The organism is Clostridium algidicarnis, assembly GCF_000703125.1.
GTDB classification, from domain to species: Bacteria; Bacillota; Clostridia; order Clostridiales; family Clostridiaceae; genus Clostridium_L; species Clostridium_L algidicarnis.
In genome coordinates this window covers 1,146,929-1,204,599 of sequence record NZ_JNLN01000001.1, presented here as the reverse complement: position 1 = coordinate 1,204,599, position 57,671 = coordinate 1,146,929, and the positions used below count along the sequence as shown (strand labels likewise).

Genomic DNA, 57,671 nt, shown 5'->3' with positions numbered 1-57,671 from the left:
AGCAATGCCACTGGCGTGACAACTGGTACACCAGAGGTCAGTCCATCCCGGTCCTCTCGTACTAGGGACAGCTCCTCTCAAATTTCCTACGCCCGCGACGGATAGGGACCGAACTGTCTCACGACGTTCTGAACCCAGCTCGCGTGCCGCTTTAATGGGCGAACAGCCCAACCCTTGGGACCTACTTCAGCCCCAGGATGCGACGAGCCGACATCGAGGTGCCAAACCTCCCCGTCGATGTGGACTCTTGGGGGAGATCAGCCTGTTATCCCCGAGGTAGCTTTTATCCGTTGAGCGATGGCCCTCCCACGAGGTACCACCGGATCACTAAGTCCGACTTTCGTCCCTGCTCCACTTGTAGGTGTCGCAGTCAGGCTCCCTTCTGCCTTTGCACTCTTCGAACGATTTCCGACCGTTCTGAGGGAACCTTTGAGCGCCTCCGTTACTTTTTAGGAGGCGACCGCCCCAGTCAAACTGCCCACCTAACAATGTCCGGCACCCAGTTTCATGGGTATCCGTTAGAACCTCAGTACTGTCAGGGTGGTATCCCAAGGATGACTCCACTGAAGCTGACGCCCCAGTTTCTCAGTCTCCCACCTATCCTGTACAGACAATACCGAAATTCAATGCTAAGCTACAGTAAAGCTCTACGGGGTCTTTCCGTCCAATCGCGGGTAGCCAGCATCTTCACTGGCACTACAATTTCGCCGGATTTGCAGTTGAGACAGTGCCCAAGTCATTACGCCATTCGTGCGGGTCAGAACTTACCTGACAAGGAATTTCGCTACCTTAGGACCGTTATAGTTACGGCCGCCGTTTACTGGGGCTTAAGTTCATGCCTTCGCTTGCGCTAAGCATTCCCCTTAACCTTCCAGCACCGGGCAGGCGTCAGCCCCTATACTTCAGCTTTCGCTTTAGCAGAGACCTGTGTTTTTGCTAAACAGTTGCTTGGGCCTATTCTCTGCGGCCTACTTGCGTAGGCACCCCTTCTCCCGAAGTTACGGGGTCAATTTGCCGAGTTCCTTAACTGCAATTCTTCCGATGGTCTTAGGATTCTCTCCTCATCTACCTGTGTCGGTTTGCGGTACGGGCACTATTTTGCTCCCTAGAGGCTTTTCTTGGCAGCGTGGAATCAGATACTTCGGTCAAAATGACCTTCCCCATCACACCTCAGAATTGTCTGAACGGATTTTCCTATCCAGACTCCCTAAGTGCTTAGACTAGCATCCAATAGCTAGCACATCTTATCCTCCTGCGTCACCCCATTGGTAATAACGCTACATAGTGGTATCGGAATATCAACCGATTGTCCATCGCCTACGCCTTTCGGCCTCGGCTTAGGTCCCGACTAACCCTGGGCGGACGAACCTTCCCCAGGAAACCTTAGATTTTCGACCACTAGGATTCTCACCTAGTTCTCGCTACTTATGCCAACATTCTCACTCCTGTACCGTCCACCGCTCCTTTCGGTACGACTTCAGCCAGTACAGGACGCTCCTCTACCGCGTACATAAATGTACACCCATAGCTTCGGTGATAGATTTTAGCCCCGAACATCTTCGGCGCGGGATCTCTCGACTAGTGAGCTATTACGCACTCTTTTAATGAGTGGCTGCTTCTAAGCCAACATCCTAGTTGTCTTTGAAATCCCACATCCTTTTCCACTTAATCTATACTTTGGGACCTTAGCTGATGGTCTGGGCTGTTTCCCTTTTGACTACGGGCCTTATCACTCGCAGTCTGACTGCCGGACTAATAGTATGTGGCATTCGGAGTTTGATAGAGTTTGGTAACCTATACGGCCCCTAGCCCATTCAGTGCTCTACCTCCACTACTCATATCCGACGCTAGCCCTAAAGCTATTTCGAGGAGAACCAGCTATCTCCGGGTTCGATTGGAATTTCTCCGCTATCCACAGCTCATCCCATGGTTTTTCAACACCAATTTGGTTCGGTCCTCCACAGAATTTTACTTCTGCTTCAACCTGGCCATGGATAGGTCACCCGGTTTCGGGTCTACGACATGCAACTATTTGCCCTATTAAGACTCGGTTTCCCTTCGGCTCCGTACCTTAAGTACTTAACCTCGCTACATATCGTAACTCGTTGGCTCGTTCTACAAAAAGCACGTCATCACACACATAAGGTGCTTTGACCGGTTGTAGGCACACGGTTTCAGGTTCTATTTCACTCCCCTTCCGGGGTTCTTTTCACCTTTCCCTCACGGTACTTCTTCACTATCGGTCATCAAGTAGTATTTAGCCTTGGGAGGTGGTCCTCCCTGCTTCCCACAAGGTTTCACGTGTCTCGTGGTACTCTGGATCAGATCTTAGGCCTTCTTCTTTCGTCTACGTGGCTATTACACGCTGTGGCTCAACTTTCCAGTTGTATTCGACTAAAATACCGCCATATTAATGATCTGTCCACAACCCCAGAAATAAATTTCTGGTTTGGGCTCTTTCCCTTTCGCTCGCCGCTACTTAGGAAATCGAATTTTCTTTCTCTTCCTCCAGGTACTTAGATGTTTCAGTTCCCTGGGTGTACCCTTATATACCTATTTATTCAGTATACAATACATGGGGTTTACCCATGTGAGTTTCCTCATTCGGAAATCTTCGGTTCACAGCCTATTTGCGGCTACCCGAAGCTTATCGCAGCTTATCGCGTCCTTCGTCGGCTCTTGATGCCAAGGCATTCGCCATGTGCCCTTTGTAGCTTGACCTTCGTTCGTTATAACCTTCGTACTACTTCGTCAACTTCGCCGGTGCGGTGCTCATTTACAGTAAGTAAATTCCGCTCCTCCCGTCTTGTTTCCTCGTATTACTCGGTTCTAACTTCACTCAGAGAGTTTTTAAAAGTTTAATCATATTAAAATACAATTAAAGCTTAGTAAATAATCAATGAGTTATCATTTCAATCTTACAAAAGATTTTTCTTTTTAAAGTTTTACTTTGCTTTTAAACCATATGCAGTTTTCAAAGAACAAAAGCGGACATCCAAAATCTACGATTTTGAGATGGTCGGCTATTTTTCATGAAAGATACTTGATCTTTCAAAATTGAACAGAAAGATAAATTCCAGCTAGTACTAAGAGTTATAGACAAGCTATAATCTTAATACAGTTCTCCATAGAAAGGAGGTGATCCAGCCGCAGGTTCTCCTACGGCTACCTTGTTACGACTTCACCCCAATCGCTGACCCTACCTTCGGCCGCTGCCTCGCTTACGCGTTAGCGCACGGACTTCGGGTATTGCCAACTCTCATGGTGTGACGGGCGGTGTGTACAAGGCCCGGGAACGTATTCACCGCGACATTCTGATTCGCGATTACTAGCAACTCCGGCTTCATGTAGGCGAGTTTCAGCCTACAATCCGAACTGGGACGAGTTTTTTGAGTTTTGCTCCACCTCACGATATTGCATCTCGTTGTACTCGCCATTGTAGCACGTGTGTAGCCCTAGACATAAGGGGCATGATGATTTGACGTCATCCCCACCTTCCTCCTGGTTAACCCAGGCAGTCTCGCTAGAGTGCTCAACTAAATGGTAGCAACTAACAATAAGGGTTGCGCTCGTTGCGGGACTTAACCCAACATCTCACGACACGAGCTGACGACAACCATGCACCACCTGTCTTCCTGCCCCGAAGGGCTTCCCTAATTACAGGTAATTCAGGAGATGTCAAGTCTAGGTAAGGTTCTTCGCGTTGCTTCGAATTAAACCACATGCTCCGCTGCTTGTGCGGGCCCCCGTCAATTCCTTTGAGTTTTAATCTTGCGATCGTACTCCCCAGGCGGGATACTTAGTGTGTTAACGACGGCACGGAGGATTGGTATCCCCCACACCTAGTATCCATCGTTTACGGCGTGGACTACCAGGGTATCTAATCCTGTTTGCTCCCCACGCTTTCGAGCCTCAGCGTCAGTTATGGTCCAGAAAGTCGCCTTCGCCACTGGTGTTCTTCCTAATCTCTACGCATTTCACCGCTACACTAGGAATTCCACTTTCCTCTCCCACACTCTAGATACCCAGTTTGGAATGCAGCACCCGGGTTGAGCCCGGGTATTTCACATCCCACTTAAGTATCCGCCTACGCTCCCTTTACGCCCAGTAAATCCGGACAACGCTTGCCACCTACGTATTACCGCGGCTGCTGGCACGTAGTTAGCCGTGGCTTCCTCCTCGGGTACCGTCATTATCGTCCCCGAAGACAGAGCTTTACGACCCGAAGGCCTTCATCACTCACGCGGCGTTGCTGCATCAGGCTTTCGCCCATTGTGCAATATTCCCCACTGCTGCCTCCCGTAGGAGTCTGGGCCGTGTCTCAGTCCCAATGTGGCCGATCACCCTCTCAGGTCGGCTACGCATCGTGGCCTTGGTGAGCCGTTACCTCACCAACTAGCTAATGCGCCGCGGGTCCATCTCATAGCGGATTACTCCTTTAATAACTTTATCATGCGATAATGCTATGTTATGGGGTATTAATCTTCCTTTCGGAAGGCTATCCCCCTCTATGAGGCAGGTTACCCACGTGTTACTCACCCGTCCGCCGCTAAGTTATCCCCGAAGGAATAACTTCGCTCGACTTGCATGTGTTAAGCACGCCGCCAGCGTTCGTCCTGAGCCAGGATCAAACTCTCAATTTAAAAGTATACTCCAAATCTTCGATTTGGCGTAGACTTTTACTCCTCAGCTTTGCTGAGTGAGTTTCCATTTTCAGAATATCTGAATCTGAATTCTCTAAGTAAGTTTAATCTACTCAATTACATAATTCAAAAGAATTGCTGGTCTTTATATATCTTTTCTGTTCAATTTTCAAAGATCAATGTGCTTCTTTACCGAAGCAACTATATTAGTATATCATTTGTTTTCTAAGTTGTCAACAAGTTTTTTTAGAATCTTTAATGTTCTTATACTATGTAGTCAACTTTTGGTGAATCTTGTGCAGCTCTCTCGAGTGCTTACTTATAATAACATGATATTATAAGTAAGCAATACTCATTATGTCTGATTTGCAGTGATTATACTGTTATATCGCAAACTTACTATTATTTTGACCTTATTCCTTAGAATGATACACTAGGTGAGGTTTTCTTATAGTTTTACTATCCAATCAAGTGAGTCTTGTCCTGTCTTCGTTTACAATGCTAATTGAAGTAATAATTCAAATTTATCAGATTTAAATTAGGTAGCTAAAATAAATACTATATTACATGACTTTCATTAATATTAAAAATACATTTTATTAAGAAAAGGATTTAAAAAAATAAGAAAGCCTACATATAATTATGTAAAATATTTGTATAGTTATATCACTATGTTATATAATTGGATAGATACATAATAGTAATATATTATGTATCGGAGATTATTTATATAATAGGAGGGAAAGATTTTATGTCAGGAAATGATATCTCTGGATTAATAGTAACGGCTGTAATTGATTTAATTTTTATTGTTATTGGGATTTTATTATTATGTGGTAAAGGTTCTTTCCTTATTGCAGGATATAACACTATGTCAAAAGAGGAAAAAGAGGAATATAATTCAGTTGAATTATCAAAATTTATGGGTAAAATAGTTATTTTAATAGCATTTATTATACCTTGTTTTGCCTTGGGTGGAATTTATAAAATTTTATGGTTGCCAGTTGTAGGATCAATAGCAATTATTAGTCTTTCTATTTTCGCAGTTGTATACACAAATACAAAAAATCGGTTTAAGAAATAAATCAATTTTATAAAAGATAGGAAAGAAAGGTAATGGGAGAAAGAAAGCAAAGAGAAAAATGATATGAAAAGATTAGAGCTTTGAAAATCCATATCGTTTCTATGAAAATATAGAAGTGTTAAATTACGATATTGAATTTGACTATGTTGAATATTCACTCAATGTAGCCCTAATAAGTAAAGTGAGTTAATTCGGAAGATATGATAATACCTTAACCCCCTTTAGGTTCTATATATCCCAAAATCGGATAATATATAATTAAACACATCTTCAATCAGTTTTGTATTAACAATTAATTTAGTCTCTATATCTGATGATTGATGTTTAAGTAGTTCAACTGATGTAAGCTGATTTGTTTGATAAGATACTCCAGCCGGTGTAATACCTAAAACTTCTGCAATCTTTTTATTTGAATTTACACCAGAATGAATTAATGTAAGTATTTTAAACCTACTAGGGTCGGCTAAAGATTTCATTACTTGTTGTCTTCTTTCATTATTAAATAAGTCATTTATATTTTTATGTTTAAAATACTCAGGAAGATAAATTCCTGTAGCAAGAATTCTTTTGTTTCCAAATACCTCTGATATAAATAGATGTGCATTCATGTAAATAACATAATGCTCTGTATCCTCGAAATCTATAGAATCAATAAGCTTTGAAGAAACATATTCATCAAGCATATCACGATAAAACCTTTTAGGTTGCTCCTTTATCATTTTAATTATGGATTGCATTTTATCTTTACTTCTTTCTATAAGAACATCTTCATACCTATTAAAAATCGGATATAACTTTTCAAGTAGTTTTCTTATATCTATAAGTGTTTTACTTGTAGATTGAATCATACTTAATAAGTTCCATTTACCTCTAGAATCAGTATTTACACTCTCCACAATACTATAATCATCCTGGTTGTTATAATCATTAAATCCTATATTAAAGTTACTAAAAACAAGCTTTTTAAATTCATATTTTGTAATGGACTCTAATTCTTTAAAATAATCATATATGTTGTTAATCTGTTTTTTATCGTCCAAGTAAAAATATAAATTTAGAAACAGATTGTACTCAGGGCTAATATACTTATCAATTTCGGATTTGTATAATTTAATTTCATTTAGGTAAGAATTAACTGTATTAATATAATAAGTATCAGTTATTCTATAGGCTAATGAATTAGTATCCTCTATCTCATCCATTTCTAAATTAAAAGATTTTAGAAAATCTAATGCCTTTGCCTTTTCTATATCACATATCATTGCTTAATACCTCCTAAATCCTATATAATCTCTACGACTCCATCTAGTCGCTCTTTTATTTCCTCACTTAAATGATGTGAAATCATTATAACCATTGAATCCATGTCTAAAATAAAGTTTTCAATGAAACTAGTAGTTACCTTATCAAGATTTGCTGTTGCTTCATCCATAATTATTACATTCTTTTTTCTAGCTATAGCCCTAGCTAAAGCAATCCGTTGTTTTTGACCACCAGAAAGGTTTTTCCCATTCTCAGTAATTATATAATTCAAATCTAAACTTTCAAGCTTAACTGCTTTCATAATCTCCAATACTTCCCCATCACTTAAAGACAAATTCATTTGTATATTATATTTAATGGTATCATTAAATAAATAGGTATTTTGATTTACATAGGCAATATCATAGAACAAAATGAGATTCTTCTCTTTTACCTTACCATTAATCATTATATCACCATGGTAATCATTAATTTCTCCTATTATTGCCTTTAACAAACTTGATTTGCCGCACCCGCTTTCTCCAAAAATAGCATACTTCTTACCATTTTCAAAATATATATTTTGATTAATTCTAACCATTTTCCCATCAAAATTAAAACAAATATCTTTTGACTGGATCTCACTTACTTCAATTATATCCTCATTATCTTTTTCAATTGAATCTTTATTGTAAGCATTATTTGACATAAATATAGGTATTTCATAGGTATCATTATAATTAATCAGCTCATCAATATAACCCAACTTTTTTTGATAAAGTTCCTTACCTGATTTATAAAAGGTTTTATCCGCCATGAACTCCATTACAGAATCACCAAATCTCGGCAATAATCCTAGCACTGCAAGATAACTACCAAAACTCACTTTACCTTCAATTACAAAAAAAGATAATATTGCTAAAGCTGATATTGTTGTTAATGAGTTTACAAGCGTTAAAACTCCACTCATTAGACCTGCAAAGCTTTTCACTTTTACTACACAGCTTGCATATTTATGGCTTGCATCTCTTGATTTCTTTAAAAATACCGAGAAAGCCGTATTTTCAAGAAATGTATTAAATCCCTGCATTAATTCTCTTGTTTTATTCAAATATCTTTCTCTTTCTTGTTGCACTTTAATTATATAGCTTGATAAAGTGGATTGAAATAACATTGGTACAAAAGTCATAACTATTAATGATATTAAGGCAATGATAACCATCGAATAATGAATTTTGAACAATGCAATTACAATAAAAACTGCCATTGTTCCTTTAGAAATTAACGAAATATACTTGTCAAAAACCAATTCTAAAACTTTTGGTACATCATTTACGTAAAGCGATGCGTGTTCTCCAGATTCTTTACACATAAAATTTGAATACGTTTTCTTTGAAATTGACCTATCAATCTTGCTATTTATATCCATAGTCAAATAGTAATTAGCAACATACTTACAACGCTGATCCAAATACAGTAAGAATGCATTGGCGATATAAACACCTAGAATGATCAAAATATTTCTAATCAAAGCGTCCTTTGAATCAACTACTAAAAGAGACAATACATAGGAAGCTAATACCTGTGACATTGAATACATAATTGTGATAATAATAGAAAGCTTTACTGAATTAAACTTTAATAATTTCATAAGACTCCTCCGCCCTCGTTAAGTCATCACTTAATCTTATTCACTTAATATTTAATATATCGCTTATTATATCTTTTGTCAATGATCCCCAGCCTTATATTTTAACAAATCACACATGGTACTACCATTCACCATCAATAAGATATCTGTTATCTTTTTCTGGTCAATAGTAGTCATATATATAAATACAAAAAACATTATTAAAAAGATAAATAAAGTAAATTTAAACCAAATAAAAGCACACTTATAAATAAGTGTGCTTTTGGTGGCTTACCGGGGAATCGAACCCCGGACACCATGATTAAAAGTCATGTGCTCTACCAACTGAGCTAGTAAACCTTGTTTTCACCCGGCGACGACTTACTCTCCCACAAGGCCTCCCTTGTAGTACCATCAGCGCTTTAGTGCTTAACCATCCTGTTCGGAATGGGAAGGGGTGTTACCACTAAGCCATAATCACCGGATCTTTGAAAGATTTTGTTCTTTCAAAACTGCATATGGTTTAAAATAATTTGGTCAAGCCCTCGACCTATTAGTATCAGTCAGCTTAATACATTACTGCACTTACACCTCTGACCTATCAACCTCGTGTTCTTCAAGGGGTCTTACTAGCTTACGCTATGGGAAATCTAATCTTGAGGTGGGCTTCACGCTTAGATGCTTTCAGCGTTTATCCCGTCCCGACATAGCTACCCAGCAATGCCACTGGCGTGACAACTGGTACACCAGAGGTCAGTCCATCCCGGTCCTCTCGTACTAGGGACAGCTCCTCTCAAATTTCCTACGCCCGCGACGGATAGGGACCGAACTGTCTCACGACGTTCTGAACCCAGCTCGCGTGCCGCTTTAATGGGCGAACAGCCCAACCCTTGGGACCTACTTCAGCCCCAGGATGCGACGAGCCGACATCGAGGTGCCAAACCTCCCCGTCGATGTGGACTCTTGGGGGAGATCAGCCTGTTATCCCCGAGGTAGCTTTTATCCGTTGAGCGATGGCCCTCCCACGAGGTACCACCGGATCACTAAGTCCGACTTTCGTCCCTGCTCCACTTGTAGGTGTCGCAGTCAGGCTCCCTTCTGCCTTTGCACTCTTCGAACGATTTCCGACCGTTCTGAGGGAACCTTTGAGCGCCTCCGTTACTTTTTAGGAGGCGACCGCCCCAGTCAAACTGCCCACCTAACAATGTCCGGCACCCAGTTTCATGGGTATCCGTTAGAACCTCAGTACTGTCAGGGTGGTATCCCAAGGATGACTCCACTGAAGCTGACGCCCCAGTTTCTCAGTCTCCCACCTATCCTGTACAGACAATACCGAAATTCAATGCTAAGCTACAGTAAAGCTCTACGGGGTCTTTCCGTCCAATCGCGGGTAGCCAGCATCTTCACTGGCACTACAATTTCGCCGGATTTGCAGTTGAGACAGTGCCCAAGTCATTACGCCATTCGTGCGGGTCAGAACTTACCTGACAAGGAATTTCGCTACCTTAGGACCGTTATAGTTACGGCCGCCGTTTACTGGGGCTTAAGTTCATGCCTTCGCTTGCGCTAAGCATTCCCCTTAACCTTCCAGCACCGGGCAGGCGTCAGCCCCTATACTTCAGCTTTCGCTTTAGCAGAGACCTGTGTTTTTGCTAAACAGTTGCTTGGGCCTATTCTCTGCGGCCTACTTGCGTAGGCACCCCTTCTCCCGAAGTTACGGGGTCAATTTGCCGAGTTCCTTAACTGCAATTCTTCCGATGGTCTTAGGATTCTCTCCTCATCTACCTGTGTCGGTTTGCGGTACGGGCACTATTTTGCTCCCTAGAGGCTTTTCTTGGCAGCGTGGAATCAGATACTTCGGTCAAAATGACCTTCCCCATCACACCTCAGAATTGTCTGAACGGATTTTCCTATCCAGACTCCCTAAGTGCTTAGACTAGCATCCAATAGCTAGCACATCTTATCCTCCTGCGTCACCCCATTGGTAATAACGCTACATAGTGGTATCGGAATATCAACCGATTGTCCATCGCCTACGCCTTTCGGCCTCGGCTTAGGTCCCGACTAACCCTGGGCGGACGAACCTTCCCCAGGAAACCTTAGATTTTCGACCACTAGGATTCTCACCTAGTTCTCGCTACTTATGCCAACATTCTCACTCCTGTACCGTCCACCGCTCCTTTCGGTACGACTTCAGCCAGTACAGGACGCTCCTCTACCGCGTACATAAATGTACACCCATAGCTTCGGTGATAGATTTTAGCCCCGAACATCTTCGGCGCGGGATCTCTCGACTAGTGAGCTATTACGCACTCTTTTAATGAGTGGCTGCTTCTAAGCCAACATCCTAGTTGTCTTTGAAATCCCACATCCTTTTCCACTTAATCTATACTTTGGGACCTTAGCTGATGGTCTGGGCTGTTTCCCTTTTGACTACGGGCCTTATCACTCGCAGTCTGACTGCCGGACTAATAGTATGTGGCATTCGGAGTTTGATAGAGTTTGGTAACCTATACGGCCCCTAGCCCATTCAGTGCTCTACCTCCACTACTCATATCCGACGCTAGCCCTAAAGCTATTTCGAGGAGAACCAGCTATCTCCGGGTTCGATTGGAATTTCTCCGCTATCCACAGCTCATCCCATGGTTTTTCAACACCAATTTGGTTCGGTCCTCCACAGAATTTTACTTCTGCTTCAACCTGGCCATGGATAGGTCACCCGGTTTCGGGTCTACGACATGCAACTATTTGCCCTATTAAGACTCGGTTTCCCTTCGGCTCCGTACCTTAAGTACTTAACCTCGCTACATATCGTAACTCGTTGGCTCGTTCTACAAAAAGCACGTCATCACACACATAAGGTGCTTTGACCGGTTGTAGGCACACGGTTTCAGGTTCTATTTCACTCCCCTTCCGGGGTTCTTTTCACCTTTCCCTCACGGTACTTCTTCACTATCGGTCATCAAGTAGTATTTAGCCTTGGGAGGTGGTCCTCCCTGCTTCCCACAAGGTTTCACGTGTCTCGTGGTACTCTGGATCAGATCTTAGGCCTTCTTCTTTCGTCTACGTGGCTATTACACGCTGTGGCTCAACTTTCCAGTTGTATTCGACTAAAATACCGCCATATTAATGATCTGTCCACAACCCCAGAAATAAATTTCTGGTTTGGGCTCTTTCCCTTTCGCTCGCCGCTACTTAGGAAATCGAATTTTCTTTCTCTTCCTCCAGGTACTTAGATGTTTCAGTTCCCTGGGTGTACCCTTATATACCTATTTATTCAGTATACAATACATGGGGTTTACCCATGTGAGTTTCCTCATTCGGAAATCTTCGGTTCACAGCCTATTTGCGGCTACCCGAAGCTTATCGCAGCTTATCGCGTCCTTCGTCGGCTCTTGATGCCAAGGCATTCGCCATGTGCCCTTTGTAGCTTGACCTTCGTTCGTTATAATCGTCGCACTACTTCGTCAGCTGCCTCAGTCTGGTGCTCATTTACCATAGGTAAACTCCGCTCCTCCTTCGTTGCTTCCTCGTATTGCTAGATTCTAACTTTACTCAGAGAGTTTTTAAAAGTTTAATCATATTAAAATACAATTAAAGCTTAGTAAATAATCAATGAGTTATCATTTCAATCTTACAAAAGATTTTTCTTTTTAAAGTTTTACTTTGCTTTTAAACCATATGCAGTTTTCAAAGAACATGGCCAGACATCCAAAATCTACGATTTTGAGATGGTCGGCTACTTCTCATGTAATGAGAAGCTCATTTTCGCTTTCATCTCCGTTAGGAGATGTTTCATTAAATCTTAAACTAAGACTTAATTCATGAAAGATACTTGATCTTTCAAAATTGAACAGAAAGATAAACTCCAGCTAGTACTAAGAGTTATAGACAAGCTACAATCTTAATACAGTTCTCCATAGAAAGGAGGTGATCCAGCCGCAGGTTCTCCTACGGCTACCTTGTTACGACTTCACCCCAATCGCTGACCCTACCTTCGGCCGCTGCCTCGCTTACGCGTTAGCGCACGGACTTCGGGTATTGCCAACTCTCATGGTGTGACGGGCGGTGTGTACAAGGCCCGGGAACGTATTCACCGCGACATTCTGATTCGCGATTACTAGCAACTCCGGCTTCATGTAGGCGAGTTTCAGCCTACAATCCGAACTGGGACGAGTTTTTTGAGTTTTGCTCCACCTCACGATATTGCATCTCGTTGTACTCGCCATTGTAGCACGTGTGTAGCCCTAGACATAAGGGGCATGATGATTTGACGTCATCCCCACCTTCCTCCTGGTTAACCCAGGCAGTCTCGCTAGAGTGCTCAACTAAATGGTAGCAACTAACAATAAGGGTTGCGCTCGTTGCGGGACTTAACCCAACATCTCACGACACGAGCTGACGACAACCATGCACCACCTGTCTTCCTGCCCCGAAGGGCTTCCCTAATTACAGGTAATTCAGGAGATGTCAAGTCTAGGTAAGGTTCTTCGCGTTGCTTCGAATTAAACCACATGCTCCGCTGCTTGTGCGGGCCCCCGTCAATTCCTTTGAGTTTTAATCTTGCGATCGTACTCCCCAGGCGGGATACTTAGTGTGTTAACGACGGCACGGAGGATTGGTATCCCCCACACCTAGTATCCATCGTTTACGGCGTGGACTACCAGGGTATCTAATCCTGTTTGCTCCCCACGCTTTCGAGCCTCAGCGTCAGTTATGGTCCAGAAAGTCGCCTTCGCCACTGGTGTTCTTCCTAATCTCTACGCATTTCACCGCTACACTAGGAATTCCACTTTCCTCTCCCACACTCTAGATACCCAGTTTGGAATGCAGCACCCGGGTTGAGCCCGGGTATTTCACATCCCACTTAAGTATCCGCCTACGCTCCCTTTACGCCCAGTAAATCCGGACAACGCTTGCCACCTACGTATTACCGCGGCTGCTGGCACGTAGTTAGCCGTGGCTTCCTCCTCGGGTACCGTCATTATCGTCCCCGAAGACAGAGCTTTACGACCCGAAGGCCTTCATCACTCACGCGGCGTTGCTGCATCAGGCTTTCGCCCATTGTGCAATATTCCCCACTGCTGCCTCCCGTAGGAGTCTGGGCCGTGTCTCAGTCCCAATGTGGCCGATCACCCTCTCAGGTCGGCTACGCATCGTGGCCTTGGTGAGCCGTTACCTCACCAACTAGCTAATGCGCCGCGGGTCCATCTCATAGCGGATTACTCCTTTAATAACTTTATCATGCGATAATGCTATGTTATGGGGTATTAATCTTCCTTTCGGAAGGCTATCCCCCTCTATGAGGCAGGTTACCCACGTGTTACTCACCCGTCCGCCGCTAAGTTATCCCCGAAGGAATAACTTCGCTCGACTTGCATGTGTTAAGCACGCCGCCAGCGTTCGTCCTGAGCCAGGATCAAACTCTCAATTTAAAAGTATATCCCAAATCTAGGATTTGGTATAGACTTTTACTTCTCAGCTTTGCTGAGTGAGTTTCCATTTTCAGAATATCTGAATCTGAATTCTCTAAGTAAGTTTAATCTACTCAATTACATAATTCAAAAGAATTGCTGGTCTTTATATATCTTTTCTGTTCAATTTTCAAAGATCAATGTGCTTCTTTACCGAAGCGACTTTGTAAGTATATCATCTGTTTTCTTAGTTGTCAACAAGTTTTTTCATTCTTGTTTTGAACTTTTGAAACTTTATTCCTTGCAGTAAGTGTTTATTTTTCTGTGCCGCTAAGGAACTTTTATAGAATAACATCTATGCTAACATTGTATATTTAAATATCCTCCCTTTATAAGAAATTAGAATCCATATAATCATTATACCTATCTATTTCTTTAACATTGTAGTAAGGATACACTAGGTATAGTTTCCACATTACTATTGTTACTTTATACTATTATCTCTTGTTTTTCACATAATTATACCTATTATATTGAACGCCTTTTAAGATTCAACTGCACTTAGAGCTAATTCCAAGACTATTTATTGCAAAATAAGGTGGTGTTTTAAATTAAAACACCACCTTAAAACACATTCTATTATAATTATTACTATTACTTCTACTATAATTGATATTAAATACTAAATTACAACTTTCTAATTTTCCATTACCTCAAATACTCTTTTACCTATTTGAAACATTAAGAAGGAAATAAATACATTAGTTATTATTATTCCTATATACACTGAGTAATTACCTAGATATGATAAAGTCCCTGATATTAAAATAGTTATAAGTATAGTTGGTATCAAATATATAATTAAAGAAAACAAATGTAGTACTCCCCTTAAAATATCATCTAACTTTCTAAATATAACAGTATTAAAAGCATTACCTGCATTATTCAAAAGAATAAAGCTTTCAGCAGCTATAAATCCTAATACTATCTCTAGTATAGATCCTCTTAATAAAACCGCTAATACTATATATGCTATAAACAAGTCTAAGCCTGATTTATATAAAGAAGATATCATAGCTGAAAATAACTTCTTGCTACTAGAATCCGGGATTAAATAAATATAATGATTTTCTGTCTCTTGAAGCCATTTTCCACCTAATGATGCAAAGAGTAATAATACGCCAAGTCCCCATGTATAAATTAAGATAATAGGAAGTTCACTACTCTTTTTAAAGATTAACCCTACAAAAATAGATGATGCTAATATAATTAATGATAAAATGTTAAATACGTGGAAGATACCTGTTCTTCTGTACTCCAACATATGTCTATCAAAAATAGCCAAAGAAAATTCTCTTTTAAAATTCACTTTCATCTTTTTCTTAATAAACCTATACTTTTTATTACTATTCTTTTCTCTTAAAGCTTCTTTCTGTGTAGACTTATTTCTTAAAGAAGTTGCTAATTCTAACTTTTGAGCGCCTTCTATAGCATTTTCATAAAAATAAATTTCATGATTATATATGTAGTATATAATGCCACCGCTTAATGCTAATAAAGCCACTACACTTATAAAGAAGTAAATACTTAAACCTTCAAATATAATCATAATAAATGTATCCATCCATCCTACTATAGGAATGTATCTCCAAAAGTCATTTGAAAAGTATCCAACCAAGTTATTTACTATTTGAGAAGTATCCTTTATACATATATAAATTGTTGGAATAAGTATACTTATGATAAGGGCCATAATTATCTTATTTTTATTATGATATATACCTTCATATTTAAATGATATATAAAAGAATAAAAGTCCAATTATCTTACAAACAAATATAACAAGTATATACATAAATATAAGTAACACACCCTGTGATATTGAAATTTTTGTCATCCTCACTAGGTTAGGTAATTGGTATAATAGAAAAAACACAGATAATAATGTGCTACCTGATGTTCTGATTAGCCCATATATTAATACCTTTTGAGGCTTAAAAGGGGCTGTGAATATTAAATTTACATCACTCATTGAAAAGTTTAGGCCTATCTTTTTTGAAAGCCCACTATTTATATTAACCAAAAGCGTTATTAATATAATTGAATTAACTAAAATGAATATAACGTTAGCATCCATTTCAGTACTGCTAGACCCTTTATTTCCGAAAATAATAGAAGCAATTATAAATATAATAAATACACTGTACAATATTAATGCTAATGGCTTTCGTATTGCCTTTTTTATAAAGTTCTTTATATTACATTTTATTAAATATAAAAGTGATTTCATATTATTCCCCCATTATCTCAAAGAATATTTCTTCAAGCTTTTCACCTTCTTTTAATTCACATCGGTTTTTAGAGAAGATACCTTTACCCTTTTTCATTATGAGTATTCTATCCCAAAGACCTTCCATGGAATCAAGTAAATGGGTAGAAACTAGAAGTGAAGCCCCATTATCTCTAAGTTCTTTCATTATTATTTTAACTTCTTTTATGGCCATAGGATCAAGACCTATCATAGGCTCATCAAACAATATTATCTTAGGCTTATGCAAAATAGCGCAACATATTGATACCTTTTGTTGCATTCCTTTTGAAAGTTCGCCGCCGAGCTTATCTCTTTTATCATCAAGATTAAGAAGTTTAAGAAGCTTTTCCATATACTCCTCATAATCTTTAAGTCCATAAGCTTTAGCAATATAATGTAGATGCTCCTCAATTGTTAAAAGGGGAAAGAGAGCTGGCATCTCTGGTATATATCCTAGTATAGATTTCGCTTCTACACTTTTATTATTAAATCCATCTAATAAAATTTCGCCTTCATAATTTAAAAGTGCTGCTATAGCCTTTATAGTCGTGCTTTTACCTGCTCCATTAGGGCCTACTAAAACTGCAATCTCGCCCTTATTTACCAGTAAGTCCAAGTTATCCACAGCAACTTCTTTGTGATATTTTTTAGTGAGTCCTCTTACTTCAATCAAATCATCATCCCCTAAAAATTAATATAATAAATTATATCACATTAAGACTTTAAATTTATTACATTACGGTTACACATACTTTATCGATACTTTTAATAAAGCTCTTTATTTATCTTAAAAAAGCTTATATGATCTTTCCACTGTCCATTTATATATAAGTAATCTTTATTTAATCCAATTTCCTGAAATCCTGAAGATTTAAGAACTGCTCTTGATCTATAATTATCTACTAAGGTGGAGGCTTCTATTCTATGAAGTTCCATGTCCCTAAATGCATAGTTTATTACTTTAACTACAGATTCTTTCATAAACCCTCTTCCTTCAAATTCTTTATCTATAGAGTAGCCTAAAAATGCACTTTTAAATATACCTTGAACAATGTTAGAAAGCTGTATCTTTCCTATAAAGGAACCTTCATTATAAATTCCAAGAGACAAGGATGTTCCATTTAAATATTGCTTATAGCTATCTATTAATATACCTTTTTGAACCTCTTTTGTATAAAAACTTTGATCCTTTAAATGTTCAAATCTTTGTAGATGTTCCTTGTTTCTAATGTTATAATCTAGCACATCCTTATAGTCTTCAGGTGTTAGTAATTTTAATATAACCCTTTTTCCCTTTAACATGAATATATTTTTAGATATTTGATTTATGTAACTATAAGAATTTATACCAAAGATGAATTCATCCTTAATTTTAGTGTTAGTTGTAGTTTTGTTTTGTAGTATCCCTTCTAATGTAAACCCCAGATCTACAAATGGCTTTGGATTAACATCTTCATTTATAATTATATTTAACTTATGCACATCATCCGACTTTAAAAAGAACTCTAAAATAAGCTTTAAAGATCTTAGTAATAAGGATTCCATTTCTTCTTTGTAAAAGTTTAGCCTTATAATGCATGTCTTATTTAATAAGCTTTTATCTATTATAAAAAATCTGCCTAAACTTATACCTATATTATCTTTTATAAGGTATTCTTCTTTAAAATTAACCTTTTCTATAATTACCATTTCTTTATCATTCATATTTTCAACCCCTTATCTTGTAAAACATCTTTAGTTTCTTTGTGTACTAAAACTAAAAATATGATAGATATTAATAAACTTAGTGGGATTAAATAAAAAGCTATTCTAGTTCCTAAATTATCATTGGCTATTCCAATTAATAGGTTTAACACCATGTTTATACTGGTAGCAAAGGTTATAATTACACCAGTTATATAAGAACTATTACCCTTAAAAACCTTGCTTAAAGTTCCTACTATGGTTGGGAATGCTATGGAAAGAAATAATCCTGCAATTGAAATAACCCCTACACCCTTTTCTCCAAGTAAAATACCTACTATATATATAATAAGCCCTATAATAAGGGATTTAAGAACTACATCTATATATCCAAACTTTTCTACTACAAATCCTCCAAGAAGCCTCCCCACTGTAAATACTGCAAAAAACATTGAAATATATATTGAACTTTTATTTTCGTCAAAATCAAAACTGGTTTCCATATAATTAACAAACCAATTACCTGTACCAACCTCCGCGAAAATATAAAACCCTAAAGCTAATATGTAGAATATAACCACCTTATTTGATAAAGCTTTAGTTAAAGATATGCTAGCTTCTTTTTCTTCATTATGTATATCTGGAATTTTAATAAACCGTGCAGCTATTAACATTAGTCCATATGCCATGGCTACAGCAAGGTATATACTTCTCCAGCTTACTCCTTTAAACATTAACTTTCCTGACCCCCACTGACCTAGAGATGATCCTAGTCCATAAGAAAAGTGTACTAAGTTCATTATTAACGTCTGCATTGATACAAACATTATAGGAACTATAGTATTTATAGCTATACTTGTAAGGGCTAATCCAGAATTTATTAATACCATCCCTATTATAAATACTTTGTAATCTTTACTAAAAGATAATATTACTAAAGATAATATCATAACTAAAATTCCTATATTAATTACTTTTCTTTGTCCTATCTTTTCTGAAAGTGCTCCTCCTAAATAAGTGAAGGCTATATATCCTATTGACCCCATTGTGAGCATAAAACCTATTTTAGTATCATTTACAGAAAAGTTTTCTTTAAAGCCTGGTATAAAAACCCCCCTAGTATTTTCAGACACCGCAGCTAGTATCATAATCATAAACATAAAAATTAATGCTGTTATATTATTATTTCTATTTCTTTTATCCACAAGCCCACCTCATTCATTGTATTGTCTATACAGATATAAATATATATTAAATTTTAGGTGAATTCAATTATCTAATGTTAAATTATTGTAATAAAAAAGCAATTAGTTTAAACTAACTGCTTTTTTTATATATATTATCTTACTTTGCTGCATTGGCTGCTATATGGATAGCATCCCATACTCCTGCAAAAGGTGGTGCATAACATAAATCTAACATACCAAGCTCTTTAGTTGTCATATTATTATGAATAGCTGCTGCAAATACATCTATCCTTAATGCTACTCCCTTTTCTCCTACAATTTGTACTCCTAATATTTTTTTATCCTTTTTCTCGTATACAAGCTTAATATAAAGAGGTGTAGAATCAGGATAATATCCAGGATGAGTATTTGCTTTTACAAAAACCGTTTGATAGTCATATCCATAAGATTTAGCTTCTGCTTCAGTAATACCAGTTCTAGCTACATCTATGTCTAAAATCTTAATAGCTGAACTACCTAGTGTTCCAACAAACCTTTCATGAGACCCTGTTACATTTTCACCTATTAATCTACCCATTTTATTTGCTGTGGTTGCTAATGCTATATAGACATTCTTTTCTAGCAATTTATGATATATTTCAGCGCAATCTCCTGCTGCATATATATCTCTTATATTAGTCATGCCTTCTCTATCTATAATAACAGAACCTTTTATTCCAAGGTTGATTCCAGATCCTTTAAGAAACTCAGTATTTGGAATTACACCTATAGCAATTATAACCATATCAGCATCGTAAGTACCCTTATCAGTTTTTACAGAAGATACGGATGTTTCTCCTATTAATTCCTCTACATTTTCCCCATAGTTCATTTTTACATGATTTCTCTTTAATTCCTCTTCTACCTTTTCACTTATCTCTTCGTCAAAGTTCGACAACATCCTATGATTTTTCTCTATTATCCTTACATTTTTATTTAAATAGACCATGCTTTCAGCAATTTCCATGCTTATATATCCGCCGCCTACAATTACAACATTTTTAACCTGCTCTTTATTTGCTATTTCTTTCATTTCTATAGCATCTTCAATAGTTTTTAATGTAAATACATTTTTAATATCCGCATTTTTAATTTTAGGCTTTATTGGGCTAGCTCCCGTTGCAATGAGTAACTTATCAAAGCTTTCTTCAAACTCCCTATTATTATCTAAGTCTCTTATTTTAACTACCTTTTCCATGCTATCTATACTTAAAACCTCATGCCTTAACTTAACCTTTATACCAGACTCTTGAAATTCCTCTGGGGTTCTTGCAATTAACTTTTTATAATCATCATTTAGACCTGATACAAAGTATGGCAACCCACATGCACCATAGGATACGAAATTACCCTTTTCAAAAACTACTATTTCCATATTAGGATCTACTCTTTTAGCCTTTGAAGCAGCACTCATTCCAGCAGCTACTCCTCCTATTACTACTAATTTACTCATTAGATCACCTCTTCTATTTTAATATAGTTATATATATTATACAGGTTACCCTATAACAATTCATCTTTATTACTATTAAATACTTATTATTAATAATAAATTCATATACTATTAAATGTTTCAAAAATCACCATCTATGTTGATATTTCATATATAATGTGATTATATTATTTTATAAGTTTTTTTTAGAAAGGATTACGATTATGAATAAACAAAATATAAATAAGATAAAATTATTCCTTATGGGCCTTGAAAATAGATTTTCAGAAAATAAAAGTATCTTTAAATCTCTACACATTAACTTTAAGGATGGACTTAAAGAATTTAAAGGTATAGGTACCTATGAAGAAGGTAATATAAAATATAACTTTTCAGGTAAAACACAAATATTATCAATAAGTTCTTTATTTAATGAGCTTTGTGAGGATCTTTCTAAATATGATTCAGTAACCATATCCTATATAGAAAGAGGCTCTCATATATTAATCACTGGTGACAATAAAAATGTAAAAATGACAAACAAAGAGGTAAATGAAGAAGAATCCTTAAATAATGACAATTCACAAGAAGGAAACTTAGGTCATATAAATGAAACCTCTACATTACTAAACAGAGATTACTATATAAAGGTTGGAAAAGCTGATGACCTTTTAAAAGAAATAGGAATCATGACTAAAGATGGTAAAATTAAAAATGATAAAATTAGGAAATATAATCAAATAGATCGATACGTAGAACTGCTAGAAGGAATATTAGACACCTTACCAGAAGACAATACAATAAATATTTTAGATTGTGGATGTGGTAAGTCTTATCTTACCTTTGTTTTAAACTACTACTTAACAGAGGTTAAAAAAAGAAAATGTTTCTTTATTGGACTTGACTATTCAAAAGGGGTTATTAAATCCTCAAAAGCTATGGCTGACCATCTAGGTTATAGAAATATGAAATTTATAGCATCTGATATAAAGGATTATGTACCTGACAGAAACATTAATGTAGTTATATCATTGCATGCCTGTGATACTGCTACAGATATGGCTTTAGCTTTTGGAATAAGAGTAAAATCAGATGTAATAATTGCTGTTCCTTGTTGCCATAGAGAGCTATTAAATCAGTATAGCTATGAACCCTTTAAACACATTTTAAAATATGGCCTATTAAAATCTAGAATGGCAGATGTGCTAACAGATGGCATGAGGTCCATGTTCCTTGAGGCAAAAGGCTATGATGTTTCTGTAGTAGAATATATATCACCACTAGAAACGCCTAAAAACTTAATGATAAGAGCCTTAAAGACCGGAGACGAAAGGCAAAGTATTATGGACGATTACGAAAGTCTCATGAAATCACTAGGTGCAAAGCCAGCCCTTTTTAAAATGACAAATGAATCCTGGCTTAGTGACTAAATCTTTATAAGTAAAAACACTTTACCTTTTTTTACTTATCAAGTGATTCTTAGACTCAGGTGGAGTTTGCTTATAAGGAATACATCTCTCCATCTGAGTCTTAGAAGAACTTATAAAGGGGTGTAGCAGCCGTCATCCCCCACCTTGAAGAGGATAGGGGTGTTACGGATGGTAGCCATCGGATAAAATTAACCTTGGGGGATATAATAAATGAGAAGATTTAATTTTAAAAATAGAATAATAACACTAACTATCCTAGCTGTAATATTTACATCTCTAGGATTTTATGGTGCCTATAAGCTTTGGGCAGCCCCTAAAAAGGAAACCAAGCAATGGGTAGTGCCCAATTTAAAGGACACCTCTCACAAATTTTTCACAGAGGAAGCCTTAATACAAAATATAGTACAAAAACAAGAAATGATAACCACTGAAGTAGAACTAAATCAGAAGACATCTATCGACGATAGTTGGGGAAGTGCTATCACATTCAAAAAGATTCAACACATATATTTTTATGGAAGAGGCATATTTGTAGTTAACCTTTCAAATATAACTAAAGATTCTATCTCTATAAATGGAAATAAATTAACTCTAACCGTACCTAAACCTTATATAAAGTCAATAAATATTGATGAAGAAAAAACTATATATGAGACTCCAGAAAAAGGAATATTCAGATTTGGAGAGGTAAAACTAACCCCTGAAGAATATGAAGTAATGATGACTGAAGCCAAAAATGGCATGAAAGAAAAATTATCTTCAGGAGAAATTTATGAGGATGCTGTGAAAAATTCAGAAGTATCCATATCTAAATTTGTACAATCTCTTTTTTCAGAAGATACTAAGAATAATTATATAATAAACGTAAAATTTGAAGAATAATATAGCAGCCTTTTCTAAACCAAATGGTTAGATTAGGCTGCTTTTATATTTCAAAATATTTTTGTTAATCTTAGAATAACTATTTTATCATATCTTTTATAACCTCTCCTGCTATTATCATACCTGCAACAGGTGGTACAAAAGATATACTCCCTGGGACTTGCCTTTTACCTGCCCACATCTTAGATGAATCTCTTTCAGATACAGATTCCTTTTTATCTATTATAGATTCATCCACTGCTGGCTTTAACACCTCTTCTACTGAATATACTACCTTAAGGTGCTTAACGCCCTTTCTTCTAAGTTCTTTTCTCATAACTCTACATAATGGACAAATCTTTGTATCATATATATCAGCTACCTTAAATTCTGTTGGATCTAATTTATTACCTGTACCCATAGAACTTATTAGCTTTTTATTATTATTTTCACACCAAATAGCAACTTGGATTTTAGATGTTATGCTATCTATGGCATCTATAACATAATCCACGTCTTTTGTTATTATCTTATCCATATTATTAGAATCTATATATGTTCTAAGTGCCGTAACTTCACAATCTGGATTAATTTCAAGTATTCTTTCTTTCATTACATCAACTTTAGCCCTTCCTACGGTTTTGTAAGTTGCATGTATCTGCCTATTTAAATTTGTAATGCATATAATATCATCATCTACAAGTACGAGCTTTCCGATTCCCCCTCTTACAAGAGCTTCAACAGCAAAACTTCCTACCCCTCCTATACCTAAAATCACTACCTTTTTATTTTTAATCTTGTTTAAAGATTCTTCTCCAATTAAAAGCTCTGTCCTTGACATTGAATGTTTTGCCATGTATTTATCCCCTTTAAAAATATATTAAAAGTTTAGTTAAAACCTTATTAAAATCAAAAACATCCAAGCTTTAAGTTATATTTAAAGCTTAGATACCTTTTTATTATATTATAATGAAACTAAATTTACTACAGTATATCTATCTTTAGTTCACAAATACTTAAATCTGCCTTATAATTATTATATATCAAATTTATAAATTGATGGAGGGTATAATATGACAATAGGAATAATAGCAGCAATGAGCGAAGAGCTTGAAATATTATTAAAGGATATGAACCTTGCAAGTAAGGTATGTAAGGCAAATATGGAATTTAATTATGGTACTATCTTCGGAAATAAGATTGTAGCTGTAGTATGTGGCATAGGTAAGGTAAACTCGGCAATATGTGCTCAAATATTAATTACATATTATAATGTAGATAAAATAATTAATGTTGGTATTGCAGGAGGAATTGGTGAAGACATTTATCCTGGAGATATAGTGATTGGAGAGTCCTTAGTACAACATGATGTGGATACTACAATGTTTGGAGATAGAATAGGCCAAATACCAAGACTAGATACCTTTGACTTTAAATGCGACAAAGGTTTAGTAAATTTAGCTCGTGAATCCTCAAAGGAAATAACAAATCACAAAACATTTATAGGAAGAATCGTAAGCGGAGACCAGTTTATTGCTGACACTAAAAAGATAATGTGGCTAAAAGAAGAGTTTGGGGCCCTTGCCTGCGAAATGGAAGGCGCTAGTATAGCACATGTATGCTACCTAAATTCTATTCCCTTCGTAGTAATAAGATCTATTTCAGATAATGCAAATAATGGAGCCCAGATGGATTATGAAAAGTTTAAACTTATAGCCGTAGAAAACTCTACAAATATGTTAAAACAAATAATAAAGTCTTTATAATAAAAGCTTCACATTAAACTTAAAATCTACTTTATAAAAAAACACCTTATAGATTATTTCTTTAAGGTGTTTTAACTTTTGAGGCCTTAATATGCCTGTCTATACAATGTTTATATTTGTATATACAATAGTTTCATCATGGGTTATAATTATATTATTAACAATATAATAATGAAGTTTATATGCTAATATGAAAATAAGTTAATTAAAGAAATAATATGTTTAGTTAAAAAGTGCATTGGAGGAATTATAATGATAATAGATTTAATTGAAAATGCGGAACTTTATTATGGCATAAGCCCTGAGATAAAGGAAGCTTTAAACTTTCTAAAAAAAGAAGATATAAGGAACATTCCTGTTGGTAGATATGATATATTAGAAGATAAGGTATTTGCCCTTGTCCAACAATACGAACCAAGTGATATTTCTGAATATGAATTAGAATCTCATAAAAGATACATAGACCTACAATTTATAGTAAGGGGAAAAGAATCAATAGCCTATGCAAACATAAAAGACTTACATATATCAAAAGAATATGATGAAGAGTCTGACTATCAGTTACTTAAGGGACCTTCAGACATCCTAACTGCAAAAGAAAATTCATTTTTTATATTCATGCCTGAGGATGCACATAAACCTGGAATAAGGCTTGAAGATTGTCTTAACGTTAAAAAGATTGTAGTTAAAGTGCTTATATCAAGTGATTCTTAGAATAACTTATCCAGGGGCGTAGCAGCCGTCATCCCCCACCTTGAAGAGGATAGGGGTGTTACGGACGGTGGCCATGGGATAAAAATCATTTCCTAATTTACATGATACCTATAAACATATGGCCCCTACACTTTGTATAATTAAACCTTAGAATTTAATTTACTTGGAGGTAAACTATGATTGATAAAAATTCAACTACACCAAGATATGTCCAATTAGAAGAATATATTAAAAATCAAATAAACACTAATATGTATCCACCTGGGAGCTCACTACCAACGGAAAGAGAGTTTACAGAACTTTTTGGCGTAAGCCGAATGACTGTAAGGCAAGCTATATCAAATCTTGTGAATGAAGGTATCCTTTATAAAATTAGAGGTAAGGGTGCTTTGGTTTCAAAAAAGATAATTGAGAAGGAATTTGAAATACAAGGTTTTTCTGAAGATATGATAAGTCGTGGTCTTGTACCTGGCAGTGATGTTATTGAATTTAAAAAAATTATTCCTGAAGATGACATAAGCAAAAGGCTGAAGTTAAACCAAGGAGAAGAGGTATACTTTTTAAATAGGCTAAGACTTGCAGATAATGAGCCTATGGCTATAGAATACTGCTATATTCCTGTAAAGTTTTTCCCTGGTCTTATAAAATATAATATGGTCCAATGTTCATTATACGACCTTTTGAAAAGTGAGTATAACTTACAAATAGGTTATATAAAACAAAAATTCAAAGCAATCGGAATGAATAAAAAAGAAGCCGAATTATTAACTGGGAAATCCAAAGCTTTTGGCCTTTTATCCATTAGGGTGCTTTTTGATGAAAATGATAGACCTGTTGAATGTACAAAAACCATATACCATCCAGATAGATACACTTTTAATATGACCTTATTTAATAAAAATCATAACTAATAATAAACTTCACCACTTAAATAGGTTTAAACTAACGTTAAGAGCTATCCCTCTACCATCTTTCCTTGAAGGATGGTAGAGGGATAGCTCTTTTGTTTAAAGTTCACTCATAAATTTAAAAATTGCATCATTAGTTTCTGGTAAGTTTTCATGTCCAAAGTCATTATATATTCTTAACTGCTTTTTACTAATCACATTATTGTAAATAGCAAATTGTGTAGACGGTGGGCAAATGTTATCTAATAAAGTTGCAGTAAATAATACCTCACTTTTTATAAACTTTGCTAAGTTTTTTACATCTATATACCCTAGTTTATTAAACACTTCATCTTCCTTTTTATGAAGAGGATCAAAGAATCTAAAATAGTAGTTTAATTCTTCATAAGCATCTTTTGCAAGATCCATTTGCCAAACCCTTTTATAATCGCTTAAAAAAGGATATACAGGAGCAATTTTATTTATCCTTGGCTCTAAAGCGGCGCAGGCAATAGTTAATGCTCCACCTTGAGAGTAGCCAGTTACACCTACCCTTTTGCTATCAACACCTTCCATATCCATTACAATTCTTGCAATTTGAGCGGTATCTAAAAATATATTTCTAAATAGAAGATCCTCAGGTTCCCCCTGAAGTCCTCTAATTATATGACCTCCATAAGTAGGTCCTTTAACGTTTCCTGTGTCCTCAGATAATCCACCTTGTCCTCTGCAATCCATGGCAACTACAGTGAATCCCATAGCTACATAAGGTAGTTTATCCATCCAATCTCCAGAGTCACCTCTATATCCATGGAACATAATTAATGCAGGATGTTTTTGTGATGAATTCTTTGGTTTTAAACATTTAGCATGTATACGAGCTCCTCTAACCCCAGTAAAATACATGTCAAAACAATCTGCATAGGGAGCCTTAAAATCACTTAAAATAAATTCTACCATTGGGTCTATAGAATCTAGTTCTTTTAAAGCTTCCTCCCAGTACCTATCAAAATCCTTAGGACAAGGATTGGTACCTTTATACTTATGTAATTCTTCAATGGGCATATCTAGCATTGGCATGTTCATCTCTCCCTTATGCAGAAAACTTTTCTATTGTATTCATTATCTTTTCATAAAGCTCTTTCACTTTAGGGAAATCTTCTTTATCTACAGGTTCTAAAGGAAGTCTTGTAGTTCCGATATCTATTCCCCTTAATTTAACTATTTCTTTTGCGACTCCATAAAGTGATGGGAATGAAAGTAAGTCACCAATTATATCATTTATAGCAAATTGAACTTCTTGAGCCTTTTCTATATTACCTTTTGAAAAATACTCTTCAGCCTTTAAAAATAATTCTGGCATTACTCCATAGGTTCCGCCTATTCCAGAGTCAGCTCCCATTATCCTTCCTGATATATATTGTTCATCAGGTCCATTAAATACTAATAAATCTTTACCACCAATTGCTTTAAACTTTTGTATGTCATAAGTACTCATGCTACTGTTTTTTATACCTACTACATTAGGATAAGATAACATCCTTTTTAATAAATTAATTGAAAGATCATAGCCTGTAGTTTGTGGTATGTTGTATATAATAAATGGAAGATCTGCACTATCCATTATACTCTTCCAATGAAGTTCTATACTTCTTTCAGGTACTTTATAATATACATTAGGAACTGCTGAAAGTGCATAAGCACCAACCTTCTTCGCATGTTTTGAAAGCTCAATACTATCTCTAGTTGCTGCTGCCCCTACGTGAACTATAATCTTTAATTCAGATCCTACCTCAGCCATTACAGCCTCTAGCATTTTTTTCCTTTCCTCTACTGTAAGAAGGAATCCTTCTCCTGAGCTTCCCCCTACATAAAGTCCCTTAACGCCCTTATTTGCGTAAAATCTAGCTAGCTTTTTGGTAGCCTCTTCACTGATATTATTATCATTATCAAAGCATGCATAAAATGCAACAAATATTCCCTTTAAGTCTTCTTTATTAAAATTCATAACTTTTACATCCCTTTCTTATTGTATCTGTATAATTTATATTTCTATATATAATTTAAAATAATTTAGTAGTACCTTAAAATGTAAACTTTTAGCTATACTAACCTTTTATAGCTCCCATTGTTATACCTTGTGTAAAGTATTTTTGGAAACAAATAAATATAATTATCATTGGTAATGAAGCTAAAGCAGCACCTGCCATAATAACTCCATAATTTGTTGTGAACTCTTGTTGAAGTAGTGCTACTCCAAGTGGTAATGTCATCATTTTAGAACTTCTAATTATTATAAGTTGCATAAAATAATCATTCCAAGAACTTATAAATGTAAATATTGCAAGAGCACCTACTCCTGGCTTAACAAGCGGAAGGACTATCTTAAAGAAGATTCCAAATTCAGAACAACCATCGATTTTGGCTGCTTCAATTAATTCTCCTGGAACCCCCTGGGAAAATTGTTTCATAAGAAATACTCCAAATGGCCAACCTGCCGCAGGAAGTACAAGCGCTTTGTATGTATTTATCCAATTTAACTTAGATAGTATTGTAAATAGTGGTATCATAACTACTTGTTTAGGTAAAGCCATTGCAACAATTAATGACCAGAATATTATATTCCTACCTGGAAATCTCTTTTTAGCAAGTGCATATCCTGACATAGTTGCAGTTAAACATACTACTACCATAGTACAAAATGCTATAAAAAAGCTATTAAATGTCCATCTTAAAAGTGGAGATTTTGAAAGAGATTTAAAGTTTTCTAAAGTAGGGTTTTTTGGTATCCACTGTGGGGGTATTTGAATTGTTACATTTTGAGGCTTAAAAGCACCAGTTACAATCCAATAAAATGGAAATATAAAAATTATAGCTAATATAATAATTAGTACAATGAAAACTATATTGCGTGTAGATAACTTCTTTCTTTTATTCATAAAAATTCCACCTCACTATATTAATAATAGTATTAAAAATGTATATACCTATTTAATAATCAACTTCTTCTCCAAAGAACTTAAACTGCACAACTGATATAATCATTATTATAATAGCAAGAATAACTCCCATAGCTGATGCTAAACCATACTTATTAAGAGTAAATGCTCTTTCATAAACCATATACATTATAGTTGATGTAGAATAAGCTGGTCCTCCTGAGGTTAAAAGCTGAATTATTGAAAAACACTGGAAGGAATTTATTGTTGTAATTATTACAATATATAATGTAGTTGGCATTAACAATGGCCAAGTTACCTTTCTAAATATCTCAAAAGGTGTAGCTCCATCCACTTCAGCTGCTTCTAGGTAAGAGGTTGGGACATTTCCAAGGGCAGCAACATATAAAATTATTGGCTGACCTACAGATAAGGTTACTAAAACTATTATTATACAAATTAATGCATGCTTTGGATCACCTAGCCATCCCTTTGGCTCAACTCCAATTTTTGAAATTAAATAATTTAATATACCATAACTTGGGTGGAATATCCATCCCCAAACTACTGTTATACTTACAACTGAAGCTACAGTTGGAAGATAAAACACACCTCTAAAAAAAGATCTAATTTTAGGTGACTTTTTATATATAACCACAGATACAAATAATGATAAAAGCATTACAAGAGGTACATTTGCCAAAACTATAAGTAGCGTATTTCCTAAAGATTTTAAAAATATCTTATCATGTACTAAACTTTTATAGTTTTCAAGGCCTATAAACTTAAAATTCCTAAGAGAGTAATCAAAAAAGCTTATGTAAACACCCTTAATCATTGGATATACAACAAAGGTTATAAAAAAAACTAACATAGGTAGAAGAAAAAGATAGGCATATCCCCATTCTTTTAAGTTCTTTTTACTTATTTTTTTCTTATCTTTTATATTAACCTTGGTATGATTTACATTACCCATGTAAACACCTCCACTAAAATTATTAATAGCTAAAAGTCTTTAAGTTAAATCTTATGTAAAGTTTGATTAATCTAAAATCAAACTAGATTTCATATTCATATCTTATTAAAATAGTATGAAGCGGTCTTACCCACCCCATACTACTTGGGACTATTTTTTTGTTAAAGTAGCATTTGAATCTTTAACAAATTGATCTAAAGCTTCTTGTGGTTCACTTTTTTCAATTAATACCTCTTGAAGAGTTGGGAACCAAAACGTTCTCATTTCAGAGAAACCTGGTACTGCATTGTAATAAGTTCCTAAATATTTAATCATGCCTTCACAATATACTGATTCTGGATCCTTGTATAATCCAGTTACTGATGATTTAACTGAAAATCCTCCAGTGGATACTAAATTTTCTTTAAATGTAGCTTCGTCATTAGCTATAAAGTCTACAAGCTTTTTAGCCGCTTCTATCTTATCTGGATCTTTATTATCAAAAATCCCTATTCCTCCAACGAAAGCTTCAAGAAAAGGTTTTTGTTCAATACTTGGTGTTGGATATGGAACAAATACTTCTTCAAAAGGCTCAGTTTTCTTTGCTTCACTTGTTTTCTTTAATACTGGTGAATATAGAATTGATACTGCTATCTTTTGTTGTAAAAACATATCAATCATATCATTAGATGTAAGAGCTTCTCCACCTTTTAAAGTAAGTCCTTCTTTTGTTGAATCAACAATCCATTTAAGAGCCTTAGCTTCATTTGGATCATTCATAACGTATTCTTTTAAGTCAGGAGATATTATTTGTCCGCCACCCATATTAGCTATATATGGTCTGGTTCCTTGATCTCCAGCACTAGATTTAGCATACATAGCACTTGGAACTACTCCTGGTACCTTTTCTTTAATTGCTTTTAAAAGTGCAATATACTCATCATTTGTCCAAGTTCTATCTTCTCTGTCTAATGGAAGCATGTCCAAAAGTCCAGCTTTTTCTAACATTGTTTTGTTAAATGCCATCATATTTGGTGTAGTATTAATTGGATACATGTAGTACTTACCATCAAGCTTACATGCATCTAATATCTTTTCTGGCACATCTGATTTAAATGAATCTGTAAACATACTATCAAGTTCTGCCATTACACCATTTCTTGCATAGTCTATTATTCTTCCTGGATAGTCATAAACTAAGTCTGGAGCTGAATTAGAAGCAATTGCTGTGTTAAGCTTTTGAGGACCACTAGCAAAATCCATCATTTCTACATTAACCTTTATGTTTGGATACTTTTTATTAAAATTCTCAATTATCTTTTGTTCATACTTTCCTGGGGTATTATCTATAGGCGCATAGTTTGGATAGTTCCACCAAGTTATTTCTACAGCTTTATCTGAAGACGCCTTTCCAGCATCTCCTGTTTCACTTTTTGAGCATCCAATAAAAGCAGATGCAGTAACTGAAAGTGCTAGGATTAATGTTATTAATTTAGTTTTCTTCATTTCTAAACCCCCCTAATTTTTGTTTTATATTATTATTATTTTCTATGAAACAATATAATATCTTTTATATATGGACCTTCTTTACTGAATCTACAAACTTTTTAGTTATTAATTGTGGCCTTGTTATTGCACCTCCAACTACTACAGCCCAAGCACCAGATTCCAAACACTTTGCTGCAAGACTTGGTGTCTCAACGTTTCCTTCAGCAATTATTGGCACCTTTAAAACCTTTTTTAAGTCTTTAATTAATTCAATATCTGGCTTAAATCTATCAAGAGTGTAATCTGTATATCCGCTTAATGTAGTAGAAACTATATCAAAGCCTATATTTTCAGCTTCTATAGCTTCGTCATAAGAAGATATATCAGCCATTATCATCCCATCATATATTTTCCTTATTTCTAAGAAAAACTCTTTAAGACTTTTTCCATCTGGTCTTTCTCTTTTAGTAGCATCAACTGCAATTATCTGTGGTTTAATAGGAAGTAACTTTTTAACCTCCTCTATGGTAGGTGTAATATAAACATTACTAGAGCCATATACCCTTTTATAAATTGCTATTAACGGTAAATCAACATTTTCTTTAATGCTTGCACAATCTTCTGGAGAATTTGCTCTAATTCCTACTGCTCCGCCAATGAGTGCGGCCTTTGCCATACGTGTCATAATACTAACACTATGAAGAGGCTCATCCTCTAAAGCTTGGCAAGAGACTATAATTCCGCCCTTTATCTTATTAAGTGTTTCCATTGAACTTATCATCATTTCTACCCCCGAACACAACATTAAACTATACTGCAAACCTTTACCTTAAATCTTGCTTTATCTTTTATTACAATATTATTATATCAACTGATTGTACTCTTGTCTATATAAATGTTAATGTTGTCTAGACAATATATGAAGTTATATAGACAAGTATTGTGTTAAACTCTATTAAAATAAAAGTTATTAACAAAAAAAGCTCTTAAAGTCTCCTTTAAAAGCTTTCTATCCATTATTATTTAAAATATAATATGTGCTATTATTGATACTACTGGTAATGTAATAAGAGTTCTTTCTATAAATATTATAAATAACTCTTTAAAGTTTACAGGTATCTTTGACCCAAGTAAAAGTCCACCCACCTCTGACATATATATAAGCTGAGTTACTGATACAGTTGCAATTATAAATCTAGTCATATCACTTTGAATAGTAGCCGCTAATACTGAAGGTAAAAACATATCTGCAAATCCTACTATAAGAGTTTGAGATGCTGCTGTAGCCTCTGGTATTTGTAAGAGCTTTAAAACTGGTATAAAGGGCATACCTAACCATTGAAATATAGGAGTATACTCTGCTATTATAAGTGCAATTGTTCCAAATGCCATTACCATAGGTGTTACACCAATCCACATATCTAAAACATTTTTAGCTCCATCCACAAAAAATTTCTTTGGGCTGTTATTTTGTCCAGCTCTATCTACAGCCTTTTCTAATCCCCATTTAAATGAAGTATATCCTTTTGGTATTTCTTCACTACCATTATTATTTACCCCGCCATAATAATTATCAGATTTTCTTGATAGTGGTGGTATCCGAGGAGTTATTATAGCAGCCACTACCCCTGCAAGAGTTACTGTTAAATAAAAGGGTAGAAATAAATGTGCTAAATTAACTTGAGCTATAACAACTAAACTAAAAGTTATAGATACTGCTGAAAAGCTTGTACCTATTACAGCCGCTTCTCTTTCTGAATAGTATCCTTCTTCATATTGTTTGCTTGTAAGAAGTACTCCTATAGTTCCATCCCCAAGCCATGATGTTATACAATCTATAGCAGATCTCCCTGGTAAAGAGAAAATTGGTCTCATAACCTTAGTAAGTAAAGACCCAAAAAACTCTAGTAATCCAAAATCTAAAATAAGTGGAAGTAATAGTCCTGCAAATAAAAATACTGAAAATAAAATTGGGAGCAAACTATAAAGTAATAACCCTCCCGTATTTTCTGACCACAAAAATTCAGGTCCTATTTTAAAGTATGATGATATAACTAAAATACCACCCAATATCCTTGCTATAGTCCAGATAATATCTACATCAAAAAGACCTTTTAGATAAGTATTTTCTTTTATGCTCTTAGGTTTAAATATTTTTGTAACTAATGTGCCTATAAGACTAATAACTATTAACCCTAAAGTTATAGCCGGTAATATCTCTGATAACTTATTCATTATAACCTTAGCAAAAAAAGCTACAGGTATGGTAATTTCACCACCTAAACTTAAAGGTGTCATAAATAATATTATTCCCATTATTGAGGGTATTAAAAATTTAAAATAGCTGCTCTTGTTTGAATTTACTGGGGTTTTACTTTCCATTATCTCTCTCCTTTTATAATTTATAGTTCCATTTGATACTTTTAATTTACTAACAAATGATAATGCATAATTATAAAAAAATCAACCTATTTGTGTATAAATATTCATTACCAGTTATTATAATACCTAATAACCTTAATTTATTTTGAAATAATTCACCTTTTATAAATAATGGATTATAATTTTAAAGTTTTAAAATTATAATCCATCTTATTAAATGTTAAGTTACGTTTGATCTAATGATATTAAAACCGAATCAAACAAATTAATATTACACCTTTTATCCTGCCAGTGATTGCAATTAGAGCAGCTTTTGCTATTTTCTAATCCCATATTAGATTCTACATTACTTATTGTAGCTTCGTATCCAGGACAACAATTTGCTACATGCATCATTTGCATCATATTACCCATTAAGAGTCTCCTTTCTTCTTTAAGACTTAAGCCTCTTCAAAAGATAACCAATAAATATAATAGTAAATTTAAATCTTTAACTTGTTATCTTTTGAACTCCACAGGCTTAATTATTGTTAATCATATTTTTTATAGGATCATATAAGCCTTTAAAGCACTTACCTCTAACAAAGTTAGAACAATTATCGCAGCTAGGAGAAAGGTGTCCTCCCATGCTCATAAGAGATAATCCATATGTTGGTTCATAACCAGGGCAATTTTCACCGATAACACTTTTAAGTTCATCTTTTCTCATAAAAACACCTCTATAAAAGTAATGTGAATATTTCTATCTTACCCATATTAAAAGTTTATATGTATATAGAAAACATCTATTTAATGCTAACCAAAAATAGCTCCTTGTAGTTAAATAGATTTAGATCATGTATTATTCTTAACTATAAATATAAATATGAATATAAAAATAGAGGAAATAAATATGTCTTAGACATGCTTATTTCCTCTGAACACTTTAATGCATTTATTTAAAGGTTTTTATCTTTCATTTAATAACTTGTCCTTTGAATTAATCTTCCATTAAAATCATGGTACCATTAAATAATTAAATAATTAAATATGAAACATGGCTATATTTTTTTATTTTTATCATCTTTGAATACAAATAATTCTAGAACATGATTTATTAAAATTAAGATAATATATATATACTCTTATATTATGATAGGTATTTCAAATGGTTCTTATTATATAACTAATTATATATTTGTCTTGTAAAGGCCTTTTCAAAGTTTATTTTGAATATATCAAAGTTTCATTTTGAGTTTCTTTGTCAACTAAATATATTTGCATATTATTTATATCAACATCTTCAGGATTATATAATAAATTTCCAGCATAGAATTGAACATATTTCGAATCCCTATTATAATCATAATCTTCTAGTTCGCCTAGTTCTTTAGGTGGAAAAGCTATTAAAGCTTTAAGTTCGTATGCATTAATATAGTTTCCTGATATTAGCTTTAAATTATATTTTTCTCTAATATCATAGGTATCTGAATTTTTTGTATCCTCAATATAAAAATCAATTAAAGAACCAAATTCAAAGTTTCCTAAACTTTCAATTGTAAAATCCAAACCATCCAATGAAATCTTTTTATGGATATATTCATATCCATTCGTACTTTTATTTAACGGACTTGATAATTTAAACTTTATATCTCCAGTTAATAAATATTCTATTTTTATTTGATCACTTTTTTCCTTCCTTCCTGCAATAATATATTTTTGAACAACTTCTAATTTATCATTAGCTATTTTTTTTGATGATATTTCTTGCGGGCCAAAACTTAATTCAACAACATTATCATTTTGAGTTGCTGCTGATAGGAAGACATTTCCGTCCTCTATATTTGAACCATCCTTTGTTGTTATATAATATTTTGTTAGCAAATAATTCCCGAAATATTTAGTATACTCTATATCAATTATATAATTACCCACTTCCTTCGTTAACGGAAAGTTTGAGGGCTCAGCTTCAGAAACTTTTGTACATCCTAAAAAAAAGGTAGTTATTATTACACTTAATAATATTAGTATTATATTGTTTTTCTTTTTAAACATATTAAAATCTTCACTCCTTAAAATTAGTATTCTCCTTATTTTAACATTAACTTTACATAAAGGAAATGAGTAGATGTCTCCTTATTTCTAATACTAAAAAAAGAGACTATCTTAAAATAAAGTTTTCAGATAATCTTTTGAAAGTGTTATATATTAAAAACGCTGTCTTCGTGTTATTTAACAACAATCATTTATAAAATGTTTACGTTGTGGTAATATATGTTTATTAAGAGTCCTTATCTTTTTCCTATGCGGCTTGATCCAAATGATTATGGAGGAGGGATTATTATTAAAAAAGTAGCTTATAGAGTTAGCATGATAATTTCATTCTGTTATGGATTTATTATACTACTTGTATTAGATATGGTTAATCGTAAAGTTAACTTCACACCAATATTTAGGTATCCTAGTAATAAATGAATGGTAAATGGATTAATTTCATTTATTATCTATACATTATTGACATTTAGTCTTTGTTTTATATCAATAATAAAGACTAAACAAGAAATTAAAAGGTTTATTGTTATTAATATAATAACAATTATCATAGGATTATTATCATTTTGGGCTATTGGAGCAATGTTTTTTATTCATACACCAAATTACGCTTAATAAATGATAATATAAGTCCATATTTTATACTAATTTCTAGTATAAATCCTAGTCTTTTATTATTTCTTAGAATGCAGATAAGAAGATGATTTTATAAATAATAGTCTCTTAAATTACTATTATTAACTTTTAAAACAACTGATGAGTTCATCATAATCACAATTCATTTCTTTTATTGTATTAAAAATGAAACCTTATATCCTCACCAAAAGAGGTGATGTTATATATTTAAAACATCATTTCATTGCTTTTTAATAATTATCTATTTATAAACAGCTTAAATTATGGTAATATATGTTTATTGAAATAAGTTAAAGGAGATGAATAACATTAATAATAAATGCTTAAAGATTCTAAAACAAATTAGTATAACTCAGTTATTAAGTATTGTTTTTGCCATTATTGGAGAAGTATATCTCCATCTATTAATAAGTTATCATTTAGTATCTGATAATATCATACTATTAAGTAGTATAGGGATTATTTTCTTAACAGTACTGTATACAAGCCTAATTTACTTCTTTTTAGAAGGCAAATGGATGAATATACCCTTAATTTTTATTCCTTATATAATATACTTCTTTATAATTTCAATTAAAAGTACTCATCTCTTTCCTATGCAAACTGATCCAGATGATTATGGAGTTGGAATACTCGGGTTATTCGTAATCTTTTGTCAATGCATGAGCGTATTAATATCAAGTATAGTTGGCACATATTTAAATAAGGAAAGATGTAATATAAAGAAGAATCCATAAACTTTATAAAAATAAATTGAAATATAATTGTTGTTTGCATAAATGCTTCTTTTCTGCATATTATTACAGAAATTAATCTAAAGAAGATGACCCCTGCTCAACACAGTAATCATCCTCTTAATTAGGTATATACCTTTTAATAATTAGAAACTAGTGTAAATCTCTATATATATTAATACCCTGCTTAATTCTTGCTTGATCTCTAGGATCATCACCCCATGATTCAATATTCACCCACTCGCTTTTAGATGTACCGGCTCGCCATTGAGCAAATCCAGCGCCTGAAAGTAGAGTTATATCTTGAAAGCCAAATACTTTTCCTACATATCCATACAGAATATTACCTGGAGCATCATTATCTATAACTTCATTTTCAAATATAAACTGATAATGACGCCATTCTGGCAAGTTTTTAAGATCAGCAGGCCCTCTATTTTTCACCAAGTTATAAAATATATATAATCTTTGTAATATATCCACGTCAGTTATCCTTGCTTTTACAAACTCTTTTTCATATAATTGCATTAAAGACTTAAGTTTATCTGTAATCTCTACAGGAGTTAGAAGATCACGTAAAGTAAAAAGTGTTTTATATCCAGCTACATCACCTTCTCCTATTATATTATATTTTAATTGAAATTGTTTTACTGAAAAGGCAGTTAAACTATCATAGTATCCAGAACATCCCCCTTCAAAAAACCCTAATTTTTGTAAATCTTCTTGTAGCTTTTTAACAGCGTCACCACTAGAACCTTCTTTTAGAACAGTAGGTCCAACTGGATTATTTGAAAGTATTCCATTTACTGCATTTATTACTTTTTGTGAGTAGCCTCCATTTATAACATCACTATGGCTATGCGTATTTCTTGGCAATTCTATTAATGCAGCATCTGCACCTATTGATTTAGCCCATGCAATTAAGAATCCTCTATCTGCTCCATATCCACTTCTTTGCTCAAATCCAAATTGATTTCTAAAGTACTGTCCTATTTCTGGATTACCTATGGCTGCTCCTTCCCATCCGTGTAAGTCTATAACAACCATTTTCCCTGAAGTTTTATTTTTAATACCTTGTATAAATTCACTTAACTTGCTAGATTCATTAACACTAAGAGGTTTATCCCCAGTCCAATATCTTGGAGTACCGTGTGAAGTAAATCCTATAGGAAAGTCTCTATTTATATCTACTCCGCCTACTATAGTACATCTGCCTGGACCATTATTAGTATATCCTTCAGCTAGTCCATCTGGATTTGCTGCTGGTATTACATATACTGACCATCCTTTTGTTCCATTACTTGCAAGTGATCTAATTAAGTCATTTCCTATATTAACTAATTCAAGTCCATCTTTAGGGAAGTTATCCTCAAATCCATGAACTTCACATACCATTACTAATGAATTGTTTCCATTTCCTATTTTATAAGCAGTAAGGTCTCTTTCTTTACCACTCTTCCCGTATGATATTGTGGATACACCTAATGTTGATGGTTTAGGTATAGTTATTTTTGTTACTGAACCCCCTTCATATTTAACATATCCTGATTTAGTATTTGGTCCTTTATCTGTGTTATAAACTACATGTGTCATTCCATTTTTCTTATATAATGGAGTTGCTGATTCATAAGGACTTAATGATCCGAGCTGTCCACCATTTTCATCATAAACTATTTCTGTGGTTGAACCGTTAGCCCATGCATTAGCATCATTATACTTAATTACAGAAAGTGTATTATTAACATATCCTTGTCTAACACCAGCTGATGTTGGATATTGAACTAATGCTAATTGTTTTGTATAACCTACATCTAATACTGTTATACTATCACCGTTGTCAACTTGCCTACCTGATACCATATTTTTGTTTTCATCTCTTAAGTATAAGAAGTCTCCTTGTAACTTAGCATTATTAGGATAGGTAAATCCTCCTGGTACTAATTCTCCTGGTTTTATTTCTCCACCTGGTGAAGTAGAACCACCACCTGTACCTTCATATTTAACATATCCTGATTTAGTATTGGATCCTTTATCTGTATTGTAAACCACGTGAGTCATACCATCTTTTTTATACAAAGGAGTAGCTTTTTCATATGGATCTAATGATCCGAGCTGTCCACCATTTTCATCATAGACTATTTCTATGGTTGAACCGTTAGCCCATGCATTAGCATTATTATACTTAATTACAGAAGGTGTATTATTAACATACCCTTGTCTAACTCCAGCTGATGTTGGATATTGAACTAATGCTAATTGCTGACTATAACCAACATCTAACACTGTTATGCTATCACCGTCGTCAACCTGCCTACCTGATACCATATTCTTGTTTGAATCTCTTAAATATAAGAAGTCTCCTTGTAACTTAGCATTATTAGGATAGGTAAATCCTCCTGGTACTATTTCACCTGGATTTACATCTGGATAATATTTCCCCATTTTTAAAACCTCCATTAATCTTTTATTTTTTAAATTAAAAATCAAGCTTGAATTTAATCTACACCTATAAAAGAGAAGGAAATCTTAAATATGTAAAGGTTAGATGAAAATATATATTAAAATACTTTTATCTTCAGATTTATAATATCAATGATAAGTCTTTTATTAAAACTAATTGAATATCTTCATATCAAATGATTCTTAGATTCAGGTAGGGTTCGCTTATGAAAAGTACTCTATCTACCTGAATCTTACAAGAACTTATCCAGACGCATAGGAGTAGTAATCAGATAAATCAAAAAGAGAGAAAAAGCAAAAGCGTTTTCTCTCTTTTTAGGTATTGCCTTTTCAAATGGATCTAGTAATCCAAGATATAAGCCATTTTCATCGTATACTATCTCCTTTGTTGATCCATTAGAGTATTCATCTTGGTAATAATATTCAATGCAATTAGTGGCATTAGTTACATAACCTCTTTTAACTCCACAAGCTGTAGGATATTGGGCTAAGACAAGTTGTTTTGCATAGCTTACATCTAAAACTGTTATATTATCTCCTATATCTACTCTTCGCCCTGGTATTATATTTCCCATGGAATCTCTTACATAGAGGAAATCTCCTATAACCTTAGCATTGTTACTATAGGAAAATCTTAATTCCTTAGATTCCTCTAAACCAAGACTTAAGTCAGGTTTTGAATCATGTTCTGAATTAGTTATTGCTTTAACTATAGCCTCTGCAATATCATTACCATTATACTTATCCATATCTTGCTTTGAATCTACAAATGAGCATTCTACTAATACACAAGGCATAGATGTATATCTTGGAACATATAAATTTGCTGTTTTTACACTTCTATTTATATAACCTAATCTAGAAATCTCTGTGCAAATGTTGGTTGCAAAGCTCCTTTCTAAATATTTATTACCACTTATATAACATTCTACACCTGTTCCACCTCCAGAATTAAAGTGTATACATAGATGAAGCTTTGAACCACTATTATTCGCTTCATTTACCCTAAATGCTAGAGATTTATTTACACTATCAAATCTTTTACCCCATGGGGTGCAATCTTTAGTTGAATATCCCCTATCTCTAAGCTTATCTTGTATTAAATTCCAAACTTCTTTAGTAAGATCATCTTCTTTTCTATATCCACTAGCCCCGGTATCTGGTGGTGAGTTATGACCTGCATCACCACTTATTAAAGTACCTCTATCTAAAAACATAAAATGGTCTCCTTTCTATTTAAATATTTTTTCTTTAATAGCTTCCACATCATTTTTAATTGTAGGTAGTAAACCTGTTAGTTCTTGGATTATAGTTTGATAATTATTTTCTCTTTTACTATTTTCTTTTAAAACATAGAATAATAAATAACAAAATAAAATAGCAAAAGCACCTTGACTAGCCACTAACTTTAATATCTGATTCTCCATAAAACCCCTCCTCCCTTAGATACATTTCTAGTAAAATTTAAGTTCAACTTATAATAAGCCTTTACATCTTAAATTCGTAAAGTGCTATAAATTACTTTTGTAAATTAAGTTATTATTTATCTACAATATTTAAACTTTTTTTAAAATATAATCTTAATTTACTTATAGCTCTATTTTTAGCTTGGTTAACTGCTTGTCTAGAAATGTTGTTAAGTATTGCTATTTCGCTGTCTTTCATCATATACATATACTTTAATATTATTACTTTTCGTTCTATTTCTGTTAGATCTTTTAATAGATCGCATATATCTAAAACGTCTTCATCATTATCAGCATATATTAAATTAATATCGGCTTCTGACTCATAACGACTTACTTTTGATAATTGCTTTGAAAGAGCTATATATCTATTTATAATAGATTTATTTATATAACTAATTATATATTTGTCTTCTGTAAAATTTCCTTTATCTATTCTAATCCTTTGTAAAACCTTAATAAGTGTAAGACTCAATTCTTGTTTTGTATCTTCATATTCAAGTAATCTTGAATATTTATTTATTAAAGGGTCAAACTTATTTAAAATAAATACTACCTCCTCCTCATTTCCATCTTTGCAGCTTTGAATTATTTCACATAAATCCCTCATACAATATTCCTCCCTAATTACCTATTTTCACTTAAACATAGATAATCTTACATATTGTAAAGGCCTCAAAATATTTTTTTGAAAATTAATGGGGATTTTGCACTTTTAATGAATTAAAATATTAATTTCTATTCTTAAAGATACTCAAAAGTACACCCATAAAAGATACAAAAAAAGAGATGTATGTTCTAAAAGTTAACTTTTAGAACATACATCTTTTTTTATTTTACATTGCAATTTTAAAATTTATTTTGAATATATCAAAGTTTCATTTTGAGTTTGATTATCAACTAAATATATCTGCATATTATTTATATCAACATCTTCAGGATTATATAATAGATTTCCAGTACAAAATACAATATGTTTTGAATCCTTATTGTAATCATAATCTTTTAATTCACTTAATTGTTTAACATCATTATTTTGGTAACCTAAGAAGGTTTTAAGGTCGTATGCATTAATATAGTTTCCTGATATTAGCTTTAAACTATATTTATCTCCAATATCATAAGTATCTGAATTCTTTGTATCCTCAACATAAAAATCAATTAAAGAACCAAATTCAAAGTTTCCTAAACTCTCAATTGTAAAATCCTGACCCATACCCCCTTTGTTAGACACGACGAACTCGTGCTATACTAAAAATGAAGGGTGGATGATTTTAGATGAATAAAAGTTATAGTGCTGAATTTAAAATGGAAGCAGTAAAGAGAGTAGAAAAAACAGGAGAACCAATGTCAAAAGTAGCTGCTGATTTAGGTGTTAAGTCTACCACAATGCAGGGATGGGTAAACAAGTATAGGAAATCTCCTAAGGCTCCATTTATAGGTAGTGGACACTTAAGCCCAGAAGATGAAAAATTTCATAAACTTGAAAAAGAAAATAGGGACCTCAAAGAGGAGAATGATATATTAAAAAAAGCGGCAGCCTACTTCGCGAGAAACCTCAAATAAAGAGATTTCTATTTATCAAGGCTAATCGCATGAACTACCATATAGCGAAGCTATGCATGGTCCTATCCGTTTCTAGGAGCAGCTACTATGCATGGGAGAAACGTCCGGAAAGTATGAGATCGAAAGCAAATAGTCTTCTATTAAAAGAAATTAGTGATATCCATGTCAAAAGCAAGAAAGTTTACGGTTCAACAAAAATTACGCGGATATTAAACGCCAAAAGCAAAACTCCTATTAATCATAAAAGAGTGGAACATATCATGAGTGAAAATGGCATAAAATCAAAGGTTTCAAAGAAATTTATAGCAACTACAAATTCTAATCATAAGCTTCCAGTTGCAGAAAATATCCTTAACCGTGACTTTTCTGTGGACAAACCTAATGAGAAAATGGTAAGTGATATCACCTATCTGTGGACAGATGAAGGATGGCTCTATATTGCTGGAATATTGGATTTATGTGGACAAAAAATTGTTGGATTGTCCATGAGTGAACGAATGACAAAGGAGTTAGTTATTAACGCGTTGAATTCAGCATATCTACGTGCTGGGAAGCCTTCAAACGTCATTTTACACTCGGATAGAGGTTCACAGTACTGTTCTTATGATTACCAAGATTTAATTAAAAAGTATGGTTTCACATGTAGCATGTCCCGAAAAGGCAACTGTTGGGATAATGCACCAATGGAATCTTTCTGGGGTAAATTAAAATGTGAATGGCTTTATGGTACCCACTTTAAAACCCGTGAAGAGGCCCGTGCAGCCGTATTTGAATATGTTGAGGTATTTTATAATCGGCAACGAATCCACGCTTCAAATGGATATGTTACACCTGAAGAATATTATAATAAAGCCAATCGAAAAGTTAACGTTGCATAAAATGAAATATTAAGTTATGCTACGAAAATAAGAGATAATACGAGTTTAGAGTGTCTATTTTATTGGGTAAGGGTCAGTGTTACTATATCTCATATGTAATGGTATATGCAATAATTAACCACTTTATTTCTTAGGGAGGATTTTGCCGGAAATATTGGCGAGACCTCTACGAAATTTTTGAATGTAAAAACTTGAAGGAATACGCATCTTTATACTAAATAATACTTTTGTAATTATAGCAAACTGTGGATAAAAGTAGTTTTAATTCAATAGGAATAGATATTCAAGTTAAAAACTTTCATGAAATACTTAAGGATAGTAGTATAAGTCAAGTAAGGTATTAAAAAGATATTCTAATAACAGCTTTTAGAAATATAATTGGAGGTTCGAAATGAAAAAACATAAACTTATATACATTCATTTATTACTAATAATAATAAGCTTTATCTTTATAAATATTACTAAAGAACCATTTCTTAGTGTGAAATATTCAATCTGTATACTTATATTAAATATGTTCACAATGCTATTATGCTTTAAAAAATTTAAAATAGATAAAATTAATTTAAATAAGTATTTTATTTTTTTATGTATATTATTTAGTGTACTTATTTTTAATATAGACTACTTTTTGACGGCTATGATGCAAACTACTCCTGACATGAGTTTAACTATGGAGATATTAATAATTATAATTAATATTCTTTTAGCACCATTTGTATTTATTATTAAAATTATCTATGTTTTAGGTTTTATAAAATATTTAGTTTTAATAATTCCTTCTTTTTTGTTAATTTTATATTTAATAAGTAAACAAATAATCAAGTAGAAAAATTCTACTTGATTATTGTGGTATTGGGCCATTACTTTTTATATAAAATCTACCCAATAAGCATCTTTACCTAACTCGGGATAATAAATTGATCCATTTTCACTATATCCTTTCTCCTTTGAGTCTTCTAAATAACTATTTATTTGTTCATTTGTTTTACCTAAAATACCATCATAAGACGTTTTATTCACGGCCGCTTTTACGCTTCCTAATTTATTTTTAAACCACTCCTTAGCAAAACTAGTACCATCTTTTTCTGTGGCTGTATTATAGGAATAAAAATGTGTAAATATATCATTATTAAATGAACTACTATTTAACTTAGATATATCATTAATTCCTAAAGTAAGAGGATCTATGGAACCCCCTAAGTAGCTTGGTCTATAACGGAATTCAACTGAGTTTATTATTCCATCTATATTTGAACCATCCTTTGTTGTTATATAATATTTTGTTAGCAAATAATTCCCGAAATATTTAGTATACTCTATATCAATTATATAATTACCCACTTCCTTCTTTAACGGAAAGTTTGAGGGCTCAGTTTCAGAAGCTTTTGTACATCCTAAAAAAAAGGTAGTTATTATTACACTTAATAATATTAGTATTATATTGTTTTTCTTTTTAAACATATTAAAATCTTCACTCCTTAAAATTAGCATTCTCCTTATTTTAACATTAACCTTACATAAAAGAAATGAGTAGATGTCTCCTTATTTCTAATACTAAAAAAGAGACTATCTTAAAATAAAGTTTTCAGATAATCTTTTAAAAGTGTTATATTAAAAATGCTGTCTTCGTGTTATTTAACAACAATCATTTATAAAATGTTTACGTTGTGGTAATATATGTTTATTAACAGTCCTTATCTTTTTCCTATGCGGCTTGATCCAAATGATTATGGAGGCGGTATTCTTTTGTTATTTGTAATCTTTTATCAATGCATAAACGTATTAATATCAAGTATAGTTGGCACATATTTAAACAAAGGTAGTTTTAACACTATCCATTACTAATAGGGGGTATTCATATGGACATAAAATATTCTTTTACAAAAAGAGAATATATAAATTCTAAAGTAGAGTATATATTTGGTTCTGAAGATTTTAAAAAACGATTTTTTGTAGGTAGATATATACTTACTATTGTAATATTCGCACCTATTACCTTCTTCTTATTAAAAAAGGGGATTGGCACCTTTCTTATGATGTACATATTAATGGTTATATTTCTGCCAATGTCAGTTAAGGTAGGTCTTCATTATCGAGTTAAAAAGGAATTAAAGCATGAAATAAATGAATTCTTATTATCTATAAATGAAAATTCTATATCAGTTACCACCAATGAATATAAGCTTAATTTATATTGGCCATTATTTAATAAGATTGTTGAATCTAAAAAATATATACATTTATATAATTCAAAGGAGAATATATCAATACCTAAAAAGATATTTAAAAACAAAAATAATAAAACCGATTTTATAAATGAACTAAATAAATATTTAGGAAAATAAAAAACAACCCAAAACCATGAAGATGTATTTCATTTCACCATTTTAAAGATATATAAATAAATTTTATTACTAATGGAGGTGTTTAAATGGAGATAAAATATTCTCTTTTAAGAGAAGAATATATAAATTCTAAGTTAGAATATATTTTAAAATCTAAAGATCTTAAAAAACGCATTTTAGTAGAAAGATATACATTTCCTATTGTAATCTTAGTACCACTTGTTTTCCTTATATTGAAGGAAGGAATCTTTACATTCCTCATATTATATATAGTGTCAACTACATCAGATATGCTATTCACCAAAAAGGCCATTTCTAATCGACTAGAATATCAATTAAATAATGAAGTAAATGAATTCTTATTATCGATAAATGAAGCTGGACTATCAATTACTTCAACTAACTATGATATGATTTTGTATTGGTCATTATTTGATAAGGTAGTTGAATCTAGTAAATATATACATCTATATAATTCAAAAGAAATTATATCAATACCTAAAATAGCCTTTGAAAATGAAGATACTAAAAATGCTTTTATAAATGAATTTAATAAGCATTTAATAAAATGAATTTAAATATTAAGACAAGTTGTAATATAAAATTGTAATTACCTTTTATTTTATATTTTAATAAGTATCTTTATGAGTTCATATACACCGTAATACCATCTATCTCCTTTTTTAATCCATTCACCAGAAGATCCTGGATTGTTCTTTAAAATATTTACTATACCATTGAATGTTTTACCTATATAGTTACCAGTAATCACATCACTATAACTATAGGTTGAAGTTGGGTACTCTATTAGTACTGCTTTAGTGTTTTTTAAAGTAGAAGCCCAACTTGAAAAGAATCCTGAACTATATCCATTATTATGTCCAAATCCAAATTGACTCCCAAAGTATCTTCCAATTTCAGCATTACCTTGAGTAAAGTTGATCCAACCATGAAAATCTAAAACTATCATTTCAGTAGAAGATGAATTTATTTTTTCTAAGTAACTTTTTATAGCTTTAGCCTCTTGAGCACCCAATGAATTTGATCCAGTGTAATTTCTAGAACTATACTGTGGCGTAAAATTATAAGGAAAACATCTATTCATATCAATTCTACTAGTTACAGCACATCTACCTGGTCCATCCTTAGTTCCTCTAACAATAACTCCATCTGGATTCATACATGGAGCAATATATACAGTCCATCCGTGAAGTCCATTATTTTGTGACTTATAATCTCCAAGTCTAGTTATTAATGAGTTTGCTATATCAACTAAAGCAAGTCCATCATTATCCCAGTTATCTTCCCAGCCGTGTAGCGCAAAACCAGCAAATAATACCTTACTACCATTTCCTATTTTATAAACATTTAATGGACGTCCCTTTCCACTAATTCCATACTCTTCTTTAATTGCTTGAGGGTGTGAAATAGGTGGAATTTTAATGTTAGAATCAGTAAATCCAGATACTCCTTCATATTTAACATATCCTTGTCTCACCCCAGCTGATGTTGGATATTGAACTAATGCTAATTGTTTTGTATAACCTACATCTAATACTGTTATTCTATTACCGTTGTCAACTTGCCTACCTGATACCATGTTTTTGTTTGCATCTCTTAAATATAAGAAGTCTCCTTGTAACTTAGCATTATTAGGATAGGTGAATCCTCCTTGTACTATTTCACCTGGATTTACATTTGGATAATATTTCCCCATTTTTAAAACCTCCATTAGTCTTTTATTAAAACTAATCGAATATCTTCATATCAAATGATTCTTAGATTCAGGTAGGGTTCGCTTATGAAAAGTACTCTATCTACCTGAATCTTACAAGAACTTATCCAGACGCATAGGAGTAGTAATCAGATAAATCAAAAAGAGAGAAAAAGCAAAAGCCTTTTCTCTCTTTTTGATTATTATCTTTACTAATGGTTATTTACACATTAAAACTTATTAAAGTTACCATTATAAATTACATAACCTGATTTTGTGTTCTTTCCTTTATTAGTATTGTATACTACATGAAGTCTTCCACCTTTTCTATATAAGGGTGTTGCCTTTTCAAATGGATCTAGTGATCCAAGATATAAGCCATTTTCATCGTATACTGTTTCTTTTGTTGATCCATTAGAGTATTCATCTTTATAATAATATTCAATGCAATTAATTGCATTAGTTACATAACCTCTTTTAACTCCTGAAGCTGTAGGATATTGGGCTAAGACAAGTTGTTTTGCATAGCTTACATCTAAAACTTTTATATTATCCCCTATATCTACTCTTCTACCTGGTATTATATTTCCTATGGAATCTCTTACATAAAGGAAGTCTCTTATAACCTTCGCATTGTTCTTGTAGGAAAAGTTTAGTTCTTTAGATTCTTCTAATTCAGGTTTTGAATTAGATTCTAAATTAGCCTCTGCATTAGTTATTGCTTTAACTATAGCCTCTACAATATCATTCCCACTATACTTGTCCATATCTTGCTTAGAATCTACAAATGAGCATTCTACTAGTACACAAGGCATAGATGTATATCTTGGAACATATAAATTTGCTGTTTTTACACCTCTATTTATATAACCTAATCTAGAAATCTCCGTACAAATGTTGGTTGCAAAGCCCCTTTCTAAATCTTTATTACCGCTTATATAACATTCTACACCTGTTCCACCTCCAGAATTAAAGTGTATACATAGATGAAGCTTTGAACCACTATTATTTGCTTCATTTACCCTAAAGGCTAAAGATTTATTTACACTATCAAATCTTTTACCCCATGGGGTGCAATCCTTAGTTAAATATCCTCTATCTCTAAGCTTATCTTGTATTAAATTCCAAACCTCTTTAGTAAGATCATCTTCTTTCCTATATCCACCACTTCCGGTATCTGGTGGTGAATTATGACCTGCATCACCACTTATTAAAGTACCTCTATCTAAAAACATAAAAAATCTCCTTCCTATTTGAATATATAATCTATTAATCCCTATTAGCTATTTTAAAAAACTATATATACTATATAATATATACATGTGCTACTAAAATTCTCTTAAAAGTTACTATAAACAATAGTAACTTATATTAATAAGGTGAGGAGGTTTCTTTTGTGAATATTTATTTAGAACTATTTTTATGTTTTGCTAAAATTGGCGCCTTTACACTAGGTGGAGGATATGCCATGGTTCCCTTAATTGAAAAAGAGGTGGTGGATAATAAGGGTTGGCTAGACAAACAAGAATTTATAGACTCTTTAGCTTTAGCTCAATCTGCCCCCGGACCTATAGCTGTAAACACTGCTGTATTTGTAGGATATAAAAGTGCAGGGTTTTTGGGAGCTATCTGTACAACTCTTGGAGCAATTTTACCCTCTTTTTTAATAATATTAATTATTGCTCTGTTTTTTAGGGATATAAAAGATAATATATATGTAGAAAAAAGCTTTAAGGCAATAAGGCCTGCAATAGTAGCTTTAATTGCTGCCCCTCTTTATAGAATGGGAAAGAATGCTGGAATAAATAAAAGAAATATAATTATACCTATTTTAGTGGCAGTTCTAATTGCATTTTTTAATATAACTCCAATACTATTCATAGTCTTAGCTGCTATAGGTGGTATAGTTTATGGAAAAGTAAAGGAGGCAAACAAATGAACTTATATCTAAAATTGTTTATCACATTTTTTAAGATAGGACTTTTTAGTTTTGGTGGCGGATATGCTATGCTTCCTTTAATAAAGCAAGAGGTTGTTATAAATAATTCATGGCTTACTTTAAGTGAATTTACAGACATAATTGCAATATCTCAGGTAACTCCTGGTCCTATTGCAATAAACAGCGCTACCTACATAGGTTATACAGCAACCAGCTCACCTTTTGGTTCCTTGCTTGCTACCTTAGGAGTTTCTCTTCCTTCATTTATAATAATGATGATAATATCTATTTTCTTTGTTAAATTTAAAAATAATAAATATGTAGATTACGCTTTCAAAGGTATAAGACCTACGGTAATTGGACTTATAGCTGCAGCTGCATTATTACTTGTAAATAAGAGCATATTTATAGATTTTAAAAGTATTATATTATTTTTAGGAGTATTTATAGCTTCCTTAAAAAAGGTGGATCCTATTTTACTAATAGCTATAGTAGCTATTATAGGAATCATTATTTATTAATATAACCTCCTTATAGTTTTATTATAAGGAGGTTATAATTATTTATAGGTCGTATATTTCAGTATACTTTTTATTTAAGTATTCTATAAAGTATTTAGCTGTAAGTTCTTCTCGTGTTACCATCTTTATAAGATCTGCAGGTTTATAAACGGCTCCATGCTTATGGATATTTTCACTTAACCATTTATGAATATCTTCAAAGTTACCTTTTTCAATTTCTTCATCCATATTTGGAATATCCTTTTTCATTTTATTTAAGAATTGAGCGCCATATATATTTCCAAGGGCATAACTTGGAAAATATCCAAAACTTCCATCAGACCAATGCATATCTTGAAGTACTCCTTCTGCATCACAGCTTGCTTCTACTCCTAAGTATTCTTTATATTTTTCATTCCAAACTCTAGGTAAATCTTCTACTTTAATCTTTCCATTTACAAGGGCCTTTTCAATTTCATATCTTATAATTACATGTAAGCTATAAGTAAGCTCATCTGCTTCTGTTCTTATAAGGGATGGTTCTACTGTATTTAAACCCTTATAAAATTCTTCAAGTGAAACTCCTTCAAATTGTGGGAATCTCTTTTTAGCTTCAGGATAAAAATACTTCCAAAAGGACTTACTTCTTCCTATAATATTTTCATAAAATCTTGATTGAGATTCATGTATACCCATAGACACCCCTGTCCCAAGACCTGTTCCGTTTAATTCATCAGGTATATCTTGCTCATAAATAGCATGTCCACCTTCATGTATTGTACTAAATAACGCACTCCTAAATTCATTTGTTAAGTATTTAGTTGTGATTCTTACATCCTTATTTCCAAAATTTATAGTAAAAGGATGTACGCTTTCATCTATTCTTCCTGCATCAAAATCATAACCTAACTTTTTTACAACAAACTTACTAAATTCTTCTTGAGACTCTTTAGAGAATTCCTTTTTAAAGAAATCATCTCTTGGTTTTACTTTGCTATTGTTTATCTTTTCTAATAGTTCAACTATACCATCTCTAAGCTCACCAAAGATATCATCTAGCTTTTCTACAGTTATACTTGGCTCATAAAAGTCTAATAAAGTGTCATATTTATTCTTATCATATCCCCAATAATTTATAAATTCATCTTTAAAATCTACTACCTTTTGAAGGTATGGTTTGAATATTTCAAAATCTGATTTATCTTTAGCCTCTTCCCAGGCTACCTCAGATTTAGATGCAAGGATTGTATATTCTTTATGTCTATCTGATGGTATCTTTTTAGTCTTTTCATATTCTTTTTTTAAGTTTTCTATCATAGAACTTGAAATATCATCAAGACCTTCTACTCCTTCAAAGTAGTCGATAAACTCTTTTACCTTATCAGAAGTTGAAAGCTTATAAGATTCCCCTGATAGATATCCTATTACTTCTGATCTAGAGTCTATAGCCTTTTTTGGTATTCCAACTCTCATGTCCCAGTAAACTAGTCCAATCACTTGATTTAAGTGTTCTAAATCAAGCATATATTCTCTTACTTCATTCAACTTTTCCCCATATTCTTTGTTCATTTTGTTACCCCCTTTTATTTAAAGTATATTACCTTATAAAAAATATAGTGTAACATTTAAGTTACCTAACATATATTCAATAAGCATTCACCTATTCCTTCTAATCAAATGTTAGAATAGACTCTGTTTCCGTACAGTATTTTGTTATCATACACTTTCCAAGGTTTCTTGGGCATTTAAGGCACATACAATCTAGAGCTCCGCCCTCACAATTATTGTTTAGATACTCAGGACAGACCTTACAATTATTTTCTATCATATTAAAACTCCTCATATTAAAAATATAAAAATTAAAAGTTAAATACTTTCATCTTCATATTGCTTTCTATATCTCTCCATAATTTCATTTAATATATCTGCTGTGGATGGAGGTGTATATGTTATTGCATTTGCTCCTGCTTTGACGGTTTCTAAAATAGTTTGATTTGTTGGCCCACCTGTTGCCATTATAGGGAAGTTTGGATACCTTTCTCTTATATTTCTTACTATCTTTGAAGTATCTTTTCCTCCTGAAACATTTATTATTGTAGCCCCAGATTCTATCCTTGACCTTATGTCTTCATATTCTGAAACTACAGTTACAATTATAGGTATATCTATAGTATCTCTAATCTTACTTATAACCTCATTTGGAGTAGGACTATTAACAACTATACCCATAGCTCCTTTGAATTCTGCATCTAAAGCTAAATTGACTACCTTTTTACCTGTGGTTATACCACCACCAACTCCACAAAATACTGGAACATCTGCTGCTAATAATAATGCCTGTGTTATTACTGGTTGTGGAGTAAAGGGATATACTGCAATTACTGCATCAGCGTTGGTATTTCTTATAACTGCAACATCTGTACTAAATAAAAAAGACTTCAGCCTTTTGCCAAATATCTTAATACCTGTAGCTTCCCTTATAACAGTAGGTAACTCAATCATATGATTTCTTAACTGACCTTTAATTTCAGGAACTTGTTTTTCCATGATGATTCCTCCCATACTAAAATTTATATTATATGAAAACATAAACATATATAAATCTAAATTTATTTATATTAATTTATGGTAGTTTGTATATATACTATATTATATATTGTGGACAAACTTATTTAAAGTACTTTTATTAGCTATACATTATATAATATACCACTTTCTTTATTTTAGGTTAATTTTTAATTAACTATTATAATATATTTAATTAAAAATAAATATTGCTTAACGTAACCATTATAAATTATACTGTAACTAGTTATTTAATAACTTATTTTTTAGGAGGACTTATGAAAAATGAAATTTATAAATCTTACATTATATCAATAATTATATTTAGTTCTTTTATAATTTTTGGATTTATTGTAGATACGCCCTCGAACATATTTCATGGTATATTAACTATAGTAATGAATTCTGATATATTAATAACCGATTACTTAGCTCTAGGTGGTGTTGGCGCATCTTTTGTTAACGCAGGACTTTTAACCCTTATGTGTATATTCATTTTAATTAAAACGGGTATAAAGCCTAATGGATCTACTATAATGGCTATTTGGCTTATGGCTGGCTTTGGTTTCTTTGGTAAAAACATAGCTAACATATGGCCTATAATATTTGGTGTATGGCTATACTCTAAATACCAAAAGGAGCCTTTTCTAAACTATACTCTAATAGCTCTTTTAGGAACTACACTAGCACCAACTGTGGGTCAATTAACCTTTTCAGGTTATCTTCCACCAGCCTTAGGTATAATTGTAGGAATTATTATAACTACATTTATAGGATTTATATTACCTCCACTTGCTTCCCATTGTATAAAGGTACATCAAGGTTATAATTTATATAATGTGGGCTTTGCAGCAGGTATCCTTGCAACCATACTTATGTCAATCTTTAGAGCCTTTGGCATAAACTTTGAAAGTAGGTTTATCTGGTACGAGGGTATAAATCCATACATACTTACATTTCTTATAATTATATTTTCTTTTATGATTATAATTGGCTTTATCTTAAACGGAAAAAGCTTCAAAAACGTATTAGAAATCACCAAATTTCCTGGAAGATTAGTAACAGACTTTTATTTGTTATTTGAATATGCTGCATTTATAAACATGGGAATTTTAGGTCTTATATTTACCTTATATGTAGTAATCATAGGTGGTGACTTAAATGGGCCAGTTATTGCCGGTATATTTACGATTTCAGGATTTGGTGCCTTTGGGAAACATATTAAAAATACTGCTCCTGTAGTATTAGGCGCTATTCTTGCAAGCTTATTAAACATATGGGATTTAAATTCTCCACAAATGATCTTGTCCACATTATTTTCAACAACACTGGCTCCTATCGCTGGTCAATTTGGTATCCTTTATGGTATGCTAGCAGGATTTTTGCATGTTTGTACTGTAATGAATACAGGATATCTTCATGGAGGTTTAAACTTATACAATAATGGTTTAGCTGGTGGCATTGTTGCTTTAGTGCTTGTACCTATAATAAACGCTTTTAGAAAGGAGCCTACGAAATGAAACATTTAATGTATAGAAACACTAAGATTGTGAATGAACTGATGAATTATTGTTATAAGCATGGTTCACAAAACATTAATATAAATGTTATTACAAAGAATCAATGTACTGAATTTCATATTAAAGCCTTTGATATAAGCTTAAGTGAAAAAGATGTATTCTTACTTGAAAAGCTACTATCAGCTAAACGGTCCCATGAGTTAGAAGAGCATTACTGGATACTAGCTGGCGACAATGATACAGATCCTGAGCTTACACTTATAGGTATAATGACAGATACCTCAAGTGTTAAATATTCAAAAAATAATATTCTAGAAATCTATCTTGAAAGACTTGGATAAAACTAAATACCTTATCTCTAAAAATAACTACCTCTTAAATAATTAAAATTATTTTAAGGGTAGTTAAATTGTTTTAGTCATCTATTCTATAATTTATTTTAACTTAAATATCACTATTCTAAGAAGGTTTATAATCCATATGTTGGATAACCTTTTTAACGATTCTCTTACCTATCTCATCTTCAGGCATCTCACATATAGCATCTTCGATTTTAGTCCAATCTAACCATTCTACCTCATCAGATTTTTCTATTTCTCCTGACTCATACTTAGCCATGAAGGTAAGCATTATTATTTCATTTGATTCTAAGTAATCACTACCTAGATATTTAACTTCTCCAACGTTTATTCCTGTTTCTTCTTTAACTTCTCTTCTTACAGTTTCCTCTACTGTTTCTCCATTTGTAACATACCCTGATACTAAAACTTTTGAATTTTTAAATATGTAACTTTGTTTTAATAAAAGTATTTTGTCATCTCTTATAACTGCTGCTATAATACAGGGAGTTGGAGTATCAAAAAACATTTTATCATCTTCTTTACAATAAGGAACTGATCCTTCATCCCAACTACTCCTTTCTTCTAACTTAGAACCACAAATAGGACAAAACTTATATATCATTTAAAAATCCCCCTTAGAATTAAAATTTACAGTAATATTTCTATTTTATTATTAAGAGTTATAAAGTTCTCTCCCAATAAACAATCATACGCCATTATATCTACTCCTTTTGACTTTGCAAGTGTTAATGAATCTGCAAAAAGTTTATCCATTTTATCATTAGGTTTAAATACTTTAACATTCTCCATTTGAATTAAAAAGAGCACGCCTGCTCCCTTTCCTGTTTTTTTTACTTCAATTAGTTCTAATAAGTGTTTAGTTCCTCTTTCTGTAGGCGCATCAGGAAACTTGGTTATACCAAACTCTTCTAATGTAACTCCTTTTACCTCTAAAAAGTATTCTGCGTGAGATACCTCATCCATAAGTTTAAAGTCAAATCTACTGTTACCAAAGGTCTTTTCTCTTTTAATATATGTATAATTTGAAAGTTCTTTTACTCTACCATTTTTTAAAGCTTCTTCTACAACCTTATTTGGTATTTGTGAATCTATGTTAATAAGTTTATCTCCCTTATAAGCAGCTATAAGATCATATAGGGTCTTTCTTGAAGGATTAAGTTCTTCTCTTAATATAACCTCAGTTCCAGGTATAAGTATTTCTTTGCATCTACCCGTATTAGGTACGTGAACCATAAGCTCTTCTCTCTCTAATTCCACATAAGCTTGAAATCTATTTGGCCTTCTTATAAATCTTGCTGTTTTTATATTTTTCTCTATAATCATATCATACTCCTTAATATTTCATCAAAATCAAAGGTTATCCACCGTTTATGCAATATTTATATGAAACTTGTCCAAACTATGCACATTATCCACAGGTTTTGTCCACAGAGTTGTTAGCATATTAAATACCATGTTTTGAGTACTATATAGTTATTCCTATATTTTAGTAAAGAATTCATAGCATTTTACCTTTCACATAATTGTCTAAAATCTTATAAATTCATTTATATTTTATGGCGAAAATTTTAAAATTCTAAAATCTATATGTGGTATATAATTTGTTTTTCATTTACTATATATGTACATTTAATTATTAATTAATTTTACTTATATAGTTATATTATATAGATGTATCTTTATATTTACAAATCTAAAATTCTTAACCTTCACCATATATCTACAAAATGTATTAAGTTATGCACATTGTCCACAGTATTAATCCACAGTTTTTCATATTCTTGTGGGTTATTTCATTTATAATATCAATTTTTGCATTTAACTGTGGATTAATGTCGAAATATCAAATATAATTTACTACTAGTTAAGTTTACATTTATGGTATATTAAAACAAAAAAGCTACCTATTAAAGGTAGCTTTTTTTATTTCTGTTAGTATTTAATCTATATTAATATAGATTAAATTTAATGGTGACTCCTAGGGGAATCGAACCCCTGATACCACCGTGAAAGGGTGGTGTCTTGACCGCTTGACCAAGGAGCCAAAAAAAATAATCCGGCGACGACTTACTCTCCCACAAGGCCTCCCTTGTAGTACCATCAGCGCTTTAGTGCTTAACCATCCTGTTCGGAATGGGAAGGGGTGTTACCACTAAGCCATAATCACCAGATCTTTTTTGTTTGAAAGAACTTGTTCTTTCAAAACTGCATATGGTTTAAAATATTTGGTCAAGCCCTCGACCTATTAGTATCAGTCAGCTTAATACATTACTGCACTTACACCTCTGACCTATCAACCTCGTGTTCTTCAAGGGGTCTTACTAGCTTACGCTATGGGAAATCTAATCTTGAGGTGGGCTTCACGCTTAGATGCTTTCAGCGTTTATCCCGTCCCGACATAGCTACCCAGCAATGCCACTGGCGTGACAACTGGTACACCAGAGGTCAGTCCATCCCGGTCCTCTCGTACTAGGGACAGCTCCTCTCAAATTTCCTACGCCCGCGACGGATAGGGACCGAACTGTCTCACGACGTTCTGAACCCAGCTCGCGTGCCGCTTTAATGGGCGAACAGCCCAACCCTTGGGACCTACTTCAGCCCCAGGATGCGACGAGCCGACATCGAGGTGCCAAACCTCCCCGTCGATGTGGACTCTTGGGGGAGATCAGCCTGTTATCCCCGAGGTAGCTTTTATCCGTTGAGCGATGGCCCTCCCACGAGGTACCACCGGATCACTAAGCCCGACTTTCGTCCCTGCTCCACTTGTAGGTGTCGCAGTCAGGCTCCCTTCTGCCTTTGCACTCTTCGAACGATTTCCGACCGTTCTGAGGGAACCTTTGGGCGCCTCCGTTACTTTTTAGGAGG

Annotated in this window: 45 protein-coding genes, 2 tRNA genes and 7 rRNA genes (2 of these 54 running past the window's edge); 14 read left to right on the top strand and 40 right to left on the bottom strand. The window is 33.2% G+C overall.

From position 1 onward, the window contains the following. Both BV55_RS0105985 and BV55_RS0105980 read right to left on the bottom strand, forming a co-directional pair. Positions 1-2,721 (bottom strand): 23S ribosomal RNA (locus BV55_RS0105985) (it extends 183 nt beyond the left edge of the window). A 410-nt stretch (positions 2,722-3,131) separates the two neighbouring features. Beyond that, positions 3,132-4,643 (bottom strand): 16S ribosomal RNA (locus BV55_RS0105980). Together the 16S and 23S rRNA genes form the textbook arrangement of a ribosomal RNA operon. Positions 4,644-5,394: 751 nt before the next feature. Between BV55_RS0105980 and BV55_RS0105975 the strand changes: the two genes are divergently transcribed. Further along, the gene (locus BV55_RS0105975) at positions 5,395-5,727 is read left to right on the top strand and encodes a DUF3784 domain-containing protein (RefSeq protein ID WP_029451905.1); all 333 of its coding nucleotides are present in this window, start codon (positions 5,395-5,397) and stop codon (positions 5,725-5,727) included. Between the two features lie 221 nt (positions 5,728-5,948). On the opposite strand, the gene BV55_RS0105970 is transcribed toward BV55_RS0105975, so the two are convergent. The 11 genes from BV55_RS0105970 to BV55_RS0105920 all read right to left on the bottom strand — a co-directional run bounded on the left by BV55_RS0105970 (position 5,949) and on the right by BV55_RS0105920 (position 20,686). Next, positions 5,949-6,989, bottom strand: a complete 1,041-nt coding sequence (locus tag BV55_RS0105970; RefSeq protein ID WP_029451904.1) for a helix-turn-helix transcriptional regulator — start codon at positions 6,987-6,989, stop codon at positions 5,949-5,951. A 20-nt stretch (positions 6,990-7,009) separates the two neighbouring features. Continuing rightward, positions 7,010-8,620: an ATP-binding cassette domain-containing protein gene (locus BV55_RS0105965; RefSeq protein WP_029451903.1), complete on the bottom strand. Its 1,611-nt coding sequence runs from the start codon at positions 8,618-8,620 to the stop codon at positions 7,010-7,012. A 263-nt stretch (positions 8,621-8,883) separates the two neighbouring features. Next, positions 8,884-8,959 (bottom strand) — tRNA-Lys (locus BV55_RS0105960). An 8-nt stretch (positions 8,960-8,967) separates the two neighbouring features. Further along, a 5S ribosomal RNA gene (gene rrf, locus BV55_RS0105955) occupies positions 8,968-9,084 on the bottom strand. Positions 9,085-9,132: 48 nt separating this feature from the next. Next, positions 9,133-12,036, bottom strand: a 23S ribosomal RNA gene (locus tag BV55_RS0105950). A gap of 486 nt (positions 12,037-12,522) precedes the next feature. Continuing rightward, positions 12,523-14,034: ribosomal RNA gene (locus BV55_RS0105945) — 16S ribosomal RNA — on the bottom strand. Between the two features lie 676 nt (positions 14,035-14,710). Beyond that, the gene (locus tag BV55_RS0105940; protein WP_029451902.1) at positions 14,711-16,303 is read right to left on the bottom strand and encodes a putative ABC exporter domain-containing protein; all 1,593 of its coding nucleotides are present in this window, start codon (positions 16,301-16,303) and stop codon (positions 14,711-14,713) included. 1 nt (position 16,304) lies between these two features. Then, positions 16,305-16,997 (bottom strand): ABC transporter ATP-binding protein, encoded by a 693-nt coding sequence (locus tag BV55_RS0105935; RefSeq protein WP_029451901.1) that lies wholly within the window; start codon positions 16,995-16,997, stop codon positions 16,305-16,307. A 92-nt stretch (positions 16,998-17,089) separates the two neighbouring features. Then, the gene (locus tag BV55_RS0105930) at positions 17,090-18,028 is read right to left on the bottom strand and encodes a GNAT family N-acetyltransferase (RefSeq protein WP_029451900.1); all 939 of its coding nucleotides are present in this window, start codon (positions 18,026-18,028) and stop codon (positions 17,090-17,092) included. After that, positions 18,025-19,212, bottom strand: coding sequence for an MFS transporter (locus BV55_RS0105925; RefSeq protein ID WP_051652417.1), 1,188 nt, complete (start codon positions 19,210-19,212; stop codon positions 18,025-18,027). Before BV55_RS0105925 ends, BV55_RS0105930 begins: the two co-directional genes overlap by 4 nt. 139 nt (positions 19,213-19,351) lie before the next feature. Then, entirely contained in the window at positions 19,352-20,686 is a 1,335-nt protein-coding gene (locus tag BV55_RS0105920) for a CoA-disulfide reductase (protein ID WP_029451898.1), read from the bottom strand. A 203-nt stretch (positions 20,687-20,889) separates the two neighbouring features. Here BV55_RS0105920 and BV55_RS0105915 point away from each other — a divergent pair, with 203 nt between their 5' ends. Together BV55_RS0105915 and BV55_RS0105910 are read left to right on the top strand one after the other, a co-directional pair. After that, entirely contained in the window at positions 20,890-22,095 is a 1,206-nt protein-coding gene (locus BV55_RS0105915; RefSeq protein WP_029451897.1) for a class I SAM-dependent methyltransferase, read from the top strand. Between the two features lie 210 nt (positions 22,096-22,305). Further along, a complete protein-coding gene (locus tag BV55_RS0105910) occupies positions 22,306-22,977 on the top strand; it encodes a DUF4230 domain-containing protein (RefSeq protein WP_051652416.1) in 672 nt (223 codons plus the stop codon). Positions 22,978-23,056: 79 nt separating this feature from the next. On the opposite strand, the gene BV55_RS0105905 is transcribed toward BV55_RS0105910, so the two are convergent. Beyond that, positions 23,057-23,812, bottom strand: a complete 756-nt coding sequence (locus BV55_RS0105905; protein ID WP_029451893.1) for a tRNA threonylcarbamoyladenosine dehydratase — start codon at positions 23,810-23,812, stop codon at positions 23,057-23,059. Between the two features lie 217 nt (positions 23,813-24,029). Here BV55_RS0105905 and BV55_RS0105900 point away from each other — a divergent pair, with 217 nt between their 5' ends. From BV55_RS0105900 to BV55_RS0105890, 3 genes are all read left to right on the top strand, one after another. Next, the gene (locus BV55_RS0105900; protein WP_029451892.1) at positions 24,030-24,722 is read left to right on the top strand and encodes a 5'-methylthioadenosine/adenosylhomocysteine nucleosidase; all 693 of its coding nucleotides are present in this window, start codon (positions 24,030-24,032) and stop codon (positions 24,720-24,722) included. A gap of 252 nt (positions 24,723-24,974) precedes the next feature. Continuing rightward, positions 24,975-25,436: a NanQ anomerase/TabA/YiaL family protein gene (locus BV55_RS0105895; protein WP_029451891.1), complete on the top strand. Its 462-nt coding sequence runs from the start codon at positions 24,975-24,977 to the stop codon at positions 25,434-25,436. A 176-nt stretch (positions 25,437-25,612) separates the two neighbouring features. Then, entirely contained in the window at positions 25,613-26,347 is a 735-nt protein-coding gene (locus BV55_RS0105890; RefSeq protein WP_029451890.1) for a GntR family transcriptional regulator, read from the top strand. 96 nt (positions 26,348-26,443) lie between these two features. Here BV55_RS0105890 and BV55_RS0105885 read toward each other — a convergent pair whose 3' ends face one another. The 10 genes from BV55_RS0105885 to BV55_RS0105840 all read right to left on the bottom strand — a co-directional run bounded on the left by BV55_RS0105885 (position 26,444) and on the right by BV55_RS0105840 (position 36,121). Then, complete coding sequence (locus BV55_RS0105885; RefSeq protein WP_029451889.1) at positions 26,444-27,403, bottom strand: alpha/beta fold hydrolase; 960 nt, start codon at positions 27,401-27,403, stop codon at positions 26,444-26,446. A gap of 13 nt (positions 27,404-27,416) precedes the next feature. After that, positions 27,417-28,331: a dihydrodipicolinate synthase family protein gene (locus BV55_RS0105880; RefSeq protein ID WP_029451888.1), complete on the bottom strand. Its 915-nt coding sequence runs from the start codon at positions 28,329-28,331 to the stop codon at positions 27,417-27,419. A 100-nt stretch (positions 28,332-28,431) separates the two neighbouring features. Next, complete coding sequence (locus BV55_RS0105875; protein WP_029451886.1) at positions 28,432-29,262, bottom strand: carbohydrate ABC transporter permease; 831 nt, start codon at positions 29,260-29,262, stop codon at positions 28,432-28,434. Positions 29,263-29,314: 52 nt separating this feature from the next. Then, a complete protein-coding gene (locus BV55_RS0105870; RefSeq protein WP_029451884.1) occupies positions 29,315-30,238 on the bottom strand; it encodes a carbohydrate ABC transporter permease in 924 nt (307 codons plus the stop codon). Between the two features lie 150 nt (positions 30,239-30,388). Beyond that, positions 30,389-31,723: an ABC transporter substrate-binding protein gene (locus BV55_RS0105865; protein ID WP_029451883.1), complete on the bottom strand. Its 1,335-nt coding sequence runs from the start codon at positions 31,721-31,723 to the stop codon at positions 30,389-30,391. A gap of 64 nt (positions 31,724-31,787) precedes the next feature. After that, a complete protein-coding gene (locus tag BV55_RS0105860; protein ID WP_341349698.1) occupies positions 31,788-32,489 on the bottom strand; it encodes an N-acetylmannosamine-6-phosphate 2-epimerase in 702 nt (233 codons plus the stop codon). Positions 32,490-32,728: 239 nt separating this feature from the next. Then, on the bottom strand, positions 32,729-34,087 hold the full coding sequence (locus tag BV55_RS0105855; RefSeq protein ID WP_029451881.1) for a YjiH family protein: 1,359 nt from the start codon (positions 34,085-34,087) through the stop codon (positions 32,729-32,731). A 225-nt stretch (positions 34,088-34,312) separates the two neighbouring features. Continuing rightward, positions 34,313-34,501 carry a hypothetical protein gene (locus BV55_RS0105850; protein WP_029451880.1) on the bottom strand — a complete coding sequence of 63 codons (189 nt, stop codon included), beginning with the start codon at positions 34,499-34,501 and terminating at the stop codon, positions 34,313-34,315. Positions 34,502-34,607: 106 nt separating this feature from the next. Then, positions 34,608-34,796, bottom strand: coding sequence for a hypothetical protein (locus BV55_RS0105845; RefSeq protein ID WP_029451878.1), 189 nt, complete (start codon positions 34,794-34,796; stop codon positions 34,608-34,610). Positions 34,797-35,290: 494 nt separating this feature from the next. Continuing rightward, positions 35,291-36,121, bottom strand: coding sequence for a hypothetical protein (locus BV55_RS0105840; protein ID WP_029451876.1), 831 nt, complete (start codon positions 36,119-36,121; stop codon positions 35,291-35,293). A 1,229-nt stretch (positions 36,122-37,350) separates the two neighbouring features. Here BV55_RS0105840 and BV55_RS15665 point away from each other — a divergent pair. Continuing rightward, positions 37,351-37,491, top strand: coding sequence for a hypothetical protein (locus tag BV55_RS15665; RefSeq protein WP_198023196.1), 141 nt, complete (start codon positions 37,351-37,353; stop codon positions 37,489-37,491). A gap of 150 nt (positions 37,492-37,641) precedes the next feature. On the opposite strand, the gene BV55_RS15090 is transcribed toward BV55_RS15665, so the two are convergent. The 5 genes from BV55_RS15090 to BV55_RS0105805 all read right to left on the bottom strand — a co-directional run bounded on the left by BV55_RS15090 (position 37,642) and on the right by BV55_RS0105805 (position 42,630). Next, positions 37,642-39,930, bottom strand: a complete 2,289-nt coding sequence (locus BV55_RS15090) for a polymorphic toxin type 44 domain-containing protein (protein WP_051652415.1) — start codon at positions 39,928-39,930, stop codon at positions 37,642-37,644. Between the two features lie 251 nt (positions 39,931-40,181). Then, on the bottom strand, positions 40,182-41,165 hold the full coding sequence (locus tag BV55_RS15085; RefSeq protein ID WP_051652414.1) for an N-acetylmuramoyl-L-alanine amidase: 984 nt from the start codon (positions 41,163-41,165) through the stop codon (positions 40,182-40,184). 15 nt (positions 41,166-41,180) lie between these two features. After that, a complete protein-coding gene (locus tag BV55_RS0105815; RefSeq protein WP_029451871.1) occupies positions 41,181-41,375 on the bottom strand; it encodes a BhlA/UviB family holin-like peptide in 195 nt (64 codons plus the stop codon). A 112-nt stretch (positions 41,376-41,487) separates the two neighbouring features. Continuing rightward, positions 41,488-42,024, bottom strand: a complete 537-nt coding sequence (locus BV55_RS0105810; protein ID WP_029451870.1) for an RNA polymerase sigma factor — start codon at positions 42,022-42,024, stop codon at positions 41,488-41,490. Positions 42,025-42,270: 246 nt separating this feature from the next. Continuing rightward, on the bottom strand, positions 42,271-42,630 hold the full coding sequence (locus BV55_RS0105805; RefSeq protein ID WP_029451869.1) for a hypothetical protein: 360 nt from the start codon (positions 42,628-42,630) through the stop codon (positions 42,271-42,273). A 62-nt stretch (positions 42,631-42,692) separates the two neighbouring features. Between BV55_RS0105805 and BV55_RS0105795 the strand changes: the two genes are divergently transcribed. Further along, positions 42,693-43,858, top strand: a protein-coding gene (locus BV55_RS0105795; RefSeq protein WP_423752101.1) for an IS3 family transposase whose coding sequence is annotated in 2 segments (ribosomal slippage) — positions 42,693-42,951 and positions 42,951-43,858 — 1,167 coding nt in all. Because the reading frame shifts where the segments join, the coding sequence is not laid out codon by codon here. A gap of 870 nt (positions 43,859-44,728) precedes the next feature. Here the strand turns inward: BV55_RS0105795 and BV55_RS0105785 are convergent. Next, on the bottom strand, positions 44,729-45,322 hold the full coding sequence (locus tag BV55_RS0105785; RefSeq protein WP_198023195.1) for a hypothetical protein: 594 nt from the start codon (positions 45,320-45,322) through the stop codon (positions 44,729-44,731). A gap of 398 nt (positions 45,323-45,720) precedes the next feature. Here BV55_RS0105785 and BV55_RS0105780 point away from each other — a divergent pair, with 398 nt between their 5' ends. Both BV55_RS0105780 and BV55_RS0105775 read left to right on the top strand, forming a co-directional pair. Continuing rightward, positions 45,721-46,206: a YcxB family protein gene (locus BV55_RS0105780; RefSeq protein ID WP_029451866.1), complete on the top strand. Its 486-nt coding sequence runs from the start codon at positions 45,721-45,723 to the stop codon at positions 46,204-46,206. 86 nt (positions 46,207-46,292) lie between these two features. Then, positions 46,293-46,778, top strand: coding sequence for a YcxB family protein (locus BV55_RS0105775; protein ID WP_029451865.1), 486 nt, complete (start codon positions 46,293-46,295; stop codon positions 46,776-46,778). 50 nt (positions 46,779-46,828) lie between these two features. Here BV55_RS0105775 and BV55_RS15080 read toward each other — a convergent pair whose 3' ends face one another. Together BV55_RS15080 and BV55_RS15075 are read right to left on the bottom strand one after the other, a co-directional pair. Further along, complete coding sequence (locus tag BV55_RS15080; protein WP_051652413.1) at positions 46,829-47,923, bottom strand: M14 family zinc carboxypeptidase; 1,095 nt, start codon at positions 47,921-47,923, stop codon at positions 46,829-46,831. Positions 47,924-48,150: 227 nt separating this feature from the next. Then, the gene (locus tag BV55_RS15075) at positions 48,151-49,155 is read right to left on the bottom strand and encodes an N-acetylmuramoyl-L-alanine amidase (protein ID WP_051652412.1); all 1,005 of its coding nucleotides are present in this window, start codon (positions 49,153-49,155) and stop codon (positions 48,151-48,153) included. A 161-nt stretch (positions 49,156-49,316) separates the two neighbouring features. On the opposite strand from BV55_RS15075, the gene BV55_RS0105755 reads away from it, so the two are divergent. Beyond that, positions 49,317-49,859 (top strand): chromate transporter, encoded by a 543-nt coding sequence (locus BV55_RS0105755; protein WP_029451863.1) that lies wholly within the window; start codon positions 49,317-49,319, stop codon positions 49,857-49,859. Continuing rightward, positions 49,856-50,380, top strand: coding sequence for a chromate transporter (locus BV55_RS0105750; RefSeq protein WP_029451862.1), 525 nt, complete (start codon positions 49,856-49,858; stop codon positions 50,378-50,380). Before BV55_RS0105755 ends, BV55_RS0105750 begins: the two co-directional genes overlap by 4 nt. A 42-nt stretch (positions 50,381-50,422) precedes the next feature. Here BV55_RS0105750 and BV55_RS0105745 read toward each other — a convergent pair whose 3' ends face one another. The 3 genes from BV55_RS0105745 to BV55_RS0105735 form a co-directional block, all read right to left on the bottom strand. After that, on the bottom strand, positions 50,423-51,928 hold the full coding sequence (locus tag BV55_RS0105745) for a carboxypeptidase M32 (protein ID WP_029451861.1): 1,506 nt from the start codon (positions 51,926-51,928) through the stop codon (positions 50,423-50,425). 100 nt (positions 51,929-52,028) lie between these two features. Further along, positions 52,029-52,187: a hypothetical protein gene (locus tag BV55_RS15660; RefSeq protein ID WP_029451860.1), complete on the bottom strand. Its 159-nt coding sequence runs from the start codon at positions 52,185-52,187 to the stop codon at positions 52,029-52,031. Between the two features lie 38 nt (positions 52,188-52,225). Beyond that, complete coding sequence (locus BV55_RS0105735; RefSeq protein WP_035794282.1) at positions 52,226-52,906, bottom strand: beta/alpha barrel domain-containing protein; 681 nt, start codon at positions 52,904-52,906, stop codon at positions 52,226-52,228. Between the two features lie 296 nt (positions 52,907-53,202). Between BV55_RS0105735 and BV55_RS0105730 the strand changes: the two genes are divergently transcribed. Next, positions 53,203-54,444, top strand: coding sequence for a DUF1576 domain-containing protein (locus BV55_RS0105730; protein ID WP_029451858.1), 1,242 nt, complete (start codon positions 53,203-53,205; stop codon positions 54,442-54,444). After that, positions 54,441-54,785 (top strand): hypothetical protein, encoded by a 345-nt coding sequence (locus tag BV55_RS0105725; RefSeq protein WP_029451857.1) that lies wholly within the window; start codon positions 54,441-54,443, stop codon positions 54,783-54,785. Before BV55_RS0105730 ends, BV55_RS0105725 begins: the two co-directional genes overlap by 4 nt. A gap of 118 nt (positions 54,786-54,903) precedes the next feature. On the opposite strand, the gene BV55_RS0105720 is transcribed toward BV55_RS0105725, so the two are convergent. The 5 genes from BV55_RS0105720 to BV55_RS0105700 form a co-directional block, all read right to left on the bottom strand. Further along, complete coding sequence (locus tag BV55_RS0105720) at positions 54,904-55,407, bottom strand: NAD(+) diphosphatase (protein WP_029451856.1); 504 nt, start codon at positions 55,405-55,407, stop codon at positions 54,904-54,906. Between the two features lie 26 nt (positions 55,408-55,433). After that, positions 55,434-56,129 (bottom strand): DNA/RNA nuclease SfsA, encoded by a 696-nt coding sequence (gene sfsA / locus BV55_RS0105715; protein ID WP_029451855.1) that lies wholly within the window; start codon positions 56,127-56,129, stop codon positions 55,434-55,436. A 646-nt stretch (positions 56,130-56,775) separates the two neighbouring features. Further along, a tRNA-Glu gene (locus BV55_RS0105710) sits at positions 56,776-56,850 on the bottom strand. A 10-nt stretch (positions 56,851-56,860) separates the two neighbouring features. Next, a 5S ribosomal RNA gene (gene rrf, locus BV55_RS0105705) occupies positions 56,861-56,977 on the bottom strand. A 54-nt stretch (positions 56,978-57,031) separates the two neighbouring features. Further along, positions 57,032-57,671 (bottom strand): 23S ribosomal RNA (locus BV55_RS0105700); it runs 2,264 nt beyond the window's last position.

What these genes read in the sequence shown, in the direction of transcription:
- BV55_RS0105975 (WP_029451905.1), top strand. Translation starts at nt 5,395, where the DNA reads ATGTCAGGAAATGATATCTCTGGATTAATAGTAACGGCTGTAATTGAT.
- BV55_RS0105970 (WP_029451904.1), bottom strand. Translation starts at nt 6,989, where the DNA reads ATGATATGTGATATAGAAAAGGCAAAGGCATTAGATTTTCTAAAATCT.
- BV55_RS0105965 (WP_029451903.1), bottom strand. Translation starts at nt 8,620, where the DNA reads ATGAAATTATTAAAGTTTAATTCAGTAAAGCTTTCTATTATTATCACA.
- BV55_RS0105940 (WP_029451902.1), bottom strand. Translation starts at nt 16,303, where the DNA reads ATGAAATCACTTTTATATTTAATAAAATGTAATATAAAGAACTTTATA.
- BV55_RS0105930 (WP_029451900.1), bottom strand. Translation starts at nt 18,028, where the DNA reads ATGAATGATAAAGAAATGGTAATTATAGAAAAGGTTAATTTTAAAGAA.
- BV55_RS0105920 (WP_029451898.1), bottom strand. Translation starts at nt 20,686, where the DNA reads ATGAGTAAATTAGTAGTAATAGGAGGAGTAGCTGCTGGAATGAGTGCT.
- BV55_RS0105915 (WP_029451897.1), top strand. Translation starts at nt 20,890, where the DNA reads ATGAATAAACAAAATATAAATAAGATAAAATTATTCCTTATGGGCCTT.
- BV55_RS0105910 (WP_051652416.1), top strand. Translation starts at nt 22,306, where the DNA reads ATGAGAAGATTTAATTTTAAAAATAGAATAATAACACTAACTATCCTA.
- BV55_RS0105905 (WP_029451893.1), bottom strand. Translation starts at nt 23,812, where the DNA reads ATGGCAAAACATTCAATGTCAAGGACAGAGCTTTTAATTGGAGAAGAA.
- BV55_RS0105900 (WP_029451892.1), top strand. Translation starts at nt 24,030, where the DNA reads ATGACAATAGGAATAATAGCAGCAATGAGCGAAGAGCTTGAAATATTA.
- BV55_RS0105895 (WP_029451891.1), top strand. Translation starts at nt 24,975, where the DNA reads ATGATAATAGATTTAATTGAAAATGCGGAACTTTATTATGGCATAAGC.
- BV55_RS0105890 (WP_029451890.1), top strand. Translation starts at nt 25,613, where the DNA reads ATGATTGATAAAAATTCAACTACACCAAGATATGTCCAATTAGAAGAA.
- BV55_RS0105885 (WP_029451889.1), bottom strand. Translation starts at nt 27,403, where the DNA reads ATGCCAATGCTAGATATGCCCATTGAAGAATTACATAAGTATAAAGGT.
- BV55_RS0105880 (WP_029451888.1), bottom strand. Translation starts at nt 28,331, where the DNA reads ATGAATTTTAATAAAGAAGACTTAAAGGGAATATTTGTTGCATTTTAT.
- BV55_RS0105875 (WP_029451886.1), bottom strand. Translation starts at nt 29,262, where the DNA reads ATGAATAAAAGAAAGAAGTTATCTACACGCAATATAGTTTTCATTGTA.
- BV55_RS0105870 (WP_029451884.1), bottom strand. Translation starts at nt 30,238, where the DNA reads ATGGGTAATGTAAATCATACCAAGGTTAATATAAAAGATAAGAAAAAA.
- BV55_RS0105865 (WP_029451883.1), bottom strand. Translation starts at nt 31,723, where the DNA reads ATGAAGAAAACTAAATTAATAACATTAATCCTAGCACTTTCAGTTACT.
- BV55_RS0105860 (WP_341349698.1), bottom strand. Translation starts at nt 32,489, where the DNA reads ATGATGATAAGTTCAATGGAAACACTTAATAAGATAAAGGGCGGAATT.
- BV55_RS0105855 (WP_029451881.1), bottom strand. Translation starts at nt 34,087, where the DNA reads ATGGAAAGTAAAACCCCAGTAAATTCAAACAAGAGCAGCTATTTTAAA.
- BV55_RS0105850 (WP_029451880.1), bottom strand. Translation starts at nt 34,501, where the DNA reads ATGGGTAATATGATGCAAATGATGCATGTAGCAAATTGTTGTCCTGGA.
- BV55_RS0105845 (WP_029451878.1), bottom strand. Translation starts at nt 34,796, where the DNA reads ATGAGAAAAGATGAACTTAAAAGTGTTATCGGTGAAAATTGCCCTGGT.
- BV55_RS0105840 (WP_029451876.1), bottom strand. Translation starts at nt 36,121, where the DNA reads ATGTTTAAAAAGAAAAACAATATAATACTAATATTATTAAGTGTAATA.
- BV55_RS15665 (WP_198023196.1), top strand. Translation starts at nt 37,351, where the DNA reads ATGCAAACTGATCCAGATGATTATGGAGTTGGAATACTCGGGTTATTC.
- BV55_RS15090 (WP_051652415.1), bottom strand. Translation starts at nt 39,930, where the DNA reads ATGGGGAAATATTATCCAGATGTAAATCCAGGTGAAATAGTACCAGGA.
- BV55_RS15085 (WP_051652414.1), bottom strand. Translation starts at nt 41,165, where the DNA reads ATGTTTTTAGATAGAGGTACTTTAATAAGTGGTGATGCAGGTCATAAC.
- BV55_RS0105815 (WP_029451871.1), bottom strand. Translation starts at nt 41,375, where the DNA reads ATGGAGAATCAGATATTAAAGTTAGTGGCTAGTCAAGGTGCTTTTGCT.
- BV55_RS0105810 (WP_029451870.1), bottom strand. Translation starts at nt 42,024, where the DNA reads ATGAGGGATTTATGTGAAATAATTCAAAGCTGCAAAGATGGAAATGAG.
- BV55_RS0105805 (WP_029451869.1), bottom strand. Translation starts at nt 42,630, where the DNA reads ATGGGTCAGGATTTTACAATTGAGAGTTTAGGAAACTTTGAATTTGGT.
- BV55_RS0105785 (WP_198023195.1), bottom strand. Translation starts at nt 45,322, where the DNA reads ATGTTTAAAAAGAAAAACAATATAATACTAATATTATTAAGTGTAATA.
- BV55_RS0105780 (WP_029451866.1), top strand. Translation starts at nt 45,721, where the DNA reads ATGGACATAAAATATTCTTTTACAAAAAGAGAATATATAAATTCTAAA.
- BV55_RS0105775 (WP_029451865.1), top strand. Translation starts at nt 46,293, where the DNA reads ATGGAGATAAAATATTCTCTTTTAAGAGAAGAATATATAAATTCTAAG.
- BV55_RS15080 (WP_051652413.1), bottom strand. Translation starts at nt 47,923, where the DNA reads ATGGGGAAATATTATCCAAATGTAAATCCAGGTGAAATAGTACAAGGA.
- BV55_RS15075 (WP_051652412.1), bottom strand. Translation starts at nt 49,155, where the DNA reads ATGTTTTTAGATAGAGGTACTTTAATAAGTGGTGATGCAGGTCATAAT.
- BV55_RS0105750 (WP_029451862.1), top strand. Translation starts at nt 49,856, where the DNA reads ATGAACTTATATCTAAAATTGTTTATCACATTTTTTAAGATAGGACTT.
- BV55_RS0105745 (WP_029451861.1), bottom strand. Translation starts at nt 51,928, where the DNA reads ATGAACAAAGAATATGGGGAAAAGTTGAATGAAGTAAGAGAATATATG.
- BV55_RS15660 (WP_029451860.1), bottom strand. Translation starts at nt 52,187, where the DNA reads ATGATAGAAAATAATTGTAAGGTCTGTCCTGAGTATCTAAACAATAAT.
- BV55_RS0105735 (WP_035794282.1), bottom strand. Translation starts at nt 52,906, where the DNA reads ATGGAAAAACAAGTTCCTGAAATTAAAGGTCAGTTAAGAAATCATATG.
- BV55_RS0105730 (WP_029451858.1), top strand. Translation starts at nt 53,203, where the DNA reads ATGAAAAATGAAATTTATAAATCTTACATTATATCAATAATTATATTT.
- BV55_RS0105725 (WP_029451857.1), top strand. Translation starts at nt 54,441, where the DNA reads ATGAAACATTTAATGTATAGAAACACTAAGATTGTGAATGAACTGATG.
- BV55_RS0105720 (WP_029451856.1), bottom strand. Translation starts at nt 55,407, where the DNA reads ATGATATATAAGTTTTGTCCTATTTGTGGTTCTAAGTTAGAAGAAAGG.
- sfsA (WP_029451855.1), bottom strand. Translation starts at nt 56,129, where the DNA reads ATGATTATAGAGAAAAATATAAAAACAGCAAGATTTATAAGAAGGCCA.